This is a genomic window from Ignatzschineria indica (assembly GCF_003121925.1).
GTDB lineage: Bacteria > Pseudomonadota > Gammaproteobacteria > Cardiobacteriales > Wohlfahrtiimonadaceae > Ignatzschineria > Ignatzschineria indica.
This window is the reverse complement of the sequence record NZ_QEWR01000004.1, coordinates 173,014-230,684: the sequence shown is the minus strand read 5'-3', so window position 1 is coordinate 230,684 and position 57,671 is coordinate 173,014. Positions and strand designations below refer to the sequence as shown.

At 41.5% G+C, this 57,671-nt stretch carries 51 protein-coding genes and 1 riboswitch (2 of these 52 only partly in view); of the genes, 20 read left to right on the top strand and 31 right to left on the bottom strand.

All coding sequences use genetic code 11. The annotated features are described in order from the left end of the window. The 8 genes from DC082_RS08460 to uvrC all read right to left on the bottom strand — a co-directional run. On the bottom strand, positions 1–666 hold the 5' portion of the coding sequence (locus DC082_RS08460) for a UbiH/UbiF/VisC/COQ6 family ubiquinone biosynthesis hydroxylase (RefSeq protein ID WP_109236597.1). 552 nt of this gene lie to the left of the window's left edge; only the first 666 of its 1,218 coding nucleotides appear in the window; the start codon lies at positions 664–666; its stop codon lies off the left edge, out of view. A 207-nt stretch (positions 667–873) separates the two neighbouring features. Further along, positions 874–2,160 carry an FAD-dependent monooxygenase gene (locus tag DC082_RS08455; protein ID WP_109236596.1) on the bottom strand — a complete coding sequence of 429 codons (1,287 nt, stop codon included), beginning with the start codon at positions 2,158–2,160 and terminating at the stop codon, positions 874–876. 160 nt (positions 2,161–2,320) lie between these two features. After that, positions 2,321–3,088 carry a type I methionyl aminopeptidase gene (gene map / locus DC082_RS08450; protein WP_109236595.1) on the bottom strand — a complete coding sequence of 256 codons (768 nt, stop codon included), beginning with the start codon at positions 3,086–3,088 and terminating at the stop codon, positions 2,321–2,323. Positions 3,089–3,404: 316 nt separating this feature from the next. Continuing rightward, complete coding sequence (gene dcd / locus DC082_RS08445; RefSeq protein ID WP_094567487.1) at positions 3,405–3,971, bottom strand: dCTP deaminase; 567 nt, start codon at positions 3,969–3,971, stop codon at positions 3,405–3,407. A 30-nt stretch (positions 3,972–4,001) separates the two neighbouring features. Then, on the bottom strand, positions 4,002–5,108 hold the full coding sequence (gene apbC, locus DC082_RS08440; protein ID WP_109236594.1) for an iron-sulfur cluster carrier protein ApbC: 1,107 nt from the start codon (positions 5,106–5,108) through the stop codon (positions 4,002–4,004). A gap of 98 nt (positions 5,109–5,206) precedes the next feature. Next, positions 5,207–5,866, bottom strand: coding sequence for a tRNA (adenosine(37)-N6)-threonylcarbamoyltransferase complex ATPase subunit type 1 TsaE (gene tsaE, locus DC082_RS08435; protein ID WP_229821691.1), 660 nt, complete (start codon positions 5,864–5,866; stop codon positions 5,207–5,209). Positions 5,867–5,967: 101 nt separating this feature from the next. Continuing rightward, positions 5,968–7,365 (bottom strand): MATE family efflux transporter, encoded by a 1,398-nt coding sequence (locus DC082_RS08430; protein WP_229821685.1) that lies wholly within the window; start codon positions 7,363–7,365, stop codon positions 5,968–5,970. Positions 7,366–7,598: 233 nt separating this feature from the next. Further along, a complete protein-coding gene (gene uvrC, locus DC082_RS08425; RefSeq protein WP_268245781.1) occupies positions 7,599–9,590 on the bottom strand; it encodes an excinuclease ABC subunit UvrC in 1,992 nt (663 codons plus the stop codon). 556 nt (positions 9,591–10,146) lie between these two features. Here uvrC and DC082_RS08420 point away from each other — a divergent pair. Together DC082_RS08420 and DC082_RS10780 are read left to right on the top strand one after the other, a co-directional pair. Further along, a complete protein-coding gene (locus tag DC082_RS08420) occupies positions 10,147–10,572 on the top strand; it encodes an ACT domain-containing protein (RefSeq protein WP_094567490.1) in 426 nt (141 codons plus the stop codon). Between the two features lie 387 nt (positions 10,573–10,959). Then, positions 10,960–11,136: a hypothetical protein gene (locus DC082_RS10780; RefSeq protein WP_157957431.1), complete on the top strand. Its 177-nt coding sequence runs from the start codon at positions 10,960–10,962 to the stop codon at positions 11,134–11,136. Between the two features lie 68 nt (positions 11,137–11,204). Here DC082_RS10780 and DC082_RS08415 read toward each other — a convergent pair whose 3' ends face one another. The 3 genes from DC082_RS08415 to DC082_RS08405 form a co-directional block, all read right to left on the bottom strand. Beyond that, positions 11,205–12,983 carry an N-acetylglutaminylglutamine amidotransferase gene (locus tag DC082_RS08415; protein ID WP_109236592.1) on the bottom strand — a complete coding sequence of 593 codons (1,779 nt, stop codon included), beginning with the start codon at positions 12,981–12,983 and terminating at the stop codon, positions 11,205–11,207. A gap of 149 nt (positions 12,984–13,132) precedes the next feature. Continuing rightward, positions 13,133–13,450, bottom strand: a complete 318-nt coding sequence (locus DC082_RS08410; protein ID WP_109236591.1) for a HesB/IscA family protein — start codon at positions 13,448–13,450, stop codon at positions 13,133–13,135. 215 nt (positions 13,451–13,665) lie between these two features. After that, positions 13,666–14,445 carry a methyltransferase domain-containing protein gene (locus DC082_RS08405; RefSeq protein WP_109236590.1) on the bottom strand — a complete coding sequence of 260 codons (780 nt, stop codon included), beginning with the start codon at positions 14,443–14,445 and terminating at the stop codon, positions 13,666–13,668. 367 nt (positions 14,446–14,812) lie between these two features. Between DC082_RS08405 and DC082_RS08400 the strand changes: the two genes are divergently transcribed. Then, entirely contained in the window at positions 14,813–15,793 is a 981-nt protein-coding gene (locus DC082_RS08400) for a Wzz/FepE/Etk N-terminal domain-containing protein (protein ID WP_109236589.1), read from the top strand. Positions 15,794–15,891: 98 nt separating this feature from the next. On the opposite strand, the gene DC082_RS08395 is transcribed toward DC082_RS08400, so the two are convergent. Continuing rightward, positions 15,892–17,544 (bottom strand): electron transfer flavoprotein-ubiquinone oxidoreductase, encoded by a 1,653-nt coding sequence (locus tag DC082_RS08395; RefSeq protein ID WP_109236588.1) that lies wholly within the window; start codon positions 17,542–17,544, stop codon positions 15,892–15,894. 193 nt (positions 17,545–17,737) lie between these two features. On the opposite strand from DC082_RS08395, the gene DC082_RS08390 reads away from it, so the two are divergent. The 3 genes from DC082_RS08390 to DC082_RS08380 are packed head-to-tail and all read left to right on the top strand — an operon-like array spanning position 17,738 to position 20,241. Next, complete coding sequence (locus DC082_RS08390) at positions 17,738–18,529, top strand: IclR family transcriptional regulator (protein WP_109236587.1); 792 nt, start codon at positions 17,738–17,740, stop codon at positions 18,527–18,529. Between the two features lie 19 nt (positions 18,530–18,548). Further along, positions 18,549–19,304, top strand: a complete 756-nt coding sequence (locus DC082_RS08385; protein WP_109236586.1) for an electron transfer flavoprotein subunit beta/FixA family protein — start codon at positions 18,549–18,551, stop codon at positions 19,302–19,304. Between the two features lies 1 nt (position 19,305). Further along, a complete protein-coding gene (locus tag DC082_RS08380) occupies positions 19,306–20,241 on the top strand; it encodes an electron transfer flavoprotein subunit alpha/FixB family protein (protein WP_109236585.1) in 936 nt (311 codons plus the stop codon). Positions 20,242–21,203: 962 nt separating this feature from the next. Here DC082_RS08380 and DC082_RS08375 read toward each other — a convergent pair. From DC082_RS08375 to DC082_RS08360, 4 genes are read right to left on the bottom strand one after another with little or no spacing between them, the layout of a single operon-like run. After that, positions 21,204–22,451, bottom strand: a complete 1,248-nt coding sequence (locus tag DC082_RS08375; RefSeq protein ID WP_189363334.1) for a CaiB/BaiF CoA transferase family protein — start codon at positions 22,449–22,451, stop codon at positions 21,204–21,206. 20 nt (positions 22,452–22,471) lie between these two features. After that, positions 22,472–23,674, bottom strand: coding sequence for a 3-oxoadipyl-CoA thiolase (locus DC082_RS08370; RefSeq protein ID WP_109236584.1), 1,203 nt, complete (start codon positions 23,672–23,674; stop codon positions 22,472–22,474). A 17-nt stretch (positions 23,675–23,691) separates the two neighbouring features. Further along, positions 23,692–25,224, bottom strand: a complete 1,533-nt coding sequence (locus DC082_RS08365) for a 3-hydroxyacyl-CoA dehydrogenase (RefSeq protein ID WP_189363333.1) — start codon at positions 25,222–25,224, stop codon at positions 23,692–23,694. 4 nt (positions 25,225–25,228) lie between these two features. Continuing rightward, positions 25,229–26,005 (bottom strand): enoyl-CoA hydratase, encoded by a 777-nt coding sequence (locus DC082_RS08360; RefSeq protein WP_109236583.1) that lies wholly within the window; start codon positions 26,003–26,005, stop codon positions 25,229–25,231. Positions 26,006–26,195: 190 nt separating this feature from the next. Here DC082_RS08360 and DC082_RS08355 point away from each other — a divergent pair, with 190 nt between their 5' ends. The 5 genes from DC082_RS08355 (at position 26,196) to queG (ending at position 31,802) form a co-directional block, all read left to right on the top strand. Next, entirely contained in the window at positions 26,196–27,353 is a 1,158-nt protein-coding gene (locus DC082_RS08355) for an acyl-CoA dehydrogenase family protein (RefSeq protein WP_109236582.1), read from the top strand. 27 nt (positions 27,354–27,380) lie between these two features. Beyond that, positions 27,381–28,607, top strand: a complete 1,227-nt coding sequence (locus DC082_RS08350; protein ID WP_109236581.1) for an MFS transporter — start codon at positions 27,381–27,383, stop codon at positions 28,605–28,607. Between the two features lie 79 nt (positions 28,608–28,686). Next, positions 28,687–29,658, top strand: a complete 972-nt coding sequence (locus DC082_RS08345; protein ID WP_109236580.1) for an MBL fold metallo-hydrolase — start codon at positions 28,687–28,689, stop codon at positions 29,656–29,658. 527 nt (positions 29,659–30,185) lie between these two features. Continuing rightward, a complete protein-coding gene (gene coaD / locus DC082_RS08340; RefSeq protein ID WP_094567498.1) occupies positions 30,186–30,701 on the top strand; it encodes a pantetheine-phosphate adenylyltransferase in 516 nt (171 codons plus the stop codon). A 3-nt stretch (positions 30,702–30,704) separates the two neighbouring features. After that, positions 30,705–31,802, top strand: coding sequence for a tRNA epoxyqueuosine(34) reductase QueG (gene queG, locus DC082_RS08335; RefSeq protein WP_109236579.1), 1,098 nt, complete (start codon positions 30,705–30,707; stop codon positions 31,800–31,802). Positions 31,803–32,221: 419 nt separating this feature from the next. Here the strand turns inward: queG and DC082_RS08325 are convergent, their stop codons facing one another. The 4 genes from DC082_RS08325 to DC082_RS08305 all read right to left on the bottom strand — a co-directional run bounded on the left by DC082_RS08325 (position 32,222) and on the right by DC082_RS08305 (position 37,467). Further along, positions 32,222–33,148, bottom strand: coding sequence for a glycosyltransferase family 2 protein (locus tag DC082_RS08325; RefSeq protein ID WP_109236578.1), 927 nt, complete (start codon positions 33,146–33,148; stop codon positions 32,222–32,224). 1,389 nt (positions 33,149–34,537) lie between these two features. Next, complete coding sequence (locus DC082_RS08315; protein ID WP_109236576.1) at positions 34,538–35,695, bottom strand: glycosyltransferase family 4 protein; 1,158 nt, start codon at positions 35,693–35,695, stop codon at positions 34,538–34,540. Next, positions 35,696–36,496: a glycosyltransferase family 32 protein gene (locus tag DC082_RS08310; protein ID WP_109236575.1), complete on the bottom strand. Its 801-nt coding sequence runs from the start codon at positions 36,494–36,496 to the stop codon at positions 35,696–35,698. Positions 36,497–36,498: 2 nt separating this feature from the next. Further along, the gene (locus DC082_RS08305; RefSeq protein WP_157957430.1) at positions 36,499–37,467 is read right to left on the bottom strand and encodes a glycosyltransferase family 2 protein; all 969 of its coding nucleotides are present in this window, start codon (positions 37,465–37,467) and stop codon (positions 36,499–36,501) included. A gap of 140 nt (positions 37,468–37,607) precedes the next feature. On the opposite strand from DC082_RS08305, the gene DC082_RS08300 reads away from it, so the two are divergent. Continuing rightward, positions 37,608–38,738: a glycosyltransferase family 9 protein gene (locus DC082_RS08300; RefSeq protein ID WP_157957429.1), complete on the top strand. Its 1,131-nt coding sequence runs from the start codon at positions 37,608–37,610 to the stop codon at positions 38,736–38,738. A gap of 56 nt (positions 38,739–38,794) precedes the next feature. Here DC082_RS08300 and DC082_RS08295 read toward each other — a convergent pair whose 3' ends face one another. The 3 genes from DC082_RS08295 to DC082_RS08285 all read right to left on the bottom strand — a co-directional run bounded on the left by DC082_RS08295 (position 38,795) and on the right by DC082_RS08285 (position 41,412). Next, the gene (locus tag DC082_RS08295; protein ID WP_109236572.1) at positions 38,795–40,459 is read right to left on the bottom strand and encodes a sulfatase-like hydrolase/transferase; all 1,665 of its coding nucleotides are present in this window, start codon (positions 40,457–40,459) and stop codon (positions 38,795–38,797) included. Positions 40,460–40,637: 178 nt separating this feature from the next. Continuing rightward, positions 40,638–40,949 (bottom strand): hypothetical protein, encoded by a 312-nt coding sequence (locus DC082_RS08290; RefSeq protein WP_133243699.1) that lies wholly within the window; start codon positions 40,947–40,949, stop codon positions 40,638–40,640. Further along, positions 40,888–41,412: a hypothetical protein gene (locus DC082_RS08285; RefSeq protein ID WP_133243698.1), complete on the bottom strand. Its 525-nt coding sequence runs from the start codon at positions 41,410–41,412 to the stop codon at positions 40,888–40,890. The genes DC082_RS08290 and DC082_RS08285 overlap by 62 nt, the downstream gene beginning before the upstream one ends. A 282-nt stretch (positions 41,413–41,694) precedes the next feature. Between DC082_RS08285 and glyS the strand changes: the two genes are divergently transcribed. The 5 genes from glyS (at position 41,695) to DC082_RS10775 (ending at position 46,500) form a co-directional block, all read left to right on the top strand. Next, positions 41,695–43,764 (top strand): glycine--tRNA ligase subunit beta, encoded by a 2,070-nt coding sequence (glyS, locus tag DC082_RS08280; protein ID WP_109236569.1) that lies wholly within the window; start codon positions 41,695–41,697, stop codon positions 43,762–43,764. A gap of 145 nt (positions 43,765–43,909) precedes the next feature. Further along, positions 43,910–44,542, top strand: a complete 633-nt coding sequence (locus DC082_RS08275) for an HAD-IIIA family hydrolase (RefSeq protein ID WP_109236568.1) — start codon at positions 43,910–43,912, stop codon at positions 44,540–44,542. An 8-nt stretch (positions 44,543–44,550) separates the two neighbouring features. Then, positions 44,551–45,450 (top strand): lysophospholipid acyltransferase family protein, encoded by a 900-nt coding sequence (locus DC082_RS08270; RefSeq protein WP_109236567.1) that lies wholly within the window; start codon positions 44,551–44,553, stop codon positions 45,448–45,450. Further along, positions 45,450–46,049, top strand: coding sequence for a 16S rRNA (guanine(966)-N(2))-methyltransferase RsmD (gene rsmD, locus DC082_RS08265; protein ID WP_109236566.1), 600 nt, complete (start codon positions 45,450–45,452; stop codon positions 46,047–46,049). Before DC082_RS08270 ends, rsmD begins: the two co-directional genes overlap by 1 nt. Before the next feature lie 307 nt (positions 46,050–46,356). Next, complete coding sequence (locus DC082_RS10775; RefSeq protein WP_157957428.1) at positions 46,357–46,500, top strand: hypothetical protein; 144 nt, start codon at positions 46,357–46,359, stop codon at positions 46,498–46,500. Between the two features lie 40 nt (positions 46,501–46,540). Here DC082_RS10775 and DC082_RS08260 read toward each other — a convergent pair whose 3' ends face one another. The 6 genes from DC082_RS08260 to DC082_RS08240 form a co-directional block, all read right to left on the bottom strand. Continuing rightward, positions 46,541–46,750, bottom strand: coding sequence for a hypothetical protein (locus tag DC082_RS08260; RefSeq protein WP_109236565.1), 210 nt, complete (start codon positions 46,748–46,750; stop codon positions 46,541–46,543). Between the two features lie 367 nt (positions 46,751–47,117). Further along, positions 47,118–48,194: a protein adenylyltransferase Fic gene (gene fic, locus DC082_RS08255; protein ID WP_109236564.1), complete on the bottom strand. Its 1,077-nt coding sequence runs from the start codon at positions 48,192–48,194 to the stop codon at positions 47,118–47,120. A 244-nt stretch (positions 48,195–48,438) separates the two neighbouring features. Beyond that, the gene (locus tag DC082_RS08250) at positions 48,439–48,699 is read right to left on the bottom strand and encodes a type II toxin-antitoxin system RelE family toxin (RefSeq protein ID WP_109236563.1); all 261 of its coding nucleotides are present in this window, start codon (positions 48,697–48,699) and stop codon (positions 48,439–48,441) included. Beyond that, entirely contained in the window at positions 48,700–48,921 is a 222-nt protein-coding gene (gene relB / locus DC082_RS08245) for a type II toxin-antitoxin system RelB family antitoxin (RefSeq protein ID WP_109236562.1), read from the bottom strand. Between the two features lie 706 nt (positions 48,922–49,627). Beyond that, positions 49,628–49,804, bottom strand: coding sequence for a hypothetical protein (locus DC082_RS10770; RefSeq protein WP_157957427.1), 177 nt, complete (start codon positions 49,802–49,804; stop codon positions 49,628–49,630). 64 nt (positions 49,805–49,868) lie between these two features. Then, a complete protein-coding gene (locus tag DC082_RS08240) occupies positions 49,869–50,138 on the bottom strand; it encodes a helix-turn-helix domain-containing protein (protein WP_109236692.1) in 270 nt (89 codons plus the stop codon). 827 nt (positions 50,139–50,965) lie between these two features. Next, positions 50,966–51,090, top strand: a riboswitch (TPP riboswitch). A 47-nt stretch (positions 51,091–51,137) separates the two neighbouring features. Between DC082_RS08240 and thiB the strand changes: the two genes are divergently transcribed. From thiB to thiQ, 3 genes are all read left to right on the top strand, one after another. Then, positions 51,138–52,193, top strand: a complete 1,056-nt coding sequence (gene thiB / locus DC082_RS08235) for a thiamine ABC transporter substrate binding subunit (protein ID WP_109236561.1) — start codon at positions 51,138–51,140, stop codon at positions 52,191–52,193. Positions 52,194–52,236: 43 nt separating this feature from the next. Beyond that, positions 52,237–53,829: a thiamine/thiamine pyrophosphate ABC transporter permease ThiP gene (thiP, locus tag DC082_RS08230; protein WP_109236560.1), complete on the top strand. Its 1,593-nt coding sequence runs from the start codon at positions 52,237–52,239 to the stop codon at positions 53,827–53,829. Between the two features lie 131 nt (positions 53,830–53,960). Next, positions 53,961–54,623: a thiamine ABC transporter ATP-binding protein ThiQ gene (gene thiQ, locus DC082_RS08225; protein WP_109236691.1), complete on the top strand. Its 663-nt coding sequence runs from the start codon at positions 53,961–53,963 to the stop codon at positions 54,621–54,623. A 155-nt stretch (positions 54,624–54,778) separates the two neighbouring features. Here thiQ and DC082_RS08220 read toward each other — a convergent pair whose 3' ends face one another. Together DC082_RS08220 and DC082_RS08215 are read right to left on the bottom strand one after the other, a co-directional pair. Beyond that, positions 54,779–56,206 (bottom strand): cytochrome c, encoded by a 1,428-nt coding sequence (locus DC082_RS08220; protein WP_109236559.1) that lies wholly within the window; start codon positions 56,204–56,206, stop codon positions 54,779–54,781. Between the two features lie 3 nt (positions 56,207–56,209). After that, positions 56,210–57,671, bottom strand: the 3' portion of a protein-coding gene (locus tag DC082_RS08215; protein WP_109236558.1) for a GMC family oxidoreductase. The gene runs 206 nt beyond the window's last position; only the last 1,462 of its 1,668 coding nucleotides appear in the window; the start codon falls outside the window, past its right edge — the gene reads right to left on this strand; it ends in the stop codon at positions 56,210–56,212.

Sequence of the window (57,671 nt, the reverse complement as noted above, 5' to 3'; positions counted from 1 at the left end):
ATCATTAAGCGGAAGAAGCGCTAAAGGTCCATTATTTAAGAAGCGTTGCCAACAGGTATTATCGTGACTCTTCTCAGGACGAACTTGACCGACAATGGTCTTCTGCCCATAGCTCCAACCGGTAGTCGGAATATTGGCCCAATCGCGAACGAGCGAACGCCCACCATCAGCACCAACGATCAGCTCAGCTTCATACTTTTCACCATTACTGAGTGTCACCTCTACACGACCATCATCAAGACGAATAAAGGATTCGAGCTTACAGTTATCTAAGATGGTAATCAGTTCTAACTCTTGAGCGCGATCGAGCAATACGCCTTGTGTCGCTTCATTATCCATAATCCAACCCAAAGCATCAGAGCCAGTACCGGCAGCATCAAAGGTGAGCTCACCGCGCCCGCCCTCATCCCAAACATGCATATGCAGAAATGGGGTGATTCGCCCGGTATGTTGTAGCCCATCCCAAGCATCCACATACTCGAGCCATTTACGGCTAGAAGGGGTAAATGCAGAGACCCGAAGACCATAATCTTCTGTCGGATAGAGCTTCGCTAGAGGATGAAACTCAATGACTAAAACCTTTAATCCCGCCTTTGCAAGGCCGATTGCAATACTCGAACCGACTAAGCCGGCGCCATTAATAATGACATCATAACGGTGACTCATATCTCTTCCTCTCTTCCTCTCTTCCTTCCCTATCGTGCGATAGGCGAAGTGCGCTATTTTTTAAACTGATATTAAGAACTGATACTAAGAACAGACACTAAAGACTGACTCTAAGGATTGACGCTAAAAGGAGCACTAAGGCTATTTAGACAGGTTATTTAGACCGTTTAGACCATATAGACCATTTAGAGCTACTCTCAACCGATTTTAATAGCCCATCCCAAAGCGGGCGATACGCTTTTTAAGGGGTTTTAAAAGGTTGATTCCTCGAAGGGCGATATTGCGCAATTGTGGTGCGCAGGGCCAATCGATTCCAAAGCTTCGAACTAAGAAGTCAGTTGCCCCTACTACTTTTACCACATCTCGGCGACGCTCTCGTTGATACCGCTCAAGATCATGGAGTGTGGGGATATTTCCCGACTCAAAGAAGGGTAGCAATAACTCACAATCACGAAAACCGAGATTGAGCCCCTGCCCGGCAATGGGATGCAGTGAATGGGCGCTATTACCAATCAATGTTAAACAGGGTTTACAGACCGATTTAGGGATCATTAAGGTGAGATCCCAGACATGGCGCTCTGTTACCATCTCAATATCACCTAACTCATAGCCGATACGGAAGATCACCTCATTGGCAAATTGTAGATTACTCGCCTTTTGCCAATGCTCCTTATCGCGGCTATCGGCGATTAATACCACCGCCATCTCATGGCTTCCTACCGGCAAGAGCGCAAGAGGACCATCACTGGTAAAGCGCTCATACGCCATATTGTGATGAGGCTGCTCAAATTTCGCTCGGGCAATCACGGCAACCTGACCATAATCACTATGGAATGATTCAATACCAGAGAGTTGTCGCAGATGAGAGTGCATCCCTTCAGCGGCAATGACCCAATCAAAAATCGCCTCTTCCGATACTTTTTCGGTCTCTTTGGTGGTGATTAGATGACAGAGCGCTTGCTTACGATTGCTCTGCTTCGGAGCGATCTCTTCCACCAATTGATAGTTACGCAATGTAGCCTGATCCCGATACTCAATATTAGGGCAACGATCGATCGCGGCGAGCATCTCTAAACGAAGACGCCCTAAGGGAACTAATGCCCCAAAGGATTGCAGATTATGTTCTGAAGCGAAGAGCTCCACCTTCGTGGCATACCCTTTTTCTGAAACATGCACAGACTCAATCGGCGTGGCATAAGCTTTAAGCGCCTGCCAAATATCGATCTTTTCCAGATATTTAACGGAACGATAGGAGAGCGCAATCATGCGCGTATCCTCATTAAGAAGCTCTATCGTCGGCCTTGGATGTTGATCGACAATCACAATTGAGAGAGGGGAATCTTTTAGCCCCAATGCAAATGAGAGCCCGATCGGCCCGGCACCGGAGATTAAGAGCCGTTTAGTAGGTTTCTGACCCTGCTTCTGACTCTGCGTCTTCTCTTGCTTCTGATCATGCTTCTGAGCGTGTCTATTTTGATCTAATGTCTGTTCCATAGGAGCGATCCTCTGTTATAGATGCCATTCATTGTAGCGATCTTTTTCTCTCTCCTATTGATATATCACAAGGATTGATCATAAGTTAGGCAGAGAAATTGTAAAATACTCTTGAGCTAAAAAACTCTAAAATATTTTAAGATCTATTTCTACGATCTCGCTACTCAATCGTTGGTAGGCTTAAGATCTCGTAACCATCATCCGTTACCAATACCGCATGCTCCCACTGTGCTGTGAGTGAGCGGTCACGCGTCACGGCGGTCCAACCATCACCTAAAACTTTCACCGCAGCTTTACCCACATTGATCATCGGCTCAATGGTAAAGATCATTCCCGGCTCCATAATCTCCGTCACTAATGGCGAATCGTAGTGGAGAACTTGTGGCGCTTCATGCAGACTTAAACCGACACCATGACCACAGAAATCTTGGACGACTGAGTAGTGATGCGCATGTGCATGCTTTTGAATCGCACGGCCAATATTTCTAAAAGGTGCGCCCGGCTTAACCTCTTCAATGCCTAACATCATGCACTCGTAGGTTACATCTACTAGGCGTTGTGCCAAGATGGAGACTTCACCGACACAGAACATTTGGCTTGAATCACCAAAGAAACCATCTTTTGCCAAGCAGATATCGATATTAACAATATCTCCCTCTTTCAACGCGCGATCGCCGGGAATTCCGTGACAGACCACATGATTGACAGAGATACAGCTCGCGCCCGGGAAAGGGGGCTGACCATAGTTGAGACTTCCGGAGATCAATCCCTCTTCATTCATCCAGCCATGGATCATATCATCGAGCTCTTTTGTTGTAACGCCCGCTTTCACATAAGGCTTCACCCGTTTTAAGAGATTGGCTACCGCTTGATTAGCCTTACGAATCCCTTCGATCTGTGTCTCATTCTTTACAATAATTTTTGACATAAACTCAATTCCTAATTCTTTATCTAATGCTTTATGTAATGCTATATCTAATTCTTTATCTAAACCTAAACTTAAACCTAATCCAGACTCTAATCTTAATTCTGATGCTCGTTCTGATTCTGACGCTAACGCCCCTTCTCAACTAGGATTAATCCTTCCTGGATCCATCCTTGATCCCCATCCTTGATCCATCTCTGATCTGGATCGGCTCTCGCTCTGATTCCTCTTCATAGTGCAATCAGCGGAGGGGGCAATCAGCGGAGGGGTAAAAAACGAGAAGCTCCTAGAGAGGAGCTTCTGCACAGATGAACGACTGTTAAGTTCTTGGAAGCGTCACACCGGTCTGCCCTTGGTACTTCCCGCCGCGATCCTTATAGGAGATATCACACTCCTGATCCGATTCGAAGAAGAGCATCTGCGCAACCCCTTCACCGGCATAGATCTTTGCAGGAAGATTGGTGGTATTGGAAAACTCCAATGTGACATGTCCTTCCCACTCCGGCTCTAATGGCGTGACATTGACAATAATGCCGCAACGCGCATAGGTGGATTTGCCAAGACAGATGGTCAATACCGAGCGAGGAATCCGGAAATACTCCACTGTACGTGCTAACGCAAAGGAGTTGGGGGGAATAATACAGACATCAGAGACAAGATCTACAAAACTATTCTCATCGAAGTTTTTAGGATCGACGATACTAGAATTGATATTGGTAAAGATCTTAAACTCATTACTACAACGCACATCATAACCATAGCTTGATGTTCCATAGCTAATAATGCGACCTGTCTCATTCTCTCTGACTTGCCCTGGCTCGAAAGGCTCAATCATGCGATGCTTCTCTGCCTGCTCTCGAATCCAATGGTCTGCTTTAATTGACATACGTTTTCCTTCCTACAAATAGAATGTAAATTACTTCAACTCTTTTCCTTGTGATTGCTGTACCACCACTTTTGGAAAGCCCGCCATTCTATCACGTTCTCTTAAAGAGAGTTTTGCCGCCATCTTCAGCGCAATATCTCGATAGAGTTTTGCTAAATGATCATCTGTTGTCGCTGTGGGCTGACCACGATCTGCCTCTTCACGAATCTTAATATCAAGTGGCATACGGCCTAAAAGGGTGATTCCCTCTTTCTCTGCTAAAGCTCGACCACCGTCGGTGCCAAAGATCGCCTCTTCATGACCACAATTTGAGCAGATATGGTAGCTCATATTCTCCACAACCCCTAAGATCGGAATCCCCACCTTTTCAAACATGGTGATCCCTTTACGGGCATCGAGTAGCGCAATATCTTGTGGCGTTGTCACGATGACACTTCCTGATACCGGCACTTGCTGCGCAAGCGTTAATTGAATATCGCCCGTTCCTGGTGGCATATCCACAATGAGATAATCGAGATCTTTCCAGTTAGTCTCTTTTAACATCTGTGCAAGCGCAGAAACTGCCATCGGTGCGCGCCAAATTGCGGCATCACGATCGGCAATGAGATAACCGATAGAGTTGGTCTGTAACCCTTGAGTCTCAACAGGCTCCATCGATTTACCATCAAGAGAAACCGGCTTTTCATGGCTGTTGAGCATTGTGGGGAGACTCGGTCCATAGATATCGGCATCTAAGATCCCCACCTTCGCCCCTTCATTGAGAAGCGAGAGAGCAAGGTTCACCGAGGTTGTCGATTTACCAACGCCCCCTTTCCCCGATGCAACAGCAATAATATTGCGAACATTAGGAAGGGCATGGAGCTGACCTTGAACTTTATGGGCGACCACTTTTGTGGAGACTGAAACAGTAGCATCAACGCCACACTTTGCTTTGATCTCTGCTTCAAAATGTTCTTTTAACGCTTCGCTATGCGCTTTGGCATAGAAACCTAGAACGATATCGACCTTCACTGCCGGCGATGCGCCTTCATTGATCTCAATCGACTTCACACACCCCGCAGAGAGAAGATCAACCTCTAAATAGGGGTCTTGATGTTGCTGAATAATCTCTTCAATCGTCGCTTTTGTTACGTTCATAGGTTCATCCTCGCTAAAATAAAATGGGTGGATCTATTCTAACACCGCTTGACAAATAAATTAACCGAGATTCTTTTCTCACCTCAATCTTAAGAATCTTAGGCCTCTTGAGCTGCTTGAGAATCGTGATTGTAAGCGTCGAGATGAGAGTGAAGAGGGGTGATCAGCGCTTCCCCTTTCTCACTCTGAGGGAGAAAGCGAAGGGTTAATGATTCCCCCTCTCGCGCTAAGAAGAGCTCAATATCTGCCGTCGGCAAAACGCCCTCCCCTTTCTCGGGCCACTCAATCAACCAGATGCCCTGCTCTTCCAATAACCCTAAATCATAGAGCTCTAAAGGAGAGGCTAAGCGGTAGAGATCGGCGTGATAGATCATCATCAACTCTGAGGAAGGCTCTATCCCGCCCTTTCCGGCACGCTTTCCATTATCGCGCTTCTCACGCTTTTCGGGCTTCTCATTCTTACTGCGCCCCTTCTCGATCACCTCTTCTGGAAGTGTGATCTCATAAGGCTCAATTAAGGTATAGGTGGGGCTCTTTACCGTACCCTTAATGCCGAAAGCTTGGATAAAGTAGCGCGCAAAGGTGGTCTTACCGGCCCCTAAATTACCATGAAGATAGAGCTTAAGATCACGCCACTTGAGACTTCTCATCTCTCTTTGCAATAGCGTGGAAAATTGTTGTGCGAAAGCTTTCGTTGCCGCCTCTGCAGGAAGCTGTAACTCAAGCTCCCCTCGACTGTTGAGAGTAGAATTGAGGATCACCGCCTCAGCGACCGCCTCTTCATCTTCTACCATTAAAAGTTCTTCATCCTTTTGATCCATTTTTTTGATCTCCTCTTCTACACACTTACTCATCATGATCATCTATCTGCCCCACTCGGCGCAGTTGTTACAGAAGGTAAGCGACGCGTTAAAATCGCTAATCGTACATTGAGGAAGAGTGCCGCTACCGTTAAGCCGGCAATCAGCCCCATCCAAACTCCCGGCGCTTCCAGATGTTTGACCACACCGAGATAGTAACTTAAGGGGAAGGCGATCAGCCAGTAGGAGGCGATCCCTAAATACATCGGCACCTTAGTATCCTTCATTCCGCGTAAAATACCATTGGCGGAGATCTGCAAACCATCGGGCAGTTGGAAGAAGAGGGAGTAGACAATGAGCGCCGCTGACATCTGCACAATCTCCGGATTGGTATTGAAGAGTTGTGGAATATGGAAACGGGCGAAGAAGAGCATCAAGCTCGTCACTAACATTAATCCCAAGACAACCACTCGCCCCATATCACTTAGACGACGGACACTCTCATAATCCATTCGTCCCATTCGCTGCCCCACCATCGAGGTGAGCGCCATCGCGACACTAAGCGGAATCATAAAGGTCATAGAGGTGATCGCAAGAGAGATCTGATGACTTGCCACCACAATGGTTCCAAACTGCCCCAGAATTAAGCCGGCAGCAGAGAAGATCGCCACTTCCGCAAAGAGCGTTGCACCACTAGGAATCCCCACACGGATCATCTCTCCAAGACGCGCATCAGGGCGCTTAAATCCACGTAATAACTGCAAGTTACGCAATCTGCGATCAATAAAGGTGATCCCTACAAGGAGAAAGAGCATCACCCAGAAGGTGAGCCCTGTGCCTAAGCCGGAACCGATTATTCCAAGGCTAGGTAGCTGAATCAACTCCCAGCCATTAACCAAGATATAGTTTAAAAAAGCATTCACCAGAAAACCGATCCCACAGACAATGGTAATTGGAAGCGGTCTTGCCACCCCTTCACAGACAGCGCGAAGACTGTTGAAGATCAAGATCGCCGGCGCACCGATACTAAGCGCACGCAGATAGGAGATCGATCCGGGAATTAGATGCTCCTCTACCGATAGAAATCGCAAAAGATGACCGGAGAAGAAGTTCATAATCAGCACCACGGCAACGATTAGAACAGAGGAGATTAAAAGGCCGTTGTGCCAGATCAAGGCGACATCCTCACTCTTGCCCTTCCCAAATTCATGAGCACTAAAGATCGCGACACTCATTAAGACGCCGGTACTACAGAGCAGAAGGGGATTCCAGATCATCACCCCTAAGCCGACCGAAGCTTGCACATTATCATCAAAGTGCCCGGTAATGGCGATATCGACAACCCCCATCCCTACCAAAAACCATTGAGTAATGAGGATCGGTAACGATAGTGTCATCAGCATGCTCAGCTCATCTCGCTGAAATCTAAATCGTCTATAGACTCTACTCTCTGCCATTCTTATCGCTCCTTCTATCACTATTCAATTGATGCTTCCCTTCCCTCTCGCTACTGATCGAGCACACGGGGCAAGATCGACTTCAGGGAAAAGAGAGCATGCATTCTACCGCAACTTTTAGCGAAAAGTATCAGAATTCGTTCAATCTCTTCAGCATACCCATCCCCTTTTGCAATAATCGACACTCAAGAGATTGAGCTCCTCTCCGCCTGCTACCTCAAATGGAGATAAAACTAAGAGGATTCTCGCAATGCTTGAAAGACTACCTCCGCTAACTTATCACTAATTCCCGGCACTTTAGCGATATCTTCTACCGCCGCACTCTTTAAGGATTCGATACCGCCAAAGTGGGTCAATAACGCCGTTCTGCGACTCTCACCAATGCCGGGGATATCTTCCAATATCGAGCGGCGACGCATCTTATCTCGCCTTGCCCGATGCCCTTCAATGGCAAAGCGATGTGCTTCATCCCGAATCTGAGTTAAGAGATGGAATGCCGGCGTCGTAGGATCGATAAAGAGGGGCGATTTATCACGGAGCCAGATAATATCTTTACCGCGCACTTTCCCCTCCCCTTCAGAGATACTGATCACCCATTGATCCGTAATATTGAGTGCATCGAGCACCTCAAGCGCAACTTGAAGCTGCCCTTTTCCGCCATCGATCAGGAGCAGATCGGGGCGATCGCGTAACTTCCCTTCCCCCTTGCCACTCTTCTCTCGGCTCTGAAAACGGCGCGTTAATGCTTGGCGCATCGCTTCATAATCATCGCCTGCGGTCACTCCTTCGATATTGTAGCGCCGATAATATTTCTTAGTAAATCCTTCCGGCGTATAGACCACATTTGAAGCCACCGTTCGCTCCCCAAAGCTATGGGAGATATCGAAACATTCAATCCGCTGAATCATCCGCTCTTCAAGCATCGCAGCATCTGCTTTTTGACCTGTTAATGCCGGCAGAAGAATCTGGTTGAGCGCATAGAGGCGATCTTCAATCTGTGTCCGGCTTGCAAGCTTAATCTCCACAGAGTGCCTTGCATTTTGCTCTGCCATCTCTAACCAGCGTCTCTTTCGACCCCGAATATTGTGCGGATATTGCAGTAAAATCGGATACTCAATCCACTCTGAAAGCCCCAACTTGAGCCACTCTTCCTCCTCATTTGAGAGGGGGAGATTGAGGATAATATTACGTGGCGGAAGTCGATGCTCACCATAATATTGCCCCACAAAGGCACTCATAATCTCTTCACTACGGGTATCTTTCGGCACTTGGGGGAAATAGGCTCTCGTTCCTAAAACGCGGCCATCGCGGATCGTCATCACCTCGATATTGGCCACCTCTGCCTTTTGGTAGAGCACCATAATATCGAGGGAATCGCGACTCTCCTCCATACGATTGGAGCCTTGAATCTCCCGAATATCTTGGATCTGATCCCGAATCTTCGCCGCCGCCTCAAATTGTAGTTCCCCGCTATAGTGTTGCATCTTCTCAATCAAGAGATCCACCAGTTGATTCGACTCACCACTCAAAAAGAGTACTGCCTCCTTCACCGCTTCGAGATAATCCTCTCGGCTAATCTTATTGACACAGGGGGCGCTACAGCGATCGATCTGATATTGCAAGCAGGGGCGCGTACGATGGGAGAAGAAGGAATCCTCACACTCACGGATACGGAAGACCTTCTTCATCAGATTTAAGGTCTCTTTGACGGCTCCGGAGGAGGGATAGGGGCCAAAGAGGCGACCGCGCCGTTTACGCGTTCCGCGATAGAAGCTAAAACGGGGAAAGGGATGATCTGAAAGATAGATATAGGGGTAGCTCTTATCATCGATCAAGCGAACGTTATAGCGTGGTCGATGTGCTTTGATCAGGTTACCCTCAAGAATCAGGGCATCGCGCTCAGTTGCCGTGAGTGTCATCTCCACCGAGGCGATATTAGCCACCAATGCGACCGTTTTCGGAGCATGTTGCTTTCCCTTAAAGTAGCTAGAGAGCCGATTTTTAAGATTCTTTGCCTTACCCACATAGATAATTTGCCCATCTATATCCTTCATCATATAGATGCCGGGCGTTGTCGGCGCATGTCTTAAGAGCTCATCGGCATCAAAGGGAGATGCTTTCTCCTTCTGCAATTTGGAGGTTTGCATCCCCTTCTCCTGTTCGATCTCGCTATCGACCTCTCTATCGATCCCATTCTCTATCCGCTTTTCGATCTTTTTATCCATCAATAATCCCTCGCACGACGATTTTGACCTCTCTTTTACACGATTCCCGATCGCGTCTCAGATGCTCTTCACTCTTTCCATAAATTGTTTCACAAAATTTTTCACAAGGCTTTCCACACTACCTTTCATAGAACCTTTCATAGAACTGTTCGTAAAGTCTTGATAAAGTCTTGCCTAAAACAGCCACCATTTTCTCATAATCGCTCTCTACAATTCTCTCAATATTGGGCACTCCATCATAGAACTTCATACTTTCACAATAAAGAACTTCTGATCACGCTCTTAAGATTGTAAAGCCTCATCGAGTATGTAAAAATAGATAAAATTTATTATGTAAACACTTATTTTGTCGACAAAATCTTGCTAACACTCATTCACAAAGTTATTCCTAAGCAATTGAAATTGAGCTAAAATTAACGAATACTTTTGCTGTTTTGAGAAAGTGGCATCCATCCATGCACCCTCCTATCGGTTCAACTCTAAAAATAGCGCCTGATGGCTACTGTTTACAATCCTAACCCCTTAAAATATCCATTGATTAAAGGACGATATTATCATGCCTACGAGAGAAGTATCCCTACAAGATATCTTGCAAAACTTAGATCCTGTTATGGCTCCTGAAACCTATGTCTATGTAGGTGTCTCTAACCAATCTCTCCTAAAGGTCTTAGGGTTTGATCCTGTTGCGTTCTTTAAAGAGCCGGAAGGCATCACGCTGATTCTTAAGAAAGAGGATGCCGACAATAACTTCCTCAATTATCAAACAGAGTATTGCCGTATTATTCTCAATGCCCCATTCGCTATGCGTTGTGTCGGGCTGACGGCGATTGTAAGCAGTGCGCTCGCTAAGGCCGGCATCTCCATCATTCCGATTTTAAGCGCCTATAAACGCTCGATTTTAGTAGAGAAAGAGGATGCCCACACCGCCCTTGAGATCCTCAATGCCATGCAGAAAAAGGTACAAGGCTTAGGAGCACATTAATCCCCCCTAATCACGCGCCGGCAAGAGGCAATCCTCAATTACCGGCACATATGTTTAACGGCTGTTTAAAAGTTGTTTAAATCACGTTTGATTATTTCCTCGGCATTGAAAATGCCGACCTGCGGGCATGCACCGGCGAAAAGAACGAAATAGTAGGCTCCCGCCCCTCCACAAATTCTCTTAAGAATGATTCAACAAAAAATAGGCTGAACGCTGCCGGATCTCACTATCGCGCACTTCCAAAAACCATGCGCCGGCAAGAGGCACTGAAAGTGCCAAACCGCGGGCATGCACCGGCGAAAAGAACGAAATGGTAGGTTCCCGCCCCTCCACGAATTCTCTTAAGAACAAATATGATGATTAATCAAAACAAAAAGAGCTGTTGAGTTGCCGGAGATTACCTCTGCATGCTTCCACAAGTTATATGCCGGCAAGAGGCGACTCTCCATCACCGACTACTTTTTTAAAATGAAAAAGGCTGAACGCTGCCGGATCTCACCATCGCGTTCTTCCAAAAATCACGCACCGGCAAGAGGCAATCCTCAATTACCGGCAATAAAATAGGCAACCTTTTGAGTTGCCTATCTTTAGATATTTTATCGATTATCTGACCTGATCAGAAAACTTCTTCCCTACAACCCTACCGAATTTAACCAGAGTTCTAAAAGTGCGGCGTGCCACAATTTTGAGCCTTGGATATTGGTGAAGCTTGTGGGGGCTTCTGGGTTTTTGAGGAGTTCGTCGATATAGGCGGGATTGAAGATGCCGCGCTCTTTCGCTTTTTTACTCGTTAAGGTATCGCGCATCATCTCTAAGAACTCTCCGCGCACATATTTGAGTGCCGGCATTGGGAAGTACGCTTTTGGGCGATCGATAATTGAATCGGGAACGCGTCCTCTGGCGATCTCTTTTAAGATCCCTTTACCATGATGACTCAATTTATACTCCGGCGGGAGCGCCATTGCGAGTTCAACAAGGCGCTGATCCATAAAGGGCATGCGCGCTTCTAAGCCGTGCGCCATCGTCATATTATCGACCCGTTTAACGGGATCATCCACCACTAAACGTGTCACATCGAGACGCAATACCTGATCTAAGAAGGTATCTGCTCCGGGGCGCGTTAGGTGTTCCCGAATATATTCGCCGGCAATATTCTCCGTATGATATTTCGGTGTGAATGCCTCTAACCACTCCTCATGCGGACGATCAAAATAGTGTTTTGCAAAGCGTTTAAGAGGATCTTGCTCCGTCTCTGCCACCATTTTGGGATACCAGAAATAACCGGCAAAGACCTCATCTGCCCCCTGCCCGCTCTGAACCACTGAGGTGACCGTCTTCACCCTTTCTGAGAGAAGATAGAAGCCGATCGCATCTTGCCCAAAGAGCGGTTCACTCATATTAGCAATCGCCTCCGGCAAACGCGAGAGCGCCTCACTATTAGGGACTTCAAACTTATAATGATCGGTCTGATACTTATCGACAAATTGATCGGAATAGAAGAACTCCGAACCCTTCTCTTCTGGCTGATCTTCAAAACCGACGGAGAAGGTCTGAATTCCTTCGATCCCCTCTTCAATCGCTAATGCCGTGATCAATGTGGAATCGAGCCCACCTGAGAGCAAAACACCCACCTTCTCATTGGCGAAATTCATCTCTTTCTTGATCGCTGATTTGAGCGTGCTTTCGATCATCTCGCGCCACTCTACCTCATCATATTGAGGATAATCGCGCTCTGCCGTTAGCTCCCAATAGCTCACTGAACGGCTAGAACCATCGGCATCGATCCGTAGATAATGCCCCGGCTCTACTTTGCGAATCCCTTTCAGAATAGTCCAAGGTGCCGGCACAACAGCATGGAGCGAATACATAAAGTGGAGTGCATGCGGATCGATCTCTGTGTCGATATCACGCGTCTGTAGAAGACTCTGCGTATTAGAAGCAAAATAGAGCGCGCGCTCCGATTGACCAAAACTATAATAGAGCGGCTTTTTACCAAAACGATCGCGAACGAGTAGTAGCGCCCGATCCGCCTCACTCCAGAGGGCAATGGCATATGCACCATCGAGCTCCTCGACAAAAGATTCACCCCAACAGTGATACGCCTTTGTTAAGACTTCCGCCTGACTCTCTGTTAGAAAGCGGTAACCTGCTTCGATTAAGCGCTCACGCAACTCATCTTGGTTATAGATTGTGCCATTGGTAGCAACAATGATGCCGAAATCCTCATCAAAGAAGGGTTCCGTACCATTACTTACCGCTGCTAACTTTGTCTGCACAAAGCCCATATTTTGATATTGGATAATCGTCGTGCCATCGGGACCCCGTTTCTGGATCGGCTCTGACATCTTCTGAAGTAATCCTTCATCAACAGCTGTCTGATCTAATTTCAATACACCGGCTATTCCACTCATTCGATATCTCCTTGCTTCGATCCTATGAAACTTCTTTCCAACTTTTTACGACTTATCCGACTTATCCGACTTTTTCGGCTTTTCGGCTTTCGGCTTTTCCGAATGGCACCATTGTTTCAATGGTTATACGGTGCCGCTGCGCCAAACGGTTAGAGCAAAAAGCTCTCACCACAACCACACTCTGCTTTCGCTTCGGGATTTTGGAATTTAAACATGCGGTTAATGCCATCTTGAATATAATCGAGCGTGACCGACTCAAGATAGGGGAGAATATCGGGCTCGGCGACAATCTTCACCGGCGTCTCTTCAATCACCACAACCTTCTCATCCACTTTGTCACAAAAATCGATATAGTATTTATATCCCGAACAGCCCGACTTCTGAAGGGCGATCTTAATCGCCTCGGCACTGCTCTCACCTAAATTTTTTGCAAGCTGTTTTCTTGCGGCATCTGTCACTATTAACATCGTTAAAACTCCCTCTAATTAGAATTATTTTGCCTATTATCGACCTCAAACATCGACCCAAAATCGATCTTAAATCAACACTAAATCGATATAGAAGTGATAGAGGCGTGATATAGGACTAATTTAGTTCTATATTACCTTATCTCTCGCTTGCTGACGAATATTACTTCGTCATTTCTTCGCCATTACGGCGTATCGACTTGAGCGCTACCTCTCTACTTTCCCTCTTTTTTAGTAGAGAGTTGGGAGATATCCACATAGACGGCATTATCCTCTCCCTGTAGATTTTTAATATCAGAGAGCGTTCCTTCGGCGTAGATCACATCAAAACCGATATGGAAGAGTTGATCTTCGGCGCGAAATTTCTCTTCCGCATAGGCTCGCCACTTCTCTAGCCAGCGATAGGTGCGTAAGCCCTTAAAGGAGGAGAATGGTCTGCCGGCAACAACACGCGCATCTTTCAAGAGGGTATCGAGTTTCTCATAGGTGAGGTTGATCTTCTCAATAAAGAGCACTGCATTTTTAAAGCCAAGGGCATGGAGAAAATCGCCAATATCTTCAATATCGGGAAACTCATTAACTAACGGACCGCCGGGATAGGAGATCTCTGGGAAACTGCCGGTGCCAATCGTGGTAAAGAAGAGCTTACCTTTCGCATTGAGACGTACCTGATAATCGCGCACACGTTCCTCAAACTCCCACACATCTTGCAGGTAGAGATTACTCATCACCAGATCAAAACGGAGGGTGGGATCGAGAATCGATTCGAGATTCTCCCAAACTTCCGCCTCGGGGAAACGTGCTTTAAGAAGCTCGCTGAGATAGCTATCAAACGCGCCATCGACAAGAATCTTCTCCGGTTGTAACGATTCATCAAGATACTCCACCATTCTGCGAGCAATCTCATGGTGAAGAAAAGCATGATTACCATAAAGCTCAGGATGATACTGTAGCTGCTTACGATTTGAAGCTATTGTTCTTCTCATATCCGTCATATCCACTCTCTAATTCGCCTATATCGACTCGCTATCGCGCTGATTCATTCGATCGAAAAATTCATTGAAAATTTCATCGAAAAGTTCATTGAAAAGTTCATTTAAAAGAACTCCATTCTATCACGCTTTTGGGGATCACTTGGGAGAAGATGCAAAAGCAGAACATTCAAAAAACTGACCATATCGAGCCATAAAAGATAATCATCCCTATTTTAATGCTAGAATAATTAACCTAAATAGAATCTAAATAGATTGAATAATTTTAACTGTTTAATTTAGGCTAATGAATTCCATTAATCACTATAAAACTTTATTGATAAGAATAATTTTATGAGCAGAACAGACCTTCCTAACACTTCCTACCACCATGATGATGAGATCGATCTCTTTTACGCTTTGGCGCCATAAGTGGCTGATCATTGCGGTCACAATCCTTGCCACAATCATCGCCGCTCTCTTCGCTTTTATCACCATAAAGCCAAGTTATCACGCTTCTGCGACAATTGCTGCTCCCAATGTCTATCAGGTAACAGGGCTCAACTTAGGAGCAACCCCCATCACCTTACAACCTGAGCAGATCAGCTTTACCGAAGAGAGCTTAATGCCACTTAGTACACAGGATGTGTTTGAGCTTCTCTCTAATGTTGCGCAATCACCAAAGGTGCAGCAAGATTTCTTCGCGCAATTGCAAGAAGAGAATAGAGGCCACTCATTACAAGGGAATCTCTCGATCGAAGCGGATGGTAAAAGCTCAACTTTAACCATTTCGGCTCAAGGACCAAATGCTAAAGATAGCTACACGATGACCAATAGTTATCTCAATTATCTCAATGCTGTTGCGGCGGATCTTCTATTAAAAGATCGCCAAGCCGAACTCGATGCGTTAAAAGCGAATCTCTCACGTCAGCTTCAGAGCTTAGAGCGTGTTTTAGAGAAGGAGCGCCTCTACCAAATCGCAGCTCTTAAAAACAGCTATCAAACCGCAGAGAAGCTCAATTTAACGCTTCCTACCGGGAATGGTGAAGATCCATATCTCTTAGGAACAGAGATTCTTGCGGCAAAAATCGCTTTTTTAGAGAAGCAGAAAGATCAATATGGTGATAATCAGAGACACAATGAGCTCACCGCAAAGATCGATGCACTCCAAGCTTTTACCCTTCCAGAAGCAGATAATTTAGAGGTCTATACCCTCTCCCAATCTGCTGCACTACCAACAGTACCTCTTCCTACAAAGAAGAAACTAATTATCATCATCGGTTTTCTCTTAGCAGGAATGCTTGGTGCCGCGATTGTTCTCTTACGTGAAGCAATTCGTAATTACAAAGCGCGTAAAGTGGCTGAGGTTTAAGAAAACATAAAATAATAGAATACGCCATGATGAACTGCACTCCAAAGTTGTGTCCAGCTTTTGTAATGCAGTTCAAAAGGTGAACTTTCACTAATTTACTACATACGACTATAATTAGGCCCACTTCCCCCCTCCGGAGGGCTCCATCTTATATTTTGAGTCGGATCTTTAATATCACAAGTTTTACAATGGATACAATTTTGGGCATTAATTTGAAGCCTCTTACTTCCAGTGACTGCATCCTGAAGTATTTCATATACTCCTACAGGACAGTATCTAGTTTCTGGAGATTGATAAATATCATAATTGACCTTTATGGCAATATCTTCCGATCCTAACTGTAAATGATTAGGTTGATTCTCTCGATGAGCTATATTAGTAAGATAAACACTAGAAGCTCTATCAAAAGTAATAACTCCATCGGGTTTTGGATAACTAATTTCAGGTACTAACATGGCTTCCTTTAAAGTTTCATGATCATGTCTGACATGCTTAAATGTCCAAAATCCTCTACCTTTTAAAAAATAATCTTCTAACCCTGAATAAAGCATTGCTGTAAATAATCCATACTTAAACGAAGGACGGATATTTCGTACTTTCCATAGCTCTTTATAGGCCCAACTTTTCTTAAAATCAATTTCATAATCAATTATTTTTGATACACTCATAACCCCACTATCTACCTCAGTTGATTGTAATTCTCTAACAATCGCTTCAGCTGCAAGCATACCTGACTTCATTGCCATATGAATTCCTTTAATTTTAGGAACATTCAAGAAGCCTGCTGAATCTCCTATTAGCATCCCTCCCTTAAAACTTAAGGAAGGAAGACTCTGAATTCCTCCTTCAACTAAAGCTCTTGCTCCATATGCAATCCGCTTGCCTTTTTCAAATAAAGGTTTTATCTGAGGATGTAATTTAAATCGTTGAAATTCTTCAAATGGGGATAAATAAGGATTTTTATAATCTAACCCTACAACCATCCCCACTGCAATTTGATTATTCTCCAAATGATAAATAAAAGTACCTCCATACGTTGAATTATCTAGTGGCCAACCAATCGTATGAACCACCTCCCCTTCTCGATGCATCTTCGAGTCAATCTCCCATATCTCTTTAATCCCTAAGCCATAGGTTTGAGGATCAGAGTCTTTATCTAAAGCAAACTTTCTTATAATCTCCTGACTTAAAGATCCCCTACACCCTTCTGCAAAAATTGTTTGCTGAGCGTGTAGCTCAATTCCTTGCATATAATTACTTGTTGGATTTCCAATACTATCAAGCCCCATGTCTCCTGTAGCAATTCCTTTAACAGATCCATCTGCCTGATAAATGATCTCTGTTGCCGAAAAACCCGGATAAACTTCAACCCCTAACTTCTCTGCTTGCTCCCCTAACCACCTAACCAATAAACCAAGACTGATAATTGCATTCCCCTGATTCCTCATCACAGGAGGCACTGGAAGAGCCCAAGATTTTTTAGATGTTAAATATAAAAATTTTTCCTTTGTTACATTCTCAATAACTGGAGCCCCTAATTCCTTCCAGTTAGGGAATAATTCATCTAACGATCTTAAATCAAGAACAGCACCAGAAAGTGCATGAGCACCAATTTCAGAGCCTTTTTCAACAACACAGACAGATAATTCTTGTCCTTTTTTTACAGATTCTTGTTTAATTTTAATGGCGGCACTTAAGCCAGCAGGCCCAGCGCCAACAATCACAACATCAAATTCTATACTTTCTCTCATGTCTTCACCTCGTTTAATCAAGTTTCGCTAAGCAGAATGCTATTTTGTTTTATTGACATCATAATAACCTAGGTTTATCATAATTCCAACAAATGGAATAATAATTAATTCTGCATAGCAAAACTCATTTATATGTTAAATTAACGATTCGAAAAAATATTCCGTCATTAATTAACGAATAAAGGATTTAGCTATGAATAATAAAATTATTGATTTTGCAAGCCAAGGAAAAACAAAAGATCGTCAATTTGTAACTGCCCTCGCTAGAGGGTTAGAGATATTAAGATGCTTTGGTAAAGCTGGCCCTATATTAGGTAATCAAGATTTAGCAACTATGACAAAACTACCTAAACCGACTGTCTCAAGATTAACACATACATTAGTACAACTGGGATATCTGAAAAATGCACCTGGTACTAACCAATTACAATTGGATATTGGCGTATTAGCATTAGGACAAAGACTCTTGAATAATTTAGCTATTAAAAATATCGCTGATCCTTATATGCGAAACTTAGCTGAATATAGCAAATCGGCTGTGGCAATAGCTGCTCGTGATCGACTGCAGATGCTCTATCTTCATGTTGTCCATGGTGAATCAAACTCGACAATGAGACGCCCTATTGGAAGCACTCTTCCCATCCATTCAAGTGCAATGGGAAGGGCTTGTTTAGCAGCAATGCAAGATGAAGAACGCAATTTCATATTGCAACACTTAAAAGATAAACACTCTCGGGAGGAATGGAATGTTATTAATGAGAATCTAGAACAAGCATTTCAAGATTACAAAGAATTTGGCTGCTGTTTTTCTATTGGAGAATGGCATAGCAATGTAAATGCTGTTGCGGTTCCGCTTATTCATCAGGACGATATATTTGTCTTTAATTGTGGGGGACCTAATTTTCAGCTTAACGAACAATTTCTACGACAAGATGTCGCACCAAGATTAATTAATATGATCATAAATATTCAAGAGTCCATGTAAGCATGGAAAAGGAGATACAGTGAAAATACTCGTCCCAATTAAACGTGTTGTAGATCACAACATTAATGTCAAAATTAGCTCTGGATCAAACAAAATAAATACTGAAGGTCTAAAAAAAGTCATCAATCCATTTTGTGAAATAGCACTCGAAGAAGCCATTAAATTAAAGGAACAAGGTATTGCATCCTCTGTCATCGCTCTTTCTATAGGTAATAATGCAACCCAGGAACAACTTAGAAACGCCCTTGCGATGGGGGCGGACAGAGCTATACACTTATCTACGGATGAAAACTTATCTTCTCTCTCTATCGCCAAAATAATTCAAAATATCGTTGTCCAAGAAAAGCCTCAATTGATTTTATTAGGAAAGCAAGCTATTGACTCCGATAATAACCAAACAGGACAAATGCTCGCAGCACTTTGTGGCTATCCTCAGGGTACTTTTATTTCTGAACTGAAATTTAGAGATGATCACCAAAGCATCTTAATTAACCGAGAAACAGATGAAGGTTCACAGACACTCTCCTTACAACTTCCTGCAGTTATTACTGTGGATCTGAGATTAAACGAGCCTAGATTTATTAGCTTACCCAATATTATGAAAGCGAGACGAGCTAAGATAGAAACTCAAGAGGTATCCACTTTAGGCTTAAACTTAAAAAGTAGCACTGTAGTATTAAAGGTTGAAGAACCTATCATTGAAAAATCTTGTCAAATGCTCTCTTCTACTGAGGAGCTTCTATCAATATTACAACAAGAGATAAAAGGAGCCTAATATGAAAACCCTTATTATTGCTGAGTATAAAAATTCCCAATTAACGACTCAAACCCTCAGTTCGATCAATGCAGCTAAAAAAATCACAAGTAATATCACTCTTCTAATATTAGGACAGAATCTACAACCTATTATCTCTGATGCTATAACGATAAAGGGGATTACTGAGGTTATATATGCTGAACATGACTGCTTCGATCATTTTCTCGCAGAAAATATTGCAAGCTTTGTTGCTTCTATTGCTCACGAATATACACATATTTTCAGTAATGCTACAACTGATGGTAAAAACTATTCCCCAAGAATTGCGGCTCTCCTTGACACAGAGCAAATATCAGAAATATCTGAAGTTATTAATGATAATACCTTTAAGCGCCCAATTTATGCTGGTAATATCATTGCAACAGTTCAATCCTCCGCAAAAATAAAAGTAATTACTGTCCGATCTTCTAGTTTCGATTCAACTGTAGAAAGATCAGAGGCGACTTCTGCACGTAACTTATGCCTAGATAATTTTAGGCCTTTTACTAAAACATCTTTCATTAAAAATGAGCATAAGTCTTCCGATAGACCAGACTTAACTAGCGCTCATATTGTTGTATCTGGTGGCCGAGCTTTACAATCAAAAGAAAATTTTAAATTAATCTATTCTCTAGCAGATAAACTTGGAGCTGCCGTAGGAGGCTCTCGTGCTGCAGTGGATTCTGGGTTTATTTCCAATGATTTACAAATCGGTCAAACAGGAAAAGTTGTTGCGCCCTCTATTTATCTAGCTTTTGGCATCTCTGGAGCAATACAACATTTAGCAGGGATGAAAGAATCAAAAAAAATTTTCGCTATCAATAATGATCCAGATGCGCAAATATTCCAAGTGGCAGATTATGGAATAATTGGAGATCTATTTGATATACTGCCTCAACTTATCAAAGAACTATAGCCCATTCATACTTTTATGATATTATTAACGAACTAAAAACATCCCCTTTTAACCTCTCTTCTATCACTAGTTGAGAGGTTTTTCACCGCTTGTTATCCCCCTAAAAGAGCTCTAGAGTAACGAGAAATCCTAGGAAGTACTTTTAAATTAGTGATTGCGGTAGAAAGCTGGAGCAATAACTTTAAAACTCGAATCCGCCAATATAATTGCTAGATCCCATAAACAATCAAAAAACCCCCAAATAAAGTATCAAAGATACTTAAAAAAACGTATCAATATCTAAGATCAACTTCAAATTTTTGAGATTTTCTTAATCGGATGAACATAATATAAAATGCTGTTATTTAGTAAGCATATCATTAATAGGAGAGGCTAAAAATAGATATGAAGTTCTAATCCTGAAGAAAGTCACTAAAATACAACTAAGACAGCTCAGAATAAGGAAATACACATCATATCTCGTTATTAAAGACATAAAATATATTATGTTCCTGGGATAAAGGCATTTCATAAAACAACCAATAGTCCCATCATTTTTATAGATATCCTAACTTATTATAAAATTTAAAGATAATTGATGCCGGAAAAATTTTAGAATGTAGACATAACCTACTTTACAGCTCAAAAAAAAAATTCATATTACTTTAATCGCCAAAATTTTTTATATTATAATTTTATTAAAAATAACAATATAACAATAAAAAAAGATAAACTCCTATATTACAACTTTGATCACAGAGTACAATATTACTCTAATCAATATCAAAATATTTATAGAAGGCATAATATGCAATTCTCAATAATAAAAAGTTGTAGAAATTTATAATAAATAAAACCGCATCTATCCTAAGACTGCAAAATTCCCGATGAAACTCATCGGGAATTTTAACTTGTCTCCACATTTCAAAATATGGCAATAGAATATCAAAATATAATTTTTAGTAAGAAAAAATATATTTCAACTATAGCCCTTCTTTTAAAGAAATGACTCCTGCAGAGGTTAATGCCTTCATCTCCTCATCCCCCATACCTAAAAATCGAACAAGAACCTCTTTTGTATGCTGTCCCAAAAGAGGTGGTGCAGATTTATAACGCACCGGAGTTTTAGAAAACTTCAAAGGACTCCCTATTACATAATAATTCTTTTTCTTTAAAGGGTGTTCCATAGATACCACCATCTCTCTAGCAATTATCTGCGGCTCTTCAATAGCCTCTTTAATATTATTAATAGGCCCCACCGGAACATTAACTGCCGCAATTAAATCTATCCATTCCTTTGCTGTTTTAGTTAATAATTGTTTGGCCAATATTTCCGTAATCTCCTCTCTATTGATAACTCTTCCAGCATTCGTTGCAAATCGAGGATCTAACGGTAAATCAGGAAGACCTATCACCTTTGATAAAGCGACAAACTGCCTATCATTACCACAGGCAATCACAAACTCCCGATCTGATGCTTTAAATACATTATAAGGAACAATATTTGCATGCGCATTACCATATCTGCCCGGAATATTTAATGAAGTTAAATAATTCATTGATTGATTTGCTAGCATAGCTACTTGAGTGTCTAATAACGCAATATCAATATGTTGTCCTTCCCCCGTCATCTCTCTGGAATAAAGCGCAGCACAAATACTCAATGCAGCATTTGTACCTGACATAAGATCTGCTACAGCGACTCCCACCTTCTGTGGCCCAGCAGAAGGGAAGTTGTCATTTTCTCCTGTAATACTCATCAATCCGCCGAGACCTTGCACAACAAAATCATAACCTGGTTCTTTCGCCCTAGGCCCTGTTTGTCCATAACCAGTGATCGAACAATATACTAAACGCGGGTTAATTTTAATGAGTGATTCATAATCCAGCCCATATTTTTTTAGCCCCCCGACCTTATAATTCTCTACTAGAACGTCAACATCTTTTACCAAGTCTTGTAATATTTTTTGTCCTTCCTCAGAAGAAAAATCAAGTGCAACTGAGAGTTTACCTCTATTTGCAGACATATAATATGAGGATTCTAATGTCTGCTCACCAGAATCACTTATCATATAAGGAGGTCCCCAAGCACGAGTATCATCCCCAGATTGGGGTCGTTCAATCTTAATAACCTCAGCACCTAAATCTGCCAAGTATTGCGTACACCAAGGCCCCGCTAAAACTCGTGTTATATCTAATACTCGAATACCATCTAAAGCTCCTACCATCATTTCATCCTCTCCTTTGGTTCTTATACTCTTTCTATAACCATAGCTAAACCCTGCCCGACACCAATACAAAGGCTAATCACTGCATATCTTTTTGAAGTTCTAACTAACTCTCTGGCCGTGGTTAAAACCAAGCGAGCTCCTGAGGCTCCTAACGGATGCCCAACAGCAATAGCTCCCCCATTAGGATTAACCCTAGGATCATCAAAAGAGATATTTAATAATTTTAAGCATGATAAAACCTGTGTAGCGAAAGCTTCATTGATCTCAATAATATCGATATCTGCTAATGTTAAATTAGCTCGTGAAATGGCTTTAGTAATCGCTTCTACTGGGCCGACCCCCATCACTCTAGGTTCTACACCAGATGTTGCGGAAGATAATATTTTTGCAATAGGCTTAATACCATTTTTTTTACCAATATCATGACTTCCTACAAATAACGCTGCGGCACCATCATTCACTCCTGATGCATTGCCAGCAGTAACAATTCCCTCATTATTGAGAGATCTTAGCTTTGCCAAGGATTCCAGCGATATGTTTATTCTAGGATGCTCATCCTCATTAACTTCAACAGTCTCCCCTCTTCTTCCTTGAGGCACAAGAATCGAAATAATTTCATCATCAAAAAAACCTGACTCTTTAGCTTTTTGATATTTCTTTTGTGAATTAAATGCAAATAGATCTGCCTCCTCACGAGAAATTCCATATTCTATTGCAACATTATCTCCTGTCTCGGGCATAGAATCATTGCCATAAGTCTCTATGAGTCTAAGATTAGGGAATCTAGCACCAATTGTTGAATCAAACACAGTAAAATTGCGGCTGAATGCTGCTTCTGACTTAGCAATAACAAAAGGAGCTCGAGACATACTTTCTACTCCTCCCGCAATATACAGATCACCCTCACCGCAACTTACACCATAAGCCGCATTAATAATTGCTTGTAAACCGCTGGCACATAAACGATTCACTGTCTGCCCAGATACTGTGACAGGCATCCCTGCAACCAAAAGCGCGTTCCTTGCAATATTTCTAGCATCTTCCCCCGCCTGATTCGTTGCTCCAATAATAATATCTTCTATACTATTCACATCAAAAGAGTAAGTCTCAGTCAGCTTTTTTAAAACATTTGCTAATAGATCATCTGGTCTTACTGAAGATAATGCCCCTGAATGCTTTCCAAAAGGTGTTCGTAAGCCACCATATATATATGCATTTAACATAAAACCCCACTCCTTTCCTATACAATATCTTGTTCTTTATTTGTAAGAGACAACCCTAGAATAACTCGTCTTTTTAACCAAGGGCTCACTCGATATCGAGGATCATGAGTAGATTCATAAATCCCCTCTAATATACGTAAAATTTTTGATGGACCAATTTTATCTCCCCATGCTAAAGGCCCTTGTGGATAACCCAGTCCTAATTTAACTGCCAAATCAATATCTTCTACACTCGCTATTTGTTGTTGAGCAATATCACAAGCTAAATTAACAATACTTGCTATTACCCGCTGTGCTACAAATCCCACACTATCTCTAATCATTACCATGGGCGATGCATTAAATAATGCACAGTATTGAGCAATTGTTTGAGATGTTGTTGATGGATTTATCATTAAAGTAATCTGTTGATTTAAATCAGTCATTAAATCTATACAAAGACTATTTTCAGGTTTTACATTAAACTTTATACTCGCTTCAGTTGCATCCTGACCCCAGACAGTCAATAGTGTTAATGAATCACGCTCGGGTCTTTCCCCATGGTCAATCGTTGCACCTATAGTCGTTAAAAGATTAAAAATTTTTTTATAATCATCAGATGATTCAGCACCAATCCAAATAGCAGGAATTTTCACTCCTTTAGGCATAGTCTGCTTCTTTTCAGTTTTCTCTAGTACTTTTTGGTTGTTATGATATTCATAAAAGCCTTTTCCTGCTTTGCGTCCAACCATTCCTGCGGATAACATCGTCTTTGTTAAGGTATGCGGTCTTAAACGAGGTTCTTGATAAAACTGAGAATAAATAGACTCCATCGCTGGGTGGGATACATCCAATGCCGTTAAGTCAAATAATTCAAATGGCCCCAAACGAAAGCCTAAGCCTTCTCGTAAAATAGTATCAATAGTACTAACACTAGCAATGCCTTCCCCAAGAATCTTTAAAGATTCGGTACCATAGGCTCTTCCAACATGATTCACAATAAATCCTGGAGTATCTTTCGCAATAACAGGTGTGTGTCCGATATCTTTCACATATTGCTGCAGCACATAGCTCAGCTCACTATCCGTCTGCAGCCCTGGGATAATCTCTACAACTTTCATTAAAGGCACAGGATTAAAAAAATGTAATCCAATAAAATTTTGTGGTTGCTCTAAAGCTGAGCCGATTGCACTAATAGATAAGGAAGATGTATTTGATGCTAATATTGTCTCTGCTCTTTTCTCTTTCTCAATTTTTTGAAATAACTTCTGTTTAATCTCTAAATTTTCAATAATCGCTTCAATCACAAGATCACTTTGTGCAGCATCTTTAAGTGTCTCCACAACATTTATCTTATTTAGTGCCTCAACTGCGTCTTTTCTTGTAATTTTCCCTCTTTCAATTAGGCTATCAAATATTTTTTTTAAATTGTTTTTTGCTTGTTGTCCCGCACCCTCGTCCTGGTCATACAGATAGACATCGTATCCTGCTTGAGCTGTAATCTGAGCAATACCAGTCCCCATAGCCCCTACACCGACAATCGAAACAGTCTTAAATCTACGTTGAATCATTTCTCTACTCCCCTTTAAAAAAAGGCTTCCGCTTTTCAAAGAAAGCATTAACTCCTTCCTTTTGATCCTTTGAGTCAAAAAGAAGTTGAAACGCTTTTCTCTCTAACATTAATGCGGACTCAAGTGGCAGATCCATTCCTGAAAGCGTTACTTCCTTTATCTGCTCAATAGCTAAAGGAGGCATTGAAGCAATTTTTTGAGCAATTTCAATTGCACGATCTAAAGTCTTTTCATCTTCTACGAGCTCTGAAACTAATCCGATTTTTTCAGCCTCTTCAGCTGAAATAATTTCCCCAGTTAAAATCAACTTCAAGGCTTTAAATTTTCCTACAGCCCTAATTAGCCTCTGTGTTCCTCCCGCTCCAGGCATAACACCAACCTTTACTTCTGATTGTGCAAATCTAGCTCCTTTACCTGCAATAATAATATCAGCCAACATCGCAAGCTCACATCCTCCCCCTAATGCAAAGCCATTCACAGCTGCAACAATGGGTTTTTTAAAACGAGAAATAGCTTGCCAATAACGCTCTGTATGGCGTAAATACATCTCAATAGAACTGATATCCTTCATCTCATTAAGATCCGCGCCAGCCGCAAAATTATCTCCACCCGTCAAAACAACAGCCCTTACTTCTTTCTCTTCTTCTAACTGTAAAAAGGCCTCCGCAAGCTGAGTCCTCAGTGCTGTATCTAAAGCATTCTTTGTCTTCAGCCTATTGAGTTGAATAGTCACAACTCCATTCCCTAGTCTTGTCACCACAACATCTCTATTATTATTCATAATCATCCTTAATTTCGCATAGCAAAAACTAATTCTACTCTATAGAAATATTTATCATACATACCTAGCAAAATAAATCAATAAGCAATTATATGGATAGTTGTTCCGCTAAGCGAAATGGCGATTCAAAACTTGCCTGTCTCCAAAAAATGAGTTATCAATAGCTTTTCACACAAAAAGGAGATATTGCATGATTCGCGATAAAGAAATGTTAACGTTGTTATTAGATTCTATTAACAGCTTTGTAGATAAGGCACTTAAACCAATTGAAGCAACTGTTAGTAAACATAATAAAATTCCTGACGAGATTATTTCGCAATTCAAGGAAATGGGGCTTTTTGGCTTCGCTATTCCTGAAGAATATGAAGGATTAGGACTCACTATGGAAGAGGAGGTTAATGTCGCTTTTGCACTAGGTCAAACCTCCCCTGCTTTCAGATCTCTCATAGGAACTAATAATGGAATTGGTGCTCAAGGTATTATTCTTGATGGTACTCCAGAGCAAAAAGCCTTCTATCTTCCCAAACTTGCTAGCGGAGAATTTATATCTGCATTCTGCTTAACAGAACCTGACTCTGGTAGTGATGCTGGATCTCTCAAAACACGAGCGCAGAAAGATGGTGATGAATATATTATCAACGGAACTAAACGTTTTATCACCAATGCCCCCATAGCAGACATCTTTACTGTAATGGCACGGACAAATCCTGATATTAAAGGTTCCGGTGGAATCTCTGCATTTATTATTCACAAAGATACTCCAGGCGTAATTATTGGATCTCCTGATGAAAAAATGGGACAAGAAGGGGCCTTAACGAGTGATGTGATTTTTGACAATTGTCGCATCCCTGCATCCCAGATTATTGGGGGTATAGAAGGTTTAGGCTTTAAAACCGCGATGAAAGTTCTTGACAAAGGTCGCTTACATATCGCGGCAATATGCGTTGGAGTAGCTGAAAGAATGCTAAATGATGCTCTTAACTATGCTTTAGAAAGAAAACAATTTGGACAGGAAATCGCTCATTTCCAATTAATTCAAGCCATGTTGGCAGATAGTAAAGCTGAAATTTATGCAGCAAAATGCATGGTAATAGATGCAGCTCAAAAAAGAGATGAAGGTCTAAATGTAAACACAGAAGCCTCTTGCGCCAAGATGTTTTCCTCAGAAATGTGTGGAAGGGTTGCCGATAGAGCCGTACAGATTTTTGGAGGAGCAGGCTACAGTAAAGAGTATAGTATTGAGCGTTTTTACCGTGATGTCAGATTATTCAGAATTTATGAAGGCACAACACAAATACAACAATTAGTCATTGCTAAAAATATGATTAGAGCAGCTTTAGGAAAATAAAGCTCTATATCCTTAGGAGGATTTTTTATGATAAAACACAATAATATCTGGATTTTAGTCTTTATTTTTTGTTTCACTGCTCTACTTGTCGATGGTGCTGATTTACTTTTTCTCTCTTTTAGCCTGAGCTCCCTAGAGGTCGAATGGGGTTTGAGTGAATTTCAAAAGGGAATGCTGGGAAGTTATACCCTAATAGGGATGGCGTTAGGAGGAATTGTAGGTGGTTATACGGCTGACAAAATTGGCCGTGTAAAAACTGTCGTTATCAGTATCCTTATTTTTTCTGTTGGAACAGCCATACTTGGCGCAACTCAATCATATGTACAATTTGCCTTTATGAGATTTTTCTCATCTTTAGGTTTAGGTGCTCTTTATGTTGCTTGTAACACCTTAATGGCTGAATACGTTCCTACAAAATATAGGACTACCGTATTGGGTACATTACAAGCTGGATGGTCTGTCGGGTATGTAGTCTCATCACTTCTTGCTGGTTGGATTATCCCTTCTTATGGTTGGAGATGGTTATTTTATATTGCGATTATTCCGTCAGTATTAGCAATTGGCATGCAACTACTAATCCCTGAGCCACAAGCTTGGATTGAGTCCAAAAAGAAACAAAAAGAAAACAGTCAAAATAAAGTAAAAAAAGAGAGTGCCTTCAAACTTATTTTCTCTGAAAAAAATACTAGAAAAATTTTCATTTTATGGGCATTAACCGCGGGTTTCTTACAGTTTGGATACTATGGAGTAAACAACTGGATGCCCAACTACTTACAAAAAGAAATGGGGATGCAATTCAAATCTATGACCTTCTTCCTAGTAGGATCATATACAGCAATGATCTTAGGGAAAATTATTGCGGGAATTGCAGCAGACTTCTTTGGGCGAAGAGCAACTTATGCTTTTGGGGCAATAGGTACTGCTATCTTCTTACCTCTTATAGTCCTATTTCACACCCCTGATAATATTCTTTATTTGCTCATAGCCTTTGGTTTCCTTTATGGAATACCGTATGGAGTTAATGCAACTTATATGACAGAAAGCTTTGAAACAAAAATCAGAGGTACCGCTGTTGGAGGAGCATATAATGTAGGAAGAGCCGGAGCAGCTTTAGCCCCTGCAACAATTGGATTTATTGCTACCCACTACTCCATTGGTGCTGGTTTCATGGTTATGGGCGGAGCTTACTTCTTATGTGGGCTTATACCCGCTTTATTTATCAAAGAAAGAATGTTTGATCCTCAAAAGAATTAATTATCACTAACTATTAAATCTATATTGGGTAAGTAGTTAACTAAACAACTTACCCATTCTTATAGAGGAGAAATAAAATATGGAACAACTCTCTGACTATATTTATAAATTGCCGCTTAGTTTAAATAACAACCCACTCAAAGAGGTCTATAGTTATCTAATTGTTGATAATGGACAAGCATTACTTATTGACACAGGCTTTAATGATGAAATCACAAAAAACAGAATCCTCAATGCTATCAAATCCCTCAATATTCAATTAAAAAACCTTAAAGTTTTTATTACCCATTTACACGCTGATCATTCAGGATTAGCAGGCTATTTTTATGAGGAAGGATGCGAAGTTTTTGCAAGTATTCCAGATGCTAATATTATGCAAAAAATTGCAAATGGTGATTTTTACAAAAATATCGAAAATAGAATTATCTTGCTAGACTTAATTCGCTATCAACTAACAAGAGATATCTTACCTGCATCACTATTCTCATTTAACTCAAGTATCGAATTCACTCTTTTAAAAGAGCACGATATTATTTCTGTTGGCAATAAAAAATTTAAAGTTATAGATATTGCTGGCCATACTCCAGGAATGATAGGCTTATATGACTTACAATCCCAAAATTTTTTTGGGGCAGATCATATCCTTGATCAAATATCTCCCAATATCACATATTGGGATCAAGACTTTCCTGCATTACATGTTTTTCTTCATAACTTAAAAAAAATCAGCTCAATACAGATCAATACCATTTACCCATCTCATCGCAATCTAATGACTGATCACCCTCGACGAGCAAAAGAACTAATAGCACATCATTACAACAGACTTAAAGAAGTTTTTGATATATGCTCGCATTATCAAAAAAAATTATCCCCTAGCGAAGTAGCTTCTTTAATGGAATGGAACTTTAGGGCTCCCTCATGGGATGACTTCCCTAATCCGCAAAAATTCTTTGCAACCAATGAAGCAATGGCTCATTTAGAGTATTTACATAAAGAAGGTTGGTTATATAAAGTAATTGATAATGATATTGCTTATTACTATATATAATATAAAAAATCATTCTATAAAATTGAACTATTTAAGACATTATTATGATATAGACTAAGTTCGATATTCTATCGGACTTAATCCTTTTAGTTATAGTCAATACACGATTTTTAAACTCAACTGTGTATTGCGACTTTTATTTTCGAAAATACACTCCTTTAATATCATGCTGATAGTGGGGTTTAATCCATTTTCAAACTGTTGGGTATGGAATGTTAAAATGATTTGTAACAATTTCGATCTAAGGAAAAGTTATATTCTTATAATTTTAACCCTATAAAATACTTTACTATGTAAAAGCATCTCAAAGTTATGCCCAATTTTTTGAATACCGATCAGTCAGTCCCCGCCCCTCCAAGACCCTTCTTACTTGAAAAATAGAGAATAAAAATCTCCATCTAGCGAACAGATTGTACAATCGGCTAATGCGAAAGTGACTGAGATCACGTAAAATAGAGCCACGATTTACTAAACAATTAAATAATATAGAAGGTGACTGCCATGAGCAGCCCCACAAGAGGATTATTATGAGCGAGACAACCGCCGTCTATCCCGGCACATTTGACCCCATTACCAATGGGCATTCCGATATCATTATTCGTGCGGCACGAATCTTCCCAAAATTGATTGTCGCCGTTGCGAAGATTAGCGGCCCGAAGAAGAAGCCCCTCTTCACCTATGAAGAGCGCCTCGATATGGCCAAAGAGATCTTTAAAGGGCATGAAAATATTGAGGTGATCGGCTTTAATGATCTCCTTGCCCGCTATATGGATACTATCGATAGCCATATCTTAGTGCGTGGCTTACGCGCCGTATCGGACTTTGAGTATGAATTCCAGATGGCAAGCCTTAACCGCCACCTCAACCCCAAAGTAGAGACCATCTTCCTCACCCCGAGTGAGAAATACTCCTTTGTCTCCTCCACCATGGTGAGAGAAGCCTCCATGCTCGGCGGAGATGTGAGCGCTATTGTCCACCCCTATGTGAAAGCCGCCCTTGAGCGTAAATACCAAGAGCGACTGCGCCAAGAGAGCGAAGCATAACCGATGCGCCATGAAACTGCCCACGATACCGATTACAACTCGCCCCAATTTATCGCAAAACTGAAAGCGAAAGCGGCGGAACTCGGCATCAATGAACTCTCTAGCGCCGATATCGATCCCGGCAAAAATCGGGATTACTTTATCGAATGGCTCGGAGAGGGATTTCATGGCGATTTAGATTATATGTATAAACATGGGGAGAAGCGCTACCACCCAGATCTTCTCGTCCCCGGCACTGTATCGATGCTCACTGCACAACTTCACTACTTCAATCCGGAGATTGATGCCAAAGCACGCCTAGAAGATCCCAACCACGCCTATGTTGCAGAATATGCCCTCGGGCGGGATTACCATAAAGTGCTCCGCAATATGCTCACAAAATTGGGAAAATGGCTACAAGAAGAGATCCCCGGCCTTGAATTTCGCGCCTTTGTGGATAGCGCACCGGTATTAGAACGCGCCTTTAGCCAAAAATCGGGCCTCGGCTTCTTCGGGAAAAATACCATGATTATCCACCCGAAGAGAGGCTCCTTCTTCTTTCTCGGCGAACTGTTACTCTCAAAACGGATCGATATCCCCAGCGAGCCGATCACCAACCACTGCGGCCAATGTACCCGCTGTATCAAAGCCTGCCCCACCGATGCCATCGTCTCTCCCTTTAAGATCGATGCGCGTAAATGCATCTCTTATCTCACTATCGAACATTTTGGCCCCATTCCAGAAGAGTATCGCTCCGCGATGGGGAACCGCATCTTCGGCTGTGATGATTGCCAAATCGTCTGCCCGTGGAATCGCTTTGCGATCGACCTTACAACTCAAGACTTCTTCCCCCGCCATAAGCTCGATTCCTCCACACTCCTAGAGCTTTTTAGTTGGACAGAAGCAGAATTCCTCCGCAAAACAGAAGGCTCCCCCATCCGCCGGCTCGGCTACGCAAGATGGCTCCGCAATATCGCCATCGGCATCGGCAATAGCCCCTATTCAGAAGAGAATATCGAAGCACTAAAAGCGAAAGAAAACTTTGAAGATGAAGCGGTGAGAGAACATGTCAAATGGGCGCTTGAAGAGCAGAATGAAAAAAATAATCGATCAATTTCCTAATCTGGGGTCTTTATTAAGGCTATACCCAGAATTATCTTTAATAAAAATTCTTAAATAATCCCGAAAACAAAAAAACCTGCTCATTTGTGCGTAAATTAAAACGAATTAATTCAGAGGCATGGCAGGTATGATGCCTAAATTATAATAAGATAACTTAAAAAATGAAAACTTGTTTTTTCAAAGCGAAAATGCCTAAAACCATTTATTTGGACAGAAGGCTCCCCCATCCGCCGGCTCGGCTACGCAAGATGGCTCCGCAATATCGCCATCGGCAATAGTCCCTATTTGGAAGCTAGTATCACGGCACTGAAAGCAAAAGAGAGCTTTGAGGATGAAGCGATAAAATAAACATAAAGTGTGGTGAGTATTAAAAAAAACAGACTTAGAAAAACAATCAATTCATGACGCCTTCTATCAAGTTAATCTTTTTTCTTAAGGATATATCTAGGCCTCGCTTTCGTTTCTATATAAATTCTCCCAATATATTCCCCTAGCACTCCAATTCCGATAAGCTGAATTCCGCCAAGAAAAAGAATTGATACTAATAATGATGGATACCCTGGAATAGGATTACCAAAAAAAAGCTTTCCAATAATCATATAACTTCCATATAGAAAAGCTAAAGCCGCGACAAAAAAACCAATATAAGTCCAGATTCGTAAAGGTGCTGTTGAAAAACTGGTAATCCCATCAAGAGCTATATTCCACAACTTCCAACCATTAAATTTTGTCTCTCCTACTGACCGTTCTGCCCTTCTATATTCTACAATTGCTGTTTTTCCGCCAACCAAAGAGAGAACACCTTTCATAAAAAGGTTCCTTTCTGGCAATTCCTTAATATTCTCCACAACGTTTCGAGACATTAAGCGGAAGTCTCCCACATTTTCCTCAATAGTGGGCTTACTAATTTTATTATGTAATTTATAGAACCACTCTGCGCTTTTACGCTTAAAAAATGAATCCGAACTACGATCTAATCGTTTAGCAAGAACTACATCATATCCTTTTTGCCATTTAGAAATTAACTGTGGAATAACTTCGATAGGGTCTTGGAGATCAACATCAATTGGAATCATCACATCACCCGTGGCATACTCTAACCCTGCAAAAAGTGCTGGCTCCTTACCAAAATTTCTGGTGAAGCTCAAAGGTATTACTAACTCATCCGAACATGCTAATGAATTAATAGCCTCTTCCGTCCCATCTCGACTTCCATCATCAACAAAAACAATCTCCACCTCATAATTTTGTAAAAAAGAAGCACTTCTTACCTTCTCATAAAAAAGTGGGATTGCCTCCTCCTCATTAAAAACAGGCACAATGAGTGATACTTTTACCAACTTCATCTAACGCAATACCTTATAAATAGTCCAATAACTTAAACTATAAACATATCTGACAATATAATAAAAACATAACTGTTTAAATATTTTACTTTCCGAAATAACCAGAAATGTTCCGTTCAATCTAAAGCAATAGCCATCTCATACTAATATCCAAGGATAAACTTATTTTTAAGTATTCCATTACAACTCAATTTCTCCTGAAAAAATATGATATTTATTTTTAGTCTCCGCTGACTCTGATCCATACAAATACACGCCTGAAAAGCCCTAAATAATTAATAACAATTAAGTTTAATGTTTATTTATAGGTGAGGGAGTAAGAAAAGATCGCTAGGAAATCTTGAAGAATAAGAAAATATCACTCATATAAATATATTATTTATTAATTACTTATAAACAGGCACTCTCACATGACCTCTTACAAAACACAGATAAGATCCTATTTTAATTTACCTAATGATAGATGATTATGCTTATATACAGAGTATATTTAGAGCTTTTCATCAAAAGCATTCTCACATTCAAATAGATCTTTTTATATTAGAAAATCGCTGTACTGATGATGAAAAACAATGGCTAGCACTTAAAAATCATGTTCTCTATGTTTGGTTAGAGATTTGTGGTTTTACCATAAATTAAACGACCATCTTGAAAAGTTTTAAATTTATTCTTTTATAGTAAACTTCTAAAGAAGGTGAGCATATTAGCGCGGTATACAACTCATGGATAGAACAACTCACGGGAGTTACATCATCCCCCAAAGAAAGACTTTCATTTGTTGATATTCCTGAAAAATGGCTTAATTCTACCAATCAACACCTACAGAGATTAAAAGCCGATAACTCTACTTCAATAATCTTTATTAACTCCCTTGTAAAAGCGCCTAAAAAATTTTGAAAAGCAGAACAAACACTCAAATTGATCCGAAGATTACAACAAAAAACAATTTAAGCATACCACTTTTCTAATCAATACACTTCCTGAACTATCTCTTCATTAGATAAGAATATTGAAGAAAAGTGCCTACCTAACATATTTTCGTATAATCCTACAGAAAATTTTTATCAATTCCCCGCTATGTTAAAGCTCTCTGAGCTTATAATTTCTATCGAAATATCCACTATCCATTTAGCTAATACCGTTAAAACTCCTGTAATCACACTTATGAAACAAAGAACACAGGAATGAGCCCTCCTAGATAAAAATATTTCAACGGTAATTTGGGTTCCAAAGGAAAGATAATATCGACAGAATATATCTCCAAAGCAAGTAGCAGAAATTGCATTACAAAAATTTCTAGTTGAGAGCTTTAAGAATTAATAAAAAGAGAGCATATGAAATGAGAACTTAACTAGGAAAACCCATTATCCTTTAAAATAAATACAATACTCAGGTTATCTCACTCTTTATAATATCAACTATATTCTTCTGAAACTTCTCTATATTATGTATATTATTAATATATTCTATAGCATTTTTAGATAATTTTTTCCTTTGAGGTTCATCCTCTATGATTTTTTTTATAGCCTGGGTATATAATGAGACTTTATCCCAACCATCACCAAGAATATCTCCCGTCCAAATACCAAACATCTCTGTTAAATTATCAGGATTACGGTTACTTACTATCAAAGTTCCATATGATAAAGCTTCTAAAAATGAAACTGGTAGGGCTTCATGAATACTAGTATTAACTAAAATCTTGGCATCTTTTAAAAATTGAGTTTTAACATCCCCATCAACATGACCAACAAAAGTTAGATTAGGAAGTTTATTATATTCCTCCAAAATGCTTTTCATCCTATCAGACTCATGTTGATATTTACCTAAAACAAAAAAATCATATTCAGGAAGTTGTTTTGCAATTTCACAAAACAACCACCCTCTCTTAACAGAGTCTATTCTCCCTAAAAAAATGATTTTATCTTTTTTTTCATAACTACTTACATCAAATGTATAATCTATTTCAATCGGATTAGGCAAATATTTAATAGGTACATCATTGCCAAGGTTATACAGATCAATTGCTTTTTTATTTAAAAATTCAGCTTGCGAAACAAAGACTATTTTATTTCTCTTATACCAATCGTGGACAGTATCATATATTTCCTGCCGATAGTAGCATTCTTCTGGTAATAACCGAACAGTATTAATCTCCTCCCACTCATACCATGGGCGTGGATCTTGAATCCATAAAATAAGTTTTTTATTACTCTCTTTCTCAAGCAAAAGAACTCTTTCATCAACTAGCTCTATCGATAGGTAGATATCATAGTTTTTCCTTTTTAAAAATCTTTTAGCGAAAAAATCCGATTTAGGTAGCCTATACAAATTAATTCCATCTACTACATATTTTTTCGCAAGCATCTTACGACTACTTGTGCCTAAAATAACATCAACAATAATATCCAAGCCTAAACTCTGCTTAGATAAGTATTTACATATATAATCTCTGGCTAGTTTTCCGTACCCACCATACTGAGTATTAGCCCCACCAAAGAACCCATCGATAATTAATCCTACACGAATTTGTTTTTTTGTTTTCATTTAAATTTCATTTTCTAAAAGAGAATACATTATTGTTTTAGAGCTAAGAGATTCTAAATCTACTTCTTTTAACATTTCATTATACAAATGAATAGTTCGTGTCCTAGTTGTCAAAACTTCACTGACATCTAATTGATATTTTGTTAAAAAACTAATGACTGACTTACAGTGAATGGGATAAAAAATATCAATATCTTCAATATAATCTTCTAGTTTTAACTGATTAACATAATAGGTTATTGCAGAAGGACCAATAATTCCCCAAGGCATATCTTCAATATTTACACTAATTCTAAAGCTCTTTTTTATTTTTAACTTTATTTGTTTACTCTTAGAAAACCACGGAGGAATAAAAGTAGAATCATACGCAATATTAAGTAAATTTCTCAATAAATCTGAATCTGATGGTAGTGCTAGAACTGCTCCATTAATCGTATAATCATCCTCATAACCTAATAGATAGCCATGTTTCGGCACAGAAAGAGGTTTTATACAGTAGACATCACAATCAACATAAATATTATTATTATCTGTCTGTCTTAATAATTCATAGCGAAAAATATCAGAAAAGAGAGCATAGCTCCCTGTTTTTTTATGCTTTATAATTTTACTCTTATCAATAATTTCATTAGCATCTTTTATCATGACGCCTTCTGGAAGATCCTTGATCTCACCATAAGTGTGCAGATGCACCTGATGTCCCCTCATCACAAAAGAAGTTAAACAAGCTCTAGAAATAGCCCCTAACTGGTCTCCAATCCATAATGCATTTATAATTGGTAGTTCTTCGTCTTTCACCATTTCTATTTTCCCCATCTAAATTTGAGATAAGCTATTACTAATTTGATCGGTAAACTCAACAACAGTAATTGCTCAATATACTTTATTTCGGAAGTAGCCATCTTCGTTTTTATCTTCTTCAAAATCACTAATTGTTGCTTTATAAAATCATCGTTAAAATTAGCCATCCATTTTAACGATCGTCTTTTTAATTTTTCTATTTTGAGGGCTATCAATTTTTGATAAAAAGGGTTATTTTCCACAAGATACTGTTGGTACATTTTCTCTATAACAAAGTTAAGATCTACAACATTTTTTTCTTTAATCGAAAAAGAAATGGAACCCTCTCGCTCTAAATAATCATAAACAATCATAGATGTTGCGCGAAGACTCTTCACATTTCGATATAGTAAGAATGACCATAATTCATCTTCATGATATATCCCCTCTTCGAAATAGAGATTATTTTCAATTATTAGATCACGAAGTACCAATTTTCCCCACGCTGTTACTGTCAACCGACCTTCAACGTACTGATGATAAATCTCATCCGTAGAGGATGAACAAAGATCTTTTTGAAAGCCTATTTCTAAAGTATCCCCTTGTGGCGTAACTTTTTCAAAATTACCTATTACAACATCACAACACTCTTCATCACTCTTTACCAAGCTTACCAAATCAGTTATTGCGCTGGGATAGCTTAAGCTATCATCACTATCTAAAAAAAAGAGATAATCCCCGCTAGAAGCATCTATGCCGGAATTTCTAGCAGCGGACAACCCCTTATTTTCTTTATGTTGAACTAAAATAGTGCGCTTAGTCGCCTTATAAGCTTCTATAACTGTAAGGGCTAGATCAATACTATTATCTGGAGTACAGTCATCAACTAAAATTAATTCAATATTACTATAATCTTGTTCTAAGACAGATTTCAAACAATGCTGAATTTCTGCTTCAACATTATAAATGGGGATGATTATCGATATTTTCATAAATCGCCTACTGTATGAATATCTAATATCCATAGATTAACTAAGTGTTATACTTTACATATTTATCGGTATCTATTGTATGTCATTTTGCCACTAAGATGCCGACTATATTTTTTGATTAACCAATAATGCTAATAAGTATGAAAAAAGACAATTCTGATAATCTCTCATTACCCACACTTGTATCAAAAACCGACAAAGTTTTGTTTATTATCCATCTAGCAATTGGTGACTTTGCCTATCTACAGAGCGCTTTTAGTGTATTCAAAAAACATTATCCGAATCTAAAGATAGATCTTTTTGTTGTGGAGAGTCGTTGTACAACAGATGAGAGTAGATGGCCTCTTTTAGAAAAAGATGTTATTTACGATTGGTTAGAAGGCTGTGGCTTATTCAATAAGATATACCGTAAAAATTATGCTCCACATTTTTTTGCGGAAGCAATTGAAGAAGCTAAAAGAGAGAACTACCCACTTATTATCTCTTTTGGTGATGTTCACTCTGAACCCACAGAAAAGTATGCTAGAGAAATGGCAGGACCTGATAGTATTGTGGCCGGACTTAAACTGCATATCAATTGGTATCGACTCAAATACCAAATCTATAAGAGAAAACTCTGGAAAAACTTGGATATCACTTTCAAATCCATCCCAATGACAAAAGGGCGTCATATTAGTGATCTTTTTGCATTTTGGTTTGAGCAAATTGGCGGATATACAATGATATCTGAAGAAAAATATCCTTTCATCGACATTCCGCAATACTGGAAAGATAATACAGCTCAAAAACTAGCAAAACTTAAAAAGCCCCCTTCCCAACAAATTATCTTTATCAATTATCTTGCAAAAGATCCTAATCGCTCATGGAAATTAGCACAGGCAATTGAACTAATAGAGAAGATGCAGCAGTTACCTCAATATGCTAATGCACTCTATTTTCTTAACACTACGCCAGATCATCTCTCTGAAATAAGTGAAGCAATTCAAACCGCTAATTTAGCAAATACTATTCCTTTTAGCGCAACTGATAACTTTTATGAACTACCGGCAATTTTAGAACAGTCTGATTTAATTATCTCTGTGGAGACATCGATTATTCATCTTGCCAATGCTGTAAATACACCTTTAATTGCTTTAATGAGACACAAAACTCCTGAATGGGAACCTCTCAAAAAAGAGATTACCGAAGTTATTTGGTGTCATAAAAAGAGAGATAAAATTGTAGATATCTCTCCGCTTGATGTTATTGAAAGAGTAAAAGCCTATTCCTAAAATAGGCTTTCAACTTTTCAGCAATATATCGATCTATAGCTTTAAATTCATAACTCTTAAAATTGTGGTGCTAAAGAGATAACATCAATTTCTTCTAATTCCTTCTTCTGTGCATCACTTTCAAAGAATGGAACTGCCCTGTCATAGACAAAATGGGGATTAGCATCTTTTTCAAAAAGTTCAAAATACTCCGTAAATTGAGCAATATCACTATCTTGATAACCTAATGCTGTCATCAATAATGCCGGAATATAGTAGTGACTCTTAATATTCTGATCATTTTTAATATTTTCAATGGTTACTGATTCATTAAGAAATTGCGGTCCAATAAATAGAAGCGGTACAGTAGCTTCCTTAATATCGGGGTTGCGGGTATCACAATGAAATGATTTCTGCCCTGGCACATCAAATGTTTGCCCATGATCAGAAGTATAAACAATGGCAACCTGCTCTTTATAAGGTAATTTTTCTAAAATAGCTTCAAAATATCGATCAGTTTCAAAACGCGCTCTATTTTTATAGGTATTGATAATCTCTTCTCGTGTAGCCTGACTTAAAACAGGACTTTTCATTCCCGGTGAAAACACCTCTGAGATACCCGACTTATAATAGGGAAGATGAGCACCTTGTTTAATCACTAAAAAGAATTGCTTCTCTTCTGGATATTGCTCTCTTTTCGCCAAAATAAGATCGATTAACTCAGCATCATCTTCACCATTAACTTGAATGATATTGATCTGATCTCTCTCTTCCGTCGTAAAATAATTATGACCAACACCATTAGCCTGAGCATCAATTAAGTAAGGAGTAAATCCCGCATGCTTTGCGATTTCCCAGATGTAGACAATATCCGTTCCTAAGAGATCCTTCTCCTCTTCTCCATATCGTACAAATTTGCGAATAGAGGCATTTGATAAGTCACTACAGTTGGCATAGGAGATTGCCTTACCAAAATTCGTAATATTATCTTTAGGATAACGTTTTAAAGTAGGCGTTACATTTCCCTCATAATTTAGATCGATCAAATCCCAATTAATCGATTCATCAATCGTCATAATAACTGTATTAACGCTATCTGAATCTGCAACAAAGTTGAGGTAGTTAGCTCTTTCTCTAGGCTTTAACTCATCATTTATCTGGCTATTTTTCACACTAGCATAACTATAAACAGCTAATTGTACTGTAGGTAATATAAATCCTGGACGTCCAATTAATCCTCGCCCTTGAGTCTTTATCAGCGAGAGACTATAAGCAATAAGAATTACAATATAGATAGTTGAAGTGATAATCGATCCGCGCCAACGTAAGCACCAAGAACTCGGCCAAGAGTAAACCAAGATAAAAGGAATATGAATTAATACCGCTTTTAAAAACTGATCACCATATCCCATAATGGCATCTGTTAAATTTCCCTTTGCTTGGATAAGCGTTATTAAATCACTAAAGGTTAAATAAGTTCCTACAGCATTGTAATAAGTTAAATAGAATAGAGAATTAACCATAAATACGAGTAAAAATAACCACTTAATTACCCGTTTACTATAAGAGAAAAAAGTCACTAAAATCAGCGTTGCAATTAACTGAGCTAAATAACCTGCTAATTTAGACCACCACTCAACCATCGTATAAAAAGAGAGGCGATCATCAATAAAAACAGCGTTAATTAAATAGTATGTAATTGATAGAAGTATTAATCGTATAAAAAATGGAAAGACTTTCATTAAACCTACTTATGAATGTGTGACTAGTAGCAAAAATATGGTAAAAAATAAATTAATGTGCTTAAGCTTAATAGAAAATAGAATAAATACAAAAATAATCACATAAGATAGCTCAACTCCCTGCCACCGTTATGACTTAACACCACCACAACTATTTATACATCTTGCCTTCTCTTTCTTAATCTTCTTTTCTATAACAATGCCTTTTCAAAAAGTGATCCGCTTCCTTAATCAACTGGGCAATCTTCTCTATCGAAAGGGTATTCTGCTCGTTATTTGAGAAGAGATCTTCCTTTGGATTGACGAGCATAATGGCTGAAGTTTTACTCTTTTTTCTACCGCTCAATCTAGGGACTTTTTGAATGTTTTTAATTAAGGGGTATTCTGCTTGGTGCTGCTGAAACTGCTCTCTTAGATAACGAATCATCTTACGTTTCATCGGCGTTGTGATCGGCTCTTGATGCTCTAAGGTACGAATCGCTAATTCCATCTCTCTTTCGGCGTGGCTTTGCAATTGCAGATATTGTTGCTCCCCCAATTCCCCTGCTGGGGATAGCCATAAAACATGTTGTCCGCCCCCTTGGTTCGCCGTATGTTTCCAGTGAGCAGAGATTCCTAATTGCGATAGTTGCTGTTGTAGCGCTTAGTTGGTCACCATGAATTCCGGCAACGGTCTTATCCTCAATAATGAAGAGATATTGATTCACGCGCGCGACCACATCAACCTTACGGTACTGCCGTTTGATCTTAAAGTGATCTTTAGAGATCGGCTCAGAGAGTGGTGGATAGCCTGATTTCTCTAGAAACTGATTGATCAAGGTTAAAGCAAGCTTCTGGAGTCGAGGATCTGCATCTTCAAATTCGGGATTTGCATGGGCTAAGAGCCAGCAGATCATCGCATCTTGGGAGAGCTCGGAAGTTGCATAGCGGAAAAGATTGGGGATTTTTTTCATAGCGGAGATCGATTGTTTTAATACTAGTTTTAACACTTTTTTTAAGGGCGCATCAATTAGATGCATCGATTTTAATAAGCTCTATTACAGAGGTGCCATCTGAAAAGTTCAGCTAAATGGTATTGAATGAAATAGAGATTTCAAATCAGATAAATAGGTTACTAATAACACAAATTCTCTTCATTCGACACAATATGAGTGAGAAAGCCGTTTGAATACGCTAAAATAACCGGTTATAAAGGAACAATCGATTATTTCATACACTTTTTAGATGGAATCACAATGATTAAAGAGACGCTACTGATTGAAATTGGGACGGAAGAGCTTCCTCCACGAGCATTGAACAATTTATCCAACGCTTTCAAAGCGGGTATTGAAGCAGAATTGAAGGCGAAGAAGTTAGAGTTTTCAGAAATTGAGGCGTATGCTACCCCGCGTCGTTTAGCTGTTGTGATTTCTGATCTACAGTCGGAACAGGACGATTATAGTAATGAACGCCGTGGCCCTGCACTTCAGGCGGCGATGAAAGATGGCGAGCCGACGCCGGCACTTTTAGGCTTTGCACGCTCTTGTGGCGTTTCGGTGGAACAGCTCTCACTTTTAGAGACTGAGAAAGGCGCTTGGTACACCTTTAAAGAGGAGGTGAAAGGGGAATCGCTCGCGTCACTTCTTCCGGCGATGATTGAGAAGGCGCTTAAAGGTCTACCGATCCCCAAACGGATGCGCTGGGCAGATCACGATTTTGAATTTGTTCGCCCCGTTCGTTGGCTTGCGGTGGTCTATGGCGATCAGATCTTAGATATTGAGATCTTCGGCATTAAGGCGGGTAATGTGAGCCGTGGACATCGTTTCCATACAAAAGCGCCGGTCACGATCACCCATGCGAAAGATTATGAAACCATTATGGAACGCGAAGGGCATATTATCCCGAGCTTCTATAAGCGTAAGGCGATGATTGAAGAGCAGATCAATGCCGCGACAAAAGGGATCGGTGCGCCCATTATCAATGCCGGCTTACTTGATGAAGTGACGGCACTTGTTGAGTATCCTAAGGCGATGATTGGTCAGTTTGAATCCCACTTCTTAGATGTGCCGCAAGAGGCGCTGATTATCGCGATGGAAGATCATCAGCGTTACTTCCCCATTGTTGATGAGCATGGCAAATTGGTGGATAAATTCTGCTTTGTGAGCAATATCGTCAGCGAAGAGCCGGAAGCGGTGATCTCAGGAAATGAGCGGGTGATTCGTCCTCGCTTTGCCGATGCGGAATTCTTCTGGAATGAAGATAAGAAGAAGCCCTTAAGCGATTATTTAGCAGATCTTGAAAATGTAGTCTTCCAGACAAAATTGGGATCTCAAGCGGATAAGATTCGCCGAGTCGCCACCTTGAGTGAAGCGATTGCGGCAGAGATTGGTGCCGATACAACACTTGTCTCCCGTGCAGCACGCCTTAATAAAGCAGATCTTATTAGTGATATGGTTCAAGAATTCCCTGAATTACAGGGAACGATGGCGCGCTACTATGCGCTCAATCAGAATGAAGATCCGATTGTGGCAGATAGCCTTGAGCAGGTTTATTGGCCCCGCTTTGCCGGCGATCGTCTCCCGGAGAGCAAAGAGGCATTAGCCTTAGGTCTTGCCGAGCGTTTAGATACCATTGTGGGGATCTTCTCGATTGATGAGATTCCAACAGGTTCGCGTGACCCTTATGGTCTTCGCCGAAATGCCCTTGCGGTATTGCGTATGTTGATCGAAGCGGAGCTCAATCTCGATCTCTTAAAATTGATCAAAATTAGTGCCGATACAATGCCGGCGGAGATTGAGGCGGAAAAATCGGTCGATACCATCTTCACCTATATCTTCGATCGTCTGCGTGCCTACTCATCCGATCTTGGTGTTTCAAGCGATGTCTTTGCGTCGATCTCTGAATTGAAATTAACCAATCCGCTCGATATCTACCATCGTCTCCTTGCAGTTGCGAAATTTAAAGCATTGCCGGAAGCAGGAACTCTGATCGAGACCAATAAACGTATCCACAATATTTTAGAGAATAACAGGTCTGAAGCGGCATTGCCGGCAGTCTCCGCATCTCTTTTAGAGAATGATTCGGAAAAAGTGCTCTACAATGCAAGCCAAGCGCTTAAAGAGGAGATTGGTAAACTTTCAGCAGCGCGTGATTATCAGGCGATTTTACAAGCATTGAGTAATTTAGCGACGCCACTTGCGAACTTCTTTGCCGATACCATGGTGATGACCGATGATCTTCAAGTCCGTCAAAATCGTATTGCGCTCCTGACAGAGATTCGTGATTACTTTGAGACAGTGGCCGATATCTCTAAATTGCAACTCTAATTCTACAACTCTAATTCGAGTAAGAAGATGCTAGTTTAACGCGTATCAAAATCGAGGGGAGCATTCTGAGGAGTGTCTCCCCTTTCCCTTTCTTAGAGGGTGATCATTTAACAATAAAACCTAAATAGAACCTACGAGGTCAGTGATGAGAGAAAAGAGTAACGCGCACCAAGATGCGCAAGAGAAGCAGCCCCTTCCCCGCCCCGATCTTGTGATATTAGATCGTGATGGCGTTATCAACCAAGATTCAAGCGCCTATATTAAATCGCGCGATGAGTGGATTCCTATTCCCGGCAGTTTAGAAGCGATGGCGCAGCTGCATCACGCCGGCATTAAGATCGGTATTGCCACCAATCAACGGGGGATTGCGCTTGGGCTCTATGATCATCAAGCACTCGAGGAGATGCATGAGAAGATGCGCATCCTTCTCGCCGAACATCAAGGAGAGATCGATATGATCGCTTTTTGCACCGCCGATGATCCCCATCACCCCGATCGAAAACCCAATCCCGGCATGTTGCTCTCCATTATTGAGGCATTAGCGCTCCCGAAAGAGAGTGTGATCTACTTTGTGGGCGATAAAAGCTCCGATGTAGAAGCAGCACAACGGGCAACGAAAGAGAGCGATTATCAGGTAACGCCGATCTTAGTTCGAACCGGCAATGGCTTAAAGAGTGAAAAAAAGATGAATGATTCTTCGCTCCTTACCTATAATGATCTAGCATCTTTTGTGGATGCGCTCTTATTGAACCGAACCATCCCATCTACAGAGGAGTAGAATAGCGTATGATCACTTGGATTCGCTCACTGATAACCTTTATCGGCTTTCTCTTTATCTATCTCGTGATTACACCGGTGATGCTGATAAGTACCGTTCTTCTGACCGGCTCTTGGTATCGAAATGTGACGATCGCTTGGTCCAAAATTTTAGTGGGCTGGATGCGCATCGGTGCCGGCATCGATTACCGAATCATCGGCGCGGAGAATCTCAAATATCTAGAGAAAGCTCCGCACTTTATTGTCTCCAATCATCAATCGGCATTAGAGACTTTAATCTACACCATTATTCTACCGCCCCACTCCTTTGTACTGAAAAAGGAGCTGCTCTATATTCCCTTCTTCGGCTGGGGTTTGGCAAAAGCAAAACCGATTGCGATCAACCGTAAAGATGGTAAAAATGCCTTAAAACAGATCTCTAAACAAGCAAAAGAGCGCTTTGCAGAAGGGCGATCTGTCATTATCTTCCCGGAAGGAACACGCGTTCCCTTTGGTGAGGTGGTTCCCTTTAAGAAGGGGGGCTTTATTGTGGCAAAGCAGCTTGAAGCACCGATTCTCCCGATGGCGATTAACTCTGGAATTGCCGCGCCGAAAGGCCGTTTTCTTAAAGAGCCGGGGATTATCACCATTGTGATTGGTGCGCCGATCGAAGCAACATCACGGACAACTTCGGAACTTGCCAAAGAGACGGAGAACTGGATTCGTGGCCATATTGTCCCTTCGCTCAATGTTTCAAAGATCCCATCAGAAGCGGAGATCAAAGCTTTAACGGCGCCGATCAAATCCAAAGAGACAAAGAGAGAGAAAACCGTAACGGCAGAAACAGAAAATAGGGTGGAAACAGCTAAGATGCAAAATGCCGAAGAAAAGGAAATTGCCAAGGTGACTGAGGCAGAGGTAATGAAATAATGAGACATTCGGTACAGATTATTGGGGGCGAATATCGCTCCCGTAAGATTGAAGTGATCGATGCCGATGGCCTACGCCCGACCGCTTCACGCGTTCGCGAAACGCTCTTTAACTGGTTACAGATCTCCATTCCCGGATCGATCATTATCGATGCCTTTGCCGGCACCGGCGCTTTAGGGATTGAAGCGCTCTCGCGCGGGGCAAAAAAGGCGATATTTATCGAAAAAGATGCCAATGTCTTTCGCTCTTTAACGCAGAATCTTCGCACTCTTAAAGTGCCGGAAGAGCGCTATCAGCTCATCAAAGGAAGCGCCTTAGATGCCTTAACGCCGGGAAATAACCTGCATCAAGAGATTCTTGAACAATTGCCCCAATATCCCCGGCAACATCTCTTCCTCGACCCCCCTTTTTTCCATGATCTCTATACACCACTTTTAACAATTTTAGAGGGGAATCCCATTCTCTCAAACTTAAGCTCCCTCTCTTTAGAGATGCCGGTCAAAGCCACCTTCGATCTCGAAAAAGCGCTCGCCCCACTCCAACTAAGTCGCGAGATGAAGACAAAAGAGAGTAAGGTGTTTCTTTATAGGGAAGTTTAAGGTCGGAATCGATAACCAAAAATGTGCATATAGTCGTAAAAATGCTTCAAATGGTTAATCGAAACAAAAGAGGCTGTTGAGTTGCCGGATCTTACTATCTCGCTTTTCCAGAAACTGCGTGCCGGCAAATAGGCATCAAAGATGCCAAACCGCAGGTATGCAGTAATCATAAGAATAAAATCACCTCGGCATCATGGATGCCGATTGGCGGGCATGCACTGGTTAAAAGAACGAAATGGTTGGCTCCCGCCGCTCAACAAACTCTCTTAAGAATCATCAAAATAATTTATTGAGACAAAAGAGGCTGATGAGTTGCCGGAAATCACCTTCGCATGCTTTCACAGATCTCATGCCGGCAAGAGGCAATCCTCAATTACCGACTGATCTATTTTGCATAGATCTCTTTCTCCCCGGCGCTGAAAGCGCCAAACTGCGGGCATGCGCCGATTAAAAGATTGAGATGGTTGGCTCTCGCCGTTCAGCAGATTCTCTTAAGAATGATTAAATGCGCCTTTACCTACTATTTTAATTAATCGTTGCAAAAGCTGACGCTCTTTAGAAGAGAGTTTTCTCTCATCAAAGTATCGATATCTTTTTTCACAAAGATAGAAGATTTCCTCAGGTGTGAATTTTTGTTTCTTTGTATCCCATAGTATTAAATCTAAAAAAGGATACTCTTGTCGATTAATATCATTTTTCATATCTATCCTCTTTTAAAAAATAGTAGAACTAACAGAAGCTGATGAGTTGCCGGAAATCACCTCTGCATGCTTTCACAGATCTCATGCCGGCAAGAGGCAATCCTCAATTACCGACTGGTCTATTTTAAATAGATCCTTTCTCCTCGGCGCTGAAAGATGCCAAACCGCGGGCATGCACCGGCGAAAAGATTGAGATGGTTGGCTCCCGCCCCTCAACAAACCTTCTTAAGAATAATTGATCAAAATTAATTGAGATAAAAAAAGCTGAACGTTGCCGGATCTTACTACTGCGTTCTTCCAGAAACTATGCGCCGGCAAAGGGGCAACTTCTTACTGCCCTCTTTACCGGCTTCAATAACACTTAGTTTTACTCGCTCATCAACTCAAGTAAGCGTCTATTAATGAATAACTTCTCCCGACCTTCAGTATGCTCTGTCAAAACACCAATATCACAAAGTTTTTGTAGATAAGTCGATGCCGTTTGCCGTTTTGCGATCCCCTTATCCACTAAGTTCGAAATTCGGCAGTAAGGCTGTTCAAAGAGAATCTCTACTAACTCTCGCGTATATATTTTGGGTTCTCTCTCCTGAATGAATCGAATCGTCTCCTCCATCAGCATCGTGATCGCTGCTATCTTCTCTTTCGTCCAAGTAGAAGTCTCCTCGATCGCTTGAAGCATAAAAAGAATCCAACTCTCCCAATCTCTATTTTCTGTCACATTACGTAGTAGACGATAGTAATCGCTCTTATGCATCACAATATAACGACTAAGATAGAGAATCGGAAGCGTTAATAGCTCCTTCTCAATAAGATAGAGAATATTGAGTATTCGCCCTGTTCGACCATTTCCATCAATAAAGGGATGTATCGCTTCAAACTGATAATGGAGGATGGCTAATTTTACTAACGGATCAAGATCATCTTCGGCATGCAGAAAGTCTTCCCAATTTTTTAGTAGTGAACGAATCTTCTCCTCTCCTGCCGGAGGTGTATAGATCACATCGCCCGTTGTACTATTGCGGAGCGCTGTTCCCATCTGTTTACGCACATTCATATTTGTGCCCTTCATTGTGCTACAGATCTCTATGGCTGTTCGGCTCGATAGTGGAACATCCTTCAATGAAATAAAGCCATTATAGAGCGCCCGGCGATAACTTAATGCCTCCTTCGTCATAGGATCAGCATTGCTCTCTTCTACTGCATATTGGAAAAGCTTATCTGTCGTAGTGACAATATTTTCAATCTCGGAGCTTCCTTGCGCTTCCAAAATGGGCAATAAGTTAATCAGCAATCCTTGATTAGGAAGTAGCTTCCCCGCTTGATTCAATTCCGCCAATGCCGCTCTTGCCGTAATGCATCGTTTAAGAACTGTTATTGTCTCCACCTCTTCATTGGGCGGTAGTAGCGGTAAATCGTTATAAGGTTGATCTGCAATCCAAGTCATCACTTTTCCTATAAAGTTTTTTAAAGCAGTATAGGTTGATAAAATCGACATATCAATAAAACATGTTTAAAAAACCGAAAAAAATCGACACGTTTTTACGATATGTTGATGGGATCGACATATTTGTCGAGTCTTCTCGCATAATAATAAGAAATAGAAGCTGAACGGTTGCCGGATCTTACTATCTCGCTTTTCCAGAAACTGCGTGCCGGCAATATGGGCATTATCTAATAACTTAAAGTCGCTATTTGTAGATCTCTTTTCGATGTCCGACATTAATCACTTCGATAATGATCTCTCTATCTAAGATGTTACAGAGCAGACGATAATCCCCAACTCTGTAGCGCCAATCAGCAAGATTACCTCTAATCGCTCGCCCTTTTGCTCTTGGATCAGAGCAACCGACTAAGTTCTTTTCAATCCAATTTAAAATAAATAACGCCTGTGTTTTATCGATCTTCTTTAAAGATTTTACCGCTTTCGCCGTATAGATCACTTGATACATCTATAATCCTAATGCTTTTTTGACTTCATCATGCGTATAGGTTTCAGGGTGCTCTTCATTATAAGCAATAGCCTCTTTCAAGAGTTTTAAATCGAGTTCATCTTCCATTTTCTCAATCACACTATTTTTAAATAAGGTCGATAAGCTCTGTCCATGAAAAGCGGCATATTCTCTAAAGATCTTCTCTTCTTCTCTATTTAATCTAATACTAACGATTGTCATAACTTCACCTCTACATCAATGATGTCATACATTGTAATACGATTGAAGATCCATAACAATTGAGTAGAATAGAAGCTGATGAGTTGCCGGATCTTACTATCACGTTCTTCCAAAAACTGAGTGCCGGCAAATAGGCATCAAAGATGCCGAACCGTGGGCATGCACCGGTTAAAAGAATGAAGTAGTAGGCTCCCGTCGCTCAACAAACTCTCTTAAGAATCATCAAAATAATTTATTGAGACAAAAGAAGCTGATGAGTTGCCGGTTCTCACTATCACGCTCTTCCAGAAACTGTGTGCCGGCAATGAGGCAATCCTCAATTACCAGCATATATGTTTAACTACTGTTTAAGATCTGTTTAAAGAACGTTTAATTATCTCCTGGTATTCTCATGCCGAACCGCGGGCATGCGCCGGTTAAAAGAATGAAGTAGTAGGCTCCCGCCGTTCCAAAAATCTTCTTAGAGCAACTCGATATTTATCATGATGAAATATGTTGATAGGATCGACATATCTCTCGGATATGTTTAAAAAACTGAAAAAAATCGACACGTTTTCACGGTATGTTGATGGGATCGATATATTGAGAAATCAGAAAGCTTCTATCTAAGCATTAAAAAAACCTCCGCTTGGGAGGTTTCTAACAGAGCTGTAAAGTATCAAAATCTCTTGAATTATAATAGAGCCATCTTTATAGATAACTAAAATTAAGTATTCGCTAATAGCTCAAGACCTTCTTTATTATTTTCAAAACAGCGGTCAAAAGCTCTTTCTACTAGTTTAGAGTGACTATTTTCAGATAATGCTGGGCGTGAGTGCGCGATAATACCTCTGTCTCTCTCAGGTACTTGCATCTCCCGATCTTTTAAAACTGCATTTGACATAATCTTATCCATCCATGAATTTGCTTATTGCAAACAGTCATAGAATAAACAGATTCCAAAACTATTACACATCTATAGAAAATCTTTTCCCGGTAGGGAGATTAATATTAATACTCATTGATCCACCTAGTGCCTCGACATATCTTTTCATTGTAGAGAGTTTAATATCTTGAGTCATTTTTTCAATTCCTGAAAGTGTAGGCTGGAATACTCCTAATATCTGGGCAATCTCCTTTTGAGTTTTGCGCAACTCTTTTCTAATTAAGGTAAGGCTATATTCCAAATCTAATTGATCGGTTAACTCTTGAATACGTTGTTGACTCTCTGCCGACATATATCTTTGCGTAAATTCTTTAGAAGAAATTCTCTTTTTATCTGTTTTAAGCACTTCTGTTTTCATATTTTCTCCCTTTAGCTTCAACTATAAATCCGCAATCACGGTAAGTAGTATTGACGCCCCTCACCTCTTTTCATCCAGAACATCAGCAAATATCCTATCAGCGAGCGGAATCATTTTTTATAAAAGTCATTATCTTTCCAACCCTTAATAATAAGGTCATATCTCGGCATAGGATAGATATCCTCTAACAATATAAGCGTAGCTCTCTTCTGCCATTACAAGGACGATTGAGGAAATTATTTTCTAAACACAAAGTGGGAGGTCTGCAAATCAAATTAGACTGCATATGTACAAATCAGTAATAATTAATCTCCCGGCATTCTCAATGCCAAACTGCGGGCATGCGCCGGTTAAAAGAATGAAGTAGTCGGCTCCCGCCGTTCAACAAACTCTCTTAAGAATCATCAAAATAATTTATTGAGACAAAAGAGGCTGATGAGTTGCCGGTTCTCACTATTGCGTTCTTCCAGAAACTACGTGCCGGCAAATAGGCATCAAAGATGCCGAACCGCGGGCATGCAGTAGTCATAAGAATGAAATGATTGGCTCCCGCCGCTCAACAAACTCTCTTAAGAATCATCAAAATGATTCATTGAGGCAAAAGAAGCTGAATGGTTGCCGGTCCTCACTATTGTGTTCTTCCAGAGATTACGCGCCGGCAAATAGGCATCAAAGATGTCAGACTTCGAAGATGTACCGGCATGGGCTTTTACTTAATATCTTGTTCTGTTTACAGTTCTTACCAAAGCTTCTACAATAGCTCTATCTCAACGGGGTGCTGTTACTTTGGAATTGATCGAGTTAGATCACTAGAGGAGAGCTGAGATTTCACCCGTCGAACCTGATCCGGACAATACCGGCGGAGGGATTTGAGAGTCGAGATGCCTGCGGGCTCTTCCTCAAATCCTGTGACACACTTACACAGGAGCCGTTATGACAAATCGAACCCTTTCTTCCCCCCTTAAGCGCCTTTCCCACTCTTTTCGTCAACCGCTTCGTCGAACATTGTTGGTGGCATCGCTATTAATATCGAGTATCACTACTTTTGCTTTTGCCGAAAAACCGACATTGACCGTCTATACCTACGATTCCTTCGTCGCCGAATGGGGTCCGGGGCCACTGATTAAAGAGCGCTTTGAAAAAACGTGCGATTGTGAATTAAAACTAGTCTCACTAGGCGATGGCGTTTCGCTCCTCAATCGTCTGCGCATGGAAGGGAAAAAGAGTAAGGCGGATCTGATCCTCGGACTCGATAATAACCTGATTGCCGCCGCAGAAGAGACTGATCTCTTTACGCCGGCGAATATCGATCAATCAATGCTGAAATTACCGATCGAATGGGAGAACAAAACCTTTATCCCCTACGATTATGGCTACTTCGCCTTTATCTACGATAAAAGAAAGATTAATAATCCCCCAACAAGTATGGATGAGCTCTTAGATCCTGAAAACAAGTGGAGCATCATCTACCAAGATCCGCGCACTAGTACGCCGGGATTAGGCCTTCTTCTCTGGATGGAGAAGATCTACGGTCAGGAGACTGAATCTGCATGGCAAAAGATGGCGAAAAAGACCGTCACGGTGACCAAAGGTTGGAGCGAATCATATGGGCTCTTCCTGAAAGGTGAGAGCGATTTTGTCTTAAGCTATACTGCATCGCCGGGCTATCAGATGCTCTATGATAATGATGATAACTACGCAGCCGCGCTCTTTGATGAGGGACATTATCTACAGATTGAGGTGGCGGCTAAATTGAAAGCAAGTCCCCATCCGGAACTTGCCGATCAATTTCTCCAATTTATGTTAACGCCAGAATTTCAAGAGACTTTGCCGACCACCAACTGGATGTATCCGGTGATCGATATCCCCTTGCCGCCGGTCTATAAAGCATTACCATTGCCGGCAAAAGCGCTACTCTTTGGTGCAGAAGAGGTGGCGAAAGAGCGCCAAAATTGGATCAAACTGTGGCAATTTGCCGTAAGTCGATAGAAGTTATGATGACTATTCGTGATAACTTTTATGATTCCTCTCTATGATTAATCGGCAATTGATCCCCGGCTTGATCGCCTCAACGATCCTCGTGACTGTGGCGCTTCTTGCCTTTGGGGCGCTCTGGTGCTTCTCCCCTTCAATCTCTCTTGCGGAGATTTTAGGGGATCGCTACCTGTGGCATATTATCGGCTTTACCTTCTATCAGGCGCTACTGTCGGCACTGCTCTCGGTCGGTCCGGCGATTTTGCTAGCCCGAGCGCTCTATCGTCGCCGATTTGTCGGGCGCACATTGCTGCTTCGCCTCTCGGCAATGACCTTAGTCCTTCCGGTTTTGGTGGCGGTTTTTGGTATTCTCTCGATCTATGGCAAAAGTGGCTGGCTTGCAACACTTCTCCACTTTTTCGGGCTGGAGTATCACTTCTCCCCTTATGGTCTACAGGGGATTCTACTTGCACATGTCTTCTTCAATCTCCCCTTAGCAACGCGCATGTTGCTACAAGCGTTAGAGGGGATCTCCGTAGAACAGCGGCAGATCGCCGCGCAATTGGGGCTCAATGAGTGGCAACAATTTCGCATTATGGAGTGGCCCTATCTTCGCCGGCAACTTCTTCCGACCGCAACGCTCATCTTTATGCTCTGCTTTTCAAGCTTTGCCACCGTCCTTGCATTAGGGGGCGGACCGCGCGCAACGACGATAGAGCTTGCGATCTACCAAGCATTAAGTTACGACTTTGATCCCGGAAGAGCCGCTATTTTAGCGCTGATTCAGCTCTTTTTCTGTATCGGCTTGATGTTAGTGAGTCAACGCCTCAATAGCGCCTTTGCCGTAGGAACGACAACGCGCCGATCCTGGTTTGATCCGGCAGATAATCGCTTTCGCCAAGTGCGAGATTTTGTAGTGATTATGATCGCTCTGCTCCTACTTCTGCCACCATTGATCGCGATCATTATTGATGGACTCAATCGCCGTGTGTGGGAGGTATTGCAACAATCGGCCCTCTGGCAAGCCACCTTCACCTCACTCTTTATCGCCATATGTGCGGGCCTATTAGCGGTGACACTCACCATGATGCTGCTCTGGAGTAGCCGAGAATTGCGTCTCCGCCGAGCAGTTAAATGGGGGCAAGCGATGGAATTAAGTGGCCTCTTAATTTTAGCGATGCCGGGGATTGTATTGGCGACAGGATTTTTTATCCTCTTTAATGAGACGATCGGTATTCCCCAATCCCCCTATGCATTAGTGATTCTGACCAATGCCCTCTTAGCGATTCCCTATGCTCTAAAGGTACTTGAAAACCCGATGCGCGATCTAGCCGAGCGTTACAATCCACTCTGTCATTCATTAGCAATTAGCGGATGGCGCCGATTAAGAATTATCGAACTTCGCGCACTCAAAAAGCCGATCGCCCAAGCATTAGCATTCGCCTCAGTGATCTCCATTGGTGATTTTGGTGTCGTGGCACTCTTTGGAAATGAGGATTTCCGGACCCTTCCCTACTATCTCTATCAACAATTAGGCGCTTATCGCACCAATGATGGCGCTGTAACGGCGATGCTACTACTGCTTCTCTGCTTGATGCTCTTCACCTTTTTAGAGAAGATTTCAGGACGCGCTATCGGAGAAGAAAAATGACAAATAGAATGATCGAACTGAAGAATATTCGCTACCATTTAGAGCGCTCGAAAGCGGAGGAGAAAGCGGGTAAAAGGGCTCATCAAGAGAGCCCAAAGAACAAAACCGGCGGAGAGGCACCTCCCCGATTAATGCAATTTGATTGCACCATCGAGCGTGGGGAGAGAGTCGCCATTATGGGCCCAAGTGGTGCCGGGAAGAGTACCCTTCTCAACCTTATTAGTGGCTTTCAATATCCAGAAACAGGAGAGATTCTTCTCAATGGTCAAGACTTTACCACCACACCGCCGGCAAAACGACCTGTATCGATGCTCTTTCAGGAGAACAATCTCTTTAACCATCTGAGCGTTCAGCAAAATATCGGCTTAGGCATTGCACCGACACTGCGCCTAAAAGCGGAGGAGCAGAAAACTGTTGCAGCAATTGCGGAGCAGGTGGGGCTTACAGGATTGCTCGATCGCCTACCCGGAGAGCTCTCCGGCGGACAGCGACAGAGAGTCGCCCTTGCACGCTGCTTTATTCGCGAGCAACCTATTCTTCTACTCGATGAACCCTTCTCCGCACTCGATCCGGCCCTGCGTCATGAGATGCTTCTCTTACTCGAAGAGCGTTGCCGTGCGCGCGATATCACCCTGCTGATGGTCTCCCACAATATTGAAGATGCGCATCAAATTGCGCCTCGAACCTTAGTGATCGATCAAGGGAAAATCGCTTATGATGGCGCGACTGAGAAGCTCCTTAGTGGGGAAGATCCAGCAGCGCTACTATTGGGAATCTCAAGCGAGGAGAGATAACGCCCTCTAAAAAACGTCAAAAAAGTACCATCAAAATTGATGGCACTTATTGATGGCACTTATTGATGACACTCTGCCGACTTATATGAGATATCTTAAATCTCTGCCGGCACTTCATGCCCTCTTCTTTATACTCTCTCCTTCACGCCCTCTTCTTAATGCCTTTTTCTACGGAAGCGTATCACGCCCCAAAGGATTAAGAGTAGAATCACAATTCCGGCAATAATCATCCCCGGCGCAATAAAGGGTTGCACCTCTAAGAGTAACGGCGCGGGGCCGCCTAAACGGACTTGGCGCACCATCTCTGGGGTAATCTTCACCGATTGATTGCCATATTTCTCATAGACAAACTGCACAATTTTCGCGATCTGTGCATCATCTAAAGCCTGCGTAGGTGAGTTTTCCCCAAAGTTCGGCATGTAGTATCGGGTTTCTCCCACTTTTCGATCAACTCCATTGAGAATTGCGGCAATCGCATTGCTCGGATTGTAATCTCCCGTTGCCGTATTGTGATAGAGCGATGGATAGAACTGCTCAGGCGTTCCGCTCCCATCATTCTGATGACATGATGAACAGTAAGCACTATAGAGGCTCTCCCCACTCTTTAGAGTGTGATAGGCATCAACAGGCTCTGTTCCCCGAAGGAGAATATCCACATCAAATGGCGCACCGTAACTATCCCGAGGTGCTTTCTGCTCACTGCTCTCGATCGCTTTTACACTACGAATATAGGTAGCAATTGCTTGAAGATCCTCGATCCGAAGATGTTGAAAACTATCGGAGACTGCTTCTGCCATCGGCCCGCCCGCTTGCGCTTTCCCATCGAGAAGCCCTTGCTGAAGATAGGTGACCAGATCATCTTGAGACCAATTACCGATCCCGGCATTGATGCTTGAGGTGATATTAGGGGCATACCATGAACCAAGCTGTCCGCCGGCAAGGTATTGACTCTTCTTCTCTCCCATCATCATATCTCGGGGTGTGTGACAGGTACTACAGTGAGCAAGTGCCTCTACAATATAAGCCCCACGATTCCACTCATCACTCTGTGAGGTGTCTGGCTGAAAGGGTCCTTTATCGAGAAAGAGCCCATTCCAAACAATCATCATCGAACGCATATCGAAAGGAAATGGGAGATCTGTATGATAAGTCGGCGCGATATTAACAGGCTCTACCGCCGTCATAAAGTAGGCGTAGAGATCAGCGATATCTTCATCATTTAACTTCGTATAAGCAGTATAGGGCATCGCTGGATAGAGATGCTCCCCATCGGCACGAATACCTTTTCGCAATACATCGCGAAATTGCTCAAGCGTATAATTCCCGATTCCATACTCTTTTGAAGGGGTGATATTACTAGAATAGATATCGCCTAGAGGAGAGCTTACGGCATAACCGCCGGCAAAAGGTTTTCTCTCTGCAGCAAAGTTGGTGTGACATGCCTGACAATCCCCTAAAATGGAGAGATACTCCCCGCGCTTGGGATCTCCCTTTATGGAATCGAGCGAATCTGCCAATGCCGGCGTGGCGTAACCCAAAGTGAATGAGAATGTTAGCAGGAGAAGTTGAGATAATTTTTTCATAATTTACTCCATACTTTTAAGTAGATCATCCGCTGCACGCAGACCGAGCGCCGCCATCGAGAGCGTCGAGTTGACAACACTCGATGAAGGCATCGCACCACCCCCGGGGAGCCAGAGATTATCATGATCATAAGTCCGGCAATAGCTATTCACAACCCCATTTTGCGGCGTATCACCCATAATATTGCCCCCCATAATATGGTTATTAGGGACAAATTCTGTGGTCACAACCACCTCTTGCCCTTTAAAGAGTGCGGCAATCTCTCGCAATTTCTCCTGCGCCGCAATACGACCACGACGCGTATAATCCCCAACATCGTAGTAGATATCAGGACAGGCTAAACCTAATGCATCTTTACGGGTTTTACTCAAGGTGAGGCGATTCTCCTCAGAGGGAAGAACCTCTAACATGATATCCCAATAGACCGAATGGGTTGTTCGCTCCCGAATTTCGCGCTGTAGCTCTTTTCCTTCATACCCTTTCTCAAGCGCTACTTGTGTCTCTGCCAAATTGCGATTGAGGTTATTCATAATAATTAAGAAGGCGGCATGATCTCGGCGGAATCCACCATCACGATAACCTACCATTGCGGCACTCTGCGCCGGCCCTCTACCCACCCAGAGCGGATCTTTCGATTGGAAAGAGCAGTGAATGCCGGAGTGATCCATCATATTCTTCCCCACTAAGCCGGAGCTATTATTGGCAATGCCATTCGGATTACTCTCATTAGCGGCAAGCAGCAGAAGACGCGGCGTTTCGATCCCATTACAGGCAAAGACAAAGCGTTTTCCACTCACCTTATGGGACTTCTTATCACGATCGTAGTAGTGAATCGCGGTAATACGATTATTTTCATCATTATCCACACGATAGACAACCGTTTCTGAGAGAACCGTTGTACCATTTCGCTCTGCACGCACCACATGATGAATCCCGTTATACATCGCACCAATGGGGCAGATCGGCATGCAGTTATTGTTACCACAGCAGACAGGACGCTCCTCCCAAACTCGTGAGCTTCGTCCTTGTGGAATAGGGACTAAGTGACAGCCAAATTCATTCGTAGTTGCTGCAACTGAACGCTCAAAGTAGGACCAAGGGATCATCTCCATCGGGTAAGGCTTACTGCGCTCCGGTGGCGATTGCATCTTTGGATCTCGAGGTCCGGCGACACCGATCTCATACTCTGCACGGGTATAGTAAGGTTCAAGATCATCATATGTGATCGGCCAATCTCGGCCCACGCCGTAGAGAGACTTCATCTTAAAGTCATGAGGGGCATGGCGCCAACAGGAGGCAGCCCAGTGCCAAGTGGTTCCCCCTACCGTTTTGAGATAATCTTGCGCATACGCTGCGGCATTAGGGCCGGAGAGCTTAAGATATCCATTATCAGGGAAATAATCGGGGAAAGGAGCATTGGGAGATTGTGGATAGAGGCTCTGATAATCGATCCCTGCACGATTC

Coding starts and splice junctions, on each gene's coding strand:
- DC082_RS08400 (WP_109236589.1), top strand. CDS start 14,813: ATGATGATGAGATCGATCTCTTTTACGCTTTGGCGCCATAAGTGGCTG.
- DC082_RS08315 (WP_109236576.1), bottom strand. CDS start 35,695: ATGAAAACAAAAAAACAAATTCGTGTAGGATTAATTATCGATGGGTTC.
- DC082_RS08410 (WP_109236591.1), bottom strand. CDS start 13,450: ATGTTAATAGTGACAGATGCCGCAAGAAAACAGCTTGCAAAAAATTTA.
- uvrC (WP_268245781.1), bottom strand. CDS start 9,590: ATGGATAAAAAGATCGAAAAGCGGATAGAGAATGGGATCGATAGAGAG.
- glyS (WP_109236569.1), top strand. CDS start 41,695: ATGATTAAAGAGACGCTACTGATTGAAATTGGGACGGAAGAGCTTCCT.
- DC082_RS08325 (WP_109236578.1), bottom strand. CDS start 33,148: ATGAAGTTGGTAAAAGTATCACTCATTGTGCCTGTTTTTAATGAGGAG.
- thiP (WP_109236560.1), top strand. CDS start 52,237: ATGATTAATCGGCAATTGATCCCCGGCTTGATCGCCTCAACGATCCTC.
- DC082_RS08290 (WP_133243699.1), bottom strand. CDS start 40,949: ATGGAATTAGCGATTCGTACCTTAGAGCATCAAGAGCCGATCACAACG.
- DC082_RS08430 (WP_229821685.1), bottom strand. CDS start 7,365: ATGGCAGAGAGTAGAGTCTATAGACGATTTAGATTTCAGCGAGATGAG.
- DC082_RS08285 (WP_133243698.1), bottom strand. CDS start 41,412: ATGAAAAAAATCCCCAATCTTTTCCGCTATGCAACTTCCGAGCTCTCC.
- relB (WP_109236562.1), bottom strand. CDS start 48,921: ATGACAATCGTTAGTATTAGATTAAATAGAGAAGAAGAGAAGATCTTT.
- DC082_RS08275 (WP_109236568.1), top strand. CDS start 43,910: ATGAGAGAAAAGAGTAACGCGCACCAAGATGCGCAAGAGAAGCAGCCC.
- DC082_RS08375 (WP_189363334.1), bottom strand. CDS start 22,451: ATGATGGTAGGAGCTTTAGATGGTATTCGAGTATTAGATATAACACGA.
- DC082_RS08240 (WP_109236692.1), bottom strand. CDS start 50,138: ATGTCGGCAGAGAGTCAACAACGTATTCAAGAGTTAACCGATCAATTA.
- DC082_RS08380 (WP_109236585.1), top strand. CDS start 19,306: ATGAAAACCCTTATTATTGCTGAGTATAAAAATTCCCAATTAACGACT.
- DC082_RS08405 (WP_109236590.1), bottom strand. CDS start 14,445: ATGACGGATATGAGAAGAACAATAGCTTCAAATCGTAAGCAGCTACAG.
- DC082_RS08420 (WP_094567490.1), top strand. CDS start 10,147: ATGCCTACGAGAGAAGTATCCCTACAAGATATCTTGCAAAACTTAGAT.
- fic (WP_109236564.1), bottom strand. CDS start 48,194: ATGACTTGGATTGCAGATCAACCTTATAACGATTTACCGCTACTACCG.
- thiQ (WP_109236691.1), top strand. CDS start 53,961: ATGCAATTTGATTGCACCATCGAGCGTGGGGAGAGAGTCGCCATTATG.
- DC082_RS08220 (WP_109236559.1), bottom strand. CDS start 56,206: ATGAAAAAATTATCTCAACTTCTCCTGCTAACATTCTCATTCACTTTG.
- DC082_RS08295 (WP_109236572.1), bottom strand. CDS start 40,459: ATGAAAGTCTTTCCATTTTTTATACGATTAATACTTCTATCAATTACA.
- DC082_RS08260 (WP_109236565.1), bottom strand. CDS start 46,750: ATGAAAAATGATATTAATCGACAAGAGTATCCTTTTTTAGATTTAATA.
- DC082_RS08395 (WP_109236588.1), bottom strand. CDS start 17,544: ATGAGAGAAAGTATAGAATTTGATGTTGTGATTGTTGGCGCTGGGCCT.
- apbC (WP_109236594.1), bottom strand. CDS start 5,108: ATGAACGTAACAAAAGCGACGATTGAAGAGATTATTCAGCAACATCAA.
- rsmD (WP_109236566.1), top strand. CDS start 45,450: ATGAGACATTCGGTACAGATTATTGGGGGCGAATATCGCTCCCGTAAG.
- DC082_RS08300 (WP_157957429.1), top strand. CDS start 37,608: ATGAAAAAAGACAATTCTGATAATCTCTCATTACCCACACTTGTATCA.
- coaD (WP_094567498.1), top strand. CDS start 30,186: ATGAGCGAGACAACCGCCGTCTATCCCGGCACATTTGACCCCATTACC.
- dcd (WP_094567487.1), bottom strand. CDS start 3,971: ATGTCAATTAAAGCAGACCATTGGATTCGAGAGCAGGCAGAGAAGCAT.
- DC082_RS08370 (WP_109236584.1), bottom strand. CDS start 23,674: ATGTTAAATGCATATATATATGGTGGCTTACGAACACCTTTTGGAAAG.
- DC082_RS10775 (WP_157957428.1), top strand. CDS start 46,357: ATGAGTTGCCGGAAATCACCTTCGCATGCTTTCACAGATCTCATGCCG.
- DC082_RS08415 (WP_109236592.1), bottom strand. CDS start 12,983: ATGAGTGGAATAGCCGGTGTATTGAAATTAGATCAGACAGCTGTTGAT.
- DC082_RS08355 (WP_109236582.1), top strand. CDS start 26,196: ATGATTCGCGATAAAGAAATGTTAACGTTGTTATTAGATTCTATTAAC.
- DC082_RS08270 (WP_109236567.1), top strand. CDS start 44,551: ATGATCACTTGGATTCGCTCACTGATAACCTTTATCGGCTTTCTCTTT.
- DC082_RS08250 (WP_109236563.1), bottom strand. CDS start 48,699: ATGTATCAAGTGATCTATACGGCGAAAGCGGTAAAATCTTTAAAGAAG.
- queG (WP_109236579.1), top strand. CDS start 30,705: ATGCGCCATGAAACTGCCCACGATACCGATTACAACTCGCCCCAATTT.
- thiB (WP_109236561.1), top strand. CDS start 51,138: ATGACAAATCGAACCCTTTCTTCCCCCCTTAAGCGCCTTTCCCACTCT.
- DC082_RS10770 (WP_157957427.1), bottom strand. CDS start 49,804: ATGTCAAATGCAGTTTTAAAAGATCGGGAGATGCAAGTACCTGAGAGA.
- DC082_RS08390 (WP_109236587.1), top strand. CDS start 17,738: ATGAATAATAAAATTATTGATTTTGCAAGCCAAGGAAAAACAAAAGAT.
- DC082_RS08455 (WP_109236596.1), bottom strand. CDS start 2,160: ATGGAACAGACATTAGATCAAAATAGACACGCTCAGAAGCATGATCAG.
- DC082_RS08310 (WP_109236575.1), bottom strand. CDS start 36,496: ATGGTGAAAGACGAAGAACTACCAATTATAAATGCATTATGGATTGGA.
- DC082_RS08345 (WP_109236580.1), top strand. CDS start 28,687: ATGGAACAACTCTCTGACTATATTTATAAATTGCCGCTTAGTTTAAAT.
- DC082_RS08360 (WP_109236583.1), bottom strand. CDS start 26,005: ATGAATAATAATAGAGATGTTGTGGTGACAAGACTAGGGAATGGAGTT.
- DC082_RS08350 (WP_109236581.1), top strand. CDS start 27,381: ATGATAAAACACAATAATATCTGGATTTTAGTCTTTATTTTTTGTTTC.
- DC082_RS08365 (WP_189363333.1), bottom strand. CDS start 25,224: ATGATTCAACGTAGATTTAAGACTGTTTCGATTGTCGGTGTAGGGGCT.
- map (WP_109236595.1), bottom strand. CDS start 3,088: ATGTCAAAAATTATTGTAAAGAATGAGACACAGATCGAAGGGATTCGT.
- DC082_RS08305 (WP_157957430.1), bottom strand. CDS start 37,467: ATGAAAATATCGATAATCATCCCCATTTATAATGTTGAAGCAGAAATT.